Source organism: Comamonas sp. w2-DMI (assembly GCF_040187735.1).
Taxonomy (GTDB): domain Bacteria; phylum Pseudomonadota; class Gammaproteobacteria; order Burkholderiales; family Burkholderiaceae_C; genus Comamonas; species Comamonas terrae.
On the sequence record NZ_JBANEL010000001.1, the window covers coordinates 1 to 56,395 of the forward strand.

Genomic DNA, 56,395 nt, shown 5'->3' on the forward strand with positions numbered 1-56,395 from the left:
GGTCCCACTCCTTCCCATCCCGAACAGGACAGTGAAACGACTTTGCGCCGATGATAGTGCGGGTTCCCGTGTGAAAGTAGGTCATCGTCAGGCTCTTACAGCGAAAACCCCGCAGTCCCCAAGGCTGCGGGGTTTTTTTATTGATGGGCTGGCCGGGAAAGGAAAACCATAGCGGCTTGCGCAAGGCGGGCGGCGGTTCCGGAGCGAAGCGAAACGGAAACCCATAAAAAGAGAGCGCAAGGCGCTCTCTTTTTATTTGTCGATCAGGAACTGGACAGGGAAAAGCGCAGCACGCCTTGGGCATCCACTCTGCGTTGCAGCCGCTTGCCAAACCAAAGATAGTGAAGATGGGCCAGTGCCTCTCCCATGGCAAAAGTCATCTGGTGCACGTCGAGCTGGCGTTTGAAGAGGATGGGCAGGGTATCGGCCGCGCAAAGTGCTTGCGATCCGGCTGCCTGCATGATGTCGGCCATGCGCTCCTGATGGTGCTCCAGCAACTGCCGTATGCGCTGATGCAGGCCGGTGAATGGCTTGCCATGCGAGGGCAGGACATAGGTGTCCGCCGGCAGGGCGAGATAGCGCTGCAGCGAGTCCATGAATAGCTGCAGAGGATTGGCTTCCGGCTCCGTGGCATGGACGCTGACGTTGGCGGAAATGCGAGGCAGCACCATGTCGCCGCTGATCAGAAGATTGAGCTCCGGGCAATGCAGTGCCATATGTTCCGGTGCATGGCCGTAGCCCGCGATGCATTGCCAGCTGCGGCCGCCGATGTCGAGCGAAAGGCCGTCGATGAGGCGGTGATAGGCCGTGGGCAGAGGACTGACCAGCGACGAGTAGTAATTGCCCCGGCCGCGTACGTGGCCGAGAAAGGTTTCGTCGCGCTGTCCGTGCAGCTGATAGAAGTCCGCGCCGGATTCCCCGCCAAAGCTATCCTTGTCCGCCATGGCGACCCGGGCCACGTTGTAGTCCGTGGCGCTGATCCACAGCGGCGCCTGCCAGCGGCGGCACAGCCAGCCGGCCAGTCCGATGTGGTCGGGATGCATGTGCGTGACGATCACGCGCAGGATGGGCAGGCCCTCGAGCCCATTGGCAAATACCTGTTCCCATTGCTCCCGGGCTTCGGCCCGGTTGACGCAGCAGTCCACCACCGTCCAGCCCTCGCGCAACTGGCCGTGCCCGTCTTCCTGCCGGTCTCGCAGCAGCCAGAGGTTGATGTGGTCGAGCGCAAACGGCAGGGCCATGCGAAGCCATTTGACGCCTGGCGCCACCTCGATGGTTTCGGCAGGGCTTGGCAGCGTGCTGTCCAGAGGATAGTGAAGCGTGGTTTCTTGCTGTTGGGTCATGGCCGCGGCTTATCGATTAGCATTTACGTTAACGTAAACGTTAGTTTTCTCCAGCCATTGTAGGCAGCGCCTGCCGTTCTGCCGTCACGTAGGTGATGCAGGCCTGCGGTGCAAGTTTCAACCGCACACCGATCTATGTCGAACAGCTACACCATCAGCGACCTGGCCAAGGAGTTTGATCTCACCACCCGCGCCATCCGCTTCTACGAGGATATGGGCCTGCTGCAGCCGGAGCGCTCGGGCGCAGCGGGGCGCAACCGCGTGTATTCGCCGCGTGACCGCGCACGGCTGCGCCTGACGCTGCGCGCCAAGCGGCTGGGCCTGTCCCTGACCGAAGCCAAGGAGATCATCGATCTCTATGACAGCCCGCGCGATACCGGCGTGCAGCTGAAGAAATTCCTCGATGTCCTGGCCGTGCACCGCAAGCAGCTCGAGGACCAGATGGCGGACTTGCAAGCCACGCTGGAGGAAGTGCGGGAGCAGGAAAAAGAAGCGCGTCAGCTTCTGAAGAAGGTTGACAAGAAAAGTGCCGCATAATTGACGTTTACGTAAACGTCAATATGATGCGCGGAATGCCAGCACCTGGGGCTTTTCTTTCGGAGCCTTGCCTGTGCGGACGGCAGCCATTCCAGAATTTGCGGAGACATGCATGACAGCGTCGGGTAATCCGGTGGACTACGAAAGCCGCGTGCGCCAGAGCTTTGGCCAGCAGGGTGCCATGCGGACGCTGGGAGCCGAGCTCACGCACATGGCGCCAGGCGCCGTGGACATCTGCCTGGACTGGGCAGCGGGCCTGACGCAGCAGCATGGCTTTCTGCATGCCGGCATGGTGTCCACGGCGCTGGATTCCGCCTGCGGCTACGCGGGGTTGACGCTGATGCCTGCCCATGCAGCCGTGCTGACCATAGAGTTCAAGATCAATCTGCTGGCTCCGGCAAAGGGCCAGCGTTTTCGCATGGAAGGGCGGGTGATCAAGCCGGGACGCACGATCACCGTGGCGGAAGGCCGGGCCTATGCCATGGACCGGGGCCAGGAAAAACTGGTGGCCACCATGGGTTGCACGCTGATGTGCGTGCAAAACCGCGAAGGCCTGAGCGACTGAGCGGCCCTTCCATTCCAGATTCGACGACATCAACAGGAGACAACCATGAGCCTTGCCAATCTGCCCGGACTGAATTTCCAACTGGGTGAAGACATCGATGCCCTGCGCGATGCGGTGCGTGAATTCGCGCAGAGCGAGATTGCACCGCGTGCGGCGGAGATCGACCGCAGCGACCAGTTCCCCATGGACCTGTGGCGCAAGTTCGGCGATCTGGGCGTGCTGGGCATCACCGTGCCCGAGCAATACGGCGGCGCCAACATGGGCTATCTGGCCCACATGGTGGCGATGGAGGAGATTTCGCGTGCCAGCGCCTCGGTCGGCCTGTCCTACGGCGCGCACAGCAATCTGTGCGTGAACCAGATCAACCGCAACGGCAACGAGGCGCAAAAGGCCAGGTACCTGCCCAAGCTGATCAGCGGCGAGCACGTGGGCGCACTGGCCATGAGCGAGCCCGGGGCGGGCTCCGATGTGATCAGCATGAAGCTCAAGGCCGAGGACAAGGGTGGCTACTACCTGCTCAACGGCAGCAAGATGTGGATCACCAACGGCCCGGATGCCGACACCCTCGTGGTCTACGCCAAGACCGAGCCCGAGCTGGGCGCGCGCGGCGTGACGGCCTTCCTGATCGAGAAGGGCATGAAGGGCTTCTCCATCGCGCAAAAGCTCGACAAGCTGGGCATGCGCGGCAGCCATACGGGCGAACTGGTGTTCCAGAACGTCGAGGTGCCGGCCGAGAACGTGCTGGGCGGCGTCAACATGGGCGCCAAGGTGCTGATGAGCGGCCTGGACTACGAGCGCGCCGTGCTCACCGGCGGGCCCCTGGGCATCATGCAGTCCGTGATGGACAATGTCGTGCCCTACATCCACGACCGCAAGCAGTTCGGCCAGAGCATCGGCGAGTTCCAGCTCATCCAGGGCAAGGTCGCCGACATGTACACCGTGCTGCAGGCGGGCCGCTCCTTCGCCTATACGGTCGCCAAAAACCTCGATCTGCTGGGAACCGAGCATGTGCGCCAGGTGCGCAAGGATTGCGCCAGCGTCATTCTCTGGTGTGCGGAAAAGGCCACCTGGATGGCCGGCGAGGGCGTGCAAATCTATGGCGGCAATGGGTATATCAACGAATATCCGCTCGGCCGGCTGTGGAGGGATGCGAAACTCTACGAGATTGGCGCCGGAACCAGCGAAATTCGCCGCATGCTGATCGGCCGCGAACTGTTCGCCGAAACCTGCTGAAATTCGGCTGGTGTGGGCAGCTGGCGCCATCCTTATCCAACAACACCAAGGATTGCTAAATGACAACGACCTCGATCGACGATCTGTTTGTTCACAACCGCGAGTGGGCGGACCAGATGGAGCGTGATCGTCCGGGCTTTTTCACCGGGCTGATGGCGCAGCAGAACCCCAGGTACATGTGGATAGGCTGCTCCGACAGCCGCGTGCCGGCCAACCAGATCACCGGACTGGAGCCGGGCGAGGTCTTCGTGCACCGCAATATCGCCAACGTGGTGGTGCCCAGCGACCTCAACTGCCTGTCCACCATCCAGTATGCGGTCGACCAGCTCAAGATCGAGCATCTGATGGTGGTGGGTCACTATGGCTGCGGCGGCGTGTATGCGGCGCTGACCAATCTGCGCCTGGGCCTGGTGGACAACTGGACGCGCCACGTGCGCGATGTGCGCGACAAGCACCTGAAGCTGCTGGAAGGCCTGTCGCCGCAATGGCGCCACGATGCGCTGTGCGAACTCAACGCCATCGAGCAGGTGGTGAACGTGGCCCAGAGCACCGTGATGCAGGACGCCTGGGCGCGCGGCCAGAAGGTCACTCTGCACAGCTGGTGCTACAGCCTCAAGAACGGCCACATCACCAACCTGGAAATGAGCGTGCCCGGCGTGGGCGGGCTGCAGGATGTGTACCAGCAGGCCGTGGAAAAGGTCGCCAAGCGCGAACGCGGCTGACACCGCTTTCCGCTGCGCCATGCCCTAAGCCCACGAAGGCCACCTTCCATGTTCCCGCCGCGACTGGATGCCCCGCAGGCCTATGCCATGGCGCAGGCCCTGATGCAGGGCTTCAACCAGCACTACCGCCTGTTCAATGCCGAATCGGCGCGTGCCAAGCAGCGCTTCGAGGCGCAGGACTGGCAGGGGCAGCAGGCGGCCCAGTTCGAGCGCATGGAGTTCTACGGCCGGCGCGTGCAGGAATGCATTGCGCGGCTGGAAGCCGAGTTCGAAGCCAGCCGCCAGCCGATGGCCGTGTGGCAGCAGGTCAAGCTGCACTACATCGGCCTGATGGTGGACCATCTGCAGCCCGAGCTGGCCGAGACCTTCTTCAATTCGGTCACGACCCGCATCCTGCACCGCACGCATTTCCAGAACGACTTCATCTTCGTGCGCGCGGCGGTCAGCACCGAATACCTGGAAAACAGCGCGCCCGACGTGGAACCCACCTACCGGGCCTTCTACCCGCAGACCCTGGACAAGCTGCCGCAGACGCTGACGACCATCGTGCAGCAACTGGCCCTGCAATGCCCTTTCGACGATCTGGAGCGCGATGTGCAGCGCCTGGCCGCACGCATGCGGGCGCGTCTCCAGGGCGTGATGCTGCGCGCCAATTTCCAGATCCAGGTGCTGTCCAACCTGTTCTTCCGCAACAAGGGCGCATACCTGGTGGGTCGGATCATCAGCGGCTATTCGGAGCTGCCGCTGGCCATTCCCATCCTGCATGACGGCAACGGCCGGCTCGTGCTGCACGCCGCGCTGTTCGGCGAGGACGAGCTGCACGGCCTCTTCAGCTTCGCGCGCTCCTACTTCCTGGTGTGCATGGACGTGCCCAGTGCCTACGTGCATTTTCTGCATGCCCTGATGCCGCGCAAGCCGCGCGCCGAGATCTACAACGCGCTGGGCCTGGGCAAGCAGGGCAAGACGCTGTTCTACCGCGACTTCCTCAACCACCTGCGCCATTCCAGCGACCAGCTGCGCATCGCGCCCGGCATCAAGGGCCTGGTCATGCTGGTGTTCGACCTGCCCAGCTTTCCCTACGTGTTCAAGCTGGTGAAGGACCGTATCGCCAGCACCAAGGAAACCACGCGCGCCCAGGTCAAGAGCAAATACCGCATGGTCATGCACCATGACCGCGGCGGACGCATGGCCGACACCATGGAGTACAGCCTGGTGGCCTTTCCGCGCAGCCGCTTCAGCGACGAGCTGCTGGCGGAGCTGCAGGCCCAGGCGCCCAGCCAGATCGAGATCAGCGATCGGGACGGCGACGGGCAGGAGGAGGTCATCATCAGCCACCTCTACATCGAGCGGCGCCTGGTGCCGCTCAACCTGTTCCTGCAGGAATGCCTGGCCGAGGCACCCGCCAATCCCGCACGCCGGGCCGCGATGGAAAAGGCCGTGATCGAGTACGGCAATGCCATCAAGGACCTGGTGGCCACCAACATCTTCCCGGGCGACATGCTGTGGAAGAACTTCGGCGTCACGCGCGGCGGCAAGGTGGTGTTCTACGACTACGACGAAATCGAATACCTGACGGACTGCAACTTCCGCGCCGTGCCGCCGCCGCGCAGCGAGGAGGACGAAATGTCGGGCGAAGTCTGGTATTCGGTCGGCCCCCGGGATGTGTTTCCCGAGACCTTCGGTCCCTTTCTGCTCGGCCATCCGGCCGTGCGAGAGGTATTCCTGCGCCACCATGCCGATCTGCTCGAACCCGCGTTCTGGCAGACCCACCAGCAGCGCATCCGTGCCGGGCAGATTGCCGACGTGTTCCCTTACGACAAAAGCTGCTTTCTCGCCGGCGGCGATGACGGCTTCGATGTCCGGGCCTACGCAGCCGGCGCCGATGCTGCGCAGGCGCCGCCGTCCGCTCCGCCGGCTCCTGCCGCGGCGCAGGCCGGTGCCTGAGAAGCCCTGCCGGCGGCGGCCCCTTCCTCTTTCCCATTCCATTGAACAAGGAGACTCAACATGCAAGACCCCATCGTCATCGTCAGCGCCGCCCGCACGCCCATGGGGGCGTTCCAGGGCGATTTCGCCGATCTGGCCGCCCATGACCTGGGCGGCGCAGCCATCAAGGCGGCCGTGGAGCGTGCCGGCATTGCGCCCGAGAAAGTGGACGAGGTGCTGTTCGGCAACTGCCTGATGGCTGGCCAGGGCCAGGCGCCCGCACGCCAGGCAGGCTTCAAGGGCGGGCTGCCGCGCAGCACGGGCGCCGTGACCCTGTCCAAGATGTGCGGCGCCGGCATGGAGGCCACCATCCTGGCCCACGACCAGCTCGTGGCCGGCAGCCGCGACGTGATGGTGGCCGGCGGCATGGAAAGCATGACCAATGCACCCTATCTGCTCAAGAAGGGCCGCGGCGGCTACCGCATGGGCCATGACCGGATCTTCGACCACATGATGCTCGACGGCCTGGAGGACGCCTACGAGCCCGGCCGCTCCATGGGAACCTTCGGCGAGGACTGCGCCGCCAAGTACGAATTCACGCGCGAGGCGCAGGATGCGTTCGCCATCGCCAGCGTGCAGCGCGCACAGGAGGCCACGCGCTCGGGCGCCTTCAAGGCCGAGATCACGCCCGTCACCGTGTCCACGCGCAAGGGCGATGTGACCATTGCCGAGGACGAAGGCCCGCTCAAGGCCAGGCTCGACAAGATCTCCAGCCTGCGCCCCGCCTTCAAGAAGGATGGCACCATCACTGCCGCCTCCAGCTCCAGCATCAACGACGGCGCCGCGGCCATGGTGCTGATGCGCGAATCCACGGCCAGGGAACTCGGCTGCAGGCCGCTGGCGCGCATCGTGGCCCATGCCACCCATGCCCAGGAGCCCGAGTGGTTCACCACCGCGCCCGTGGGCGCCACCCAGAAGGCGCTCAAGAAGGCCGGCTGGAAGGTGGAGGACGTGGATCTCTGGGAAGTCAACGAAGCCTTTGCCGTCGTGCCCATGGCGCTGATGAAGGAGCTGAACGTGCCGCATGACAAGGTCAACGTCAACGGCGGTGCCTGCGCGCTGGGCCATCCCATCGGCGCCAGCGGTGCGCGCATCCTGGTCACGCTGATCCATGCGCTGCAGGCCCGCGGCAAGAAAAAAGGCCTGGCCACGCTGTGCATCGGCGGCGGCGAGGGCACGGCTATGGCGGTCGAGCTGGTCTGACGCAAGGCGCATGGCGAGGCTTCATTTACAGTCGGCCCATGTGCCATCGGCCGCAGCCCCTCGGGGGCCCGCGGCTTCTTCACGGGGTCTACCGCATGCATGAAGATACTCACCACGACGATCAGCCGCCCGCCGCGGCAAGGCTGGAGGCCGGGCAGATCGCCGCTTTCTGGAGCGATTTTTCCGCCGGGCTGAGCGCGCTGGAAGCGCTGGACGGCCAGGAGTTCGTGGAGCGCGCCAACGAGCTGCTGCAGCGCCATGCCCCCGGCCTGGCTCTGGAACTCGAAGGCCGGCCCGCAGAGGCCGGCGCGCGGCTGGTCGTCACGGCGCACGGCAACATCGAGCAGTTCGAGAACGTGCAGGCGCTGGTGCGCGAGGCGCCGCGCTGTCCGCCCTATGCGGTGCAGGCATTCCGCAGCCGCATGGCCCCGGGGCCCCAAGGCAGCAACTTCGCCATGCACATGCAGGGCTTCGAGCTGTCGTGCGCCGAGGTGCTGGTCGCGCACTACGATGCGGGCGGCATCGTCGGGCTGGAGCTGTCGTTCGCCAAGCCCATCCCCCAGGACATGGCCGAGCATGCGCGGCACATGGCCTTCATCATGCTCGACCATGTGCTGGGCGAATGGGACTTTTCCGTGCGCGTGGGGCCTGTCGATTTCGTGGACGCATCCGCGGATGCCAGGGGCGGTGCACAGCCGCTGTCGGCGTTCCCGCCCGTCTTCGACGCCTTCCAGCGCGAAGTGCTGGGGCGCAGCTATGCCTATCCGCAGGAGGACGAGGACCGCTGGATCTCGCTCGAAGTCCGTGCCCGGGATGCGGGCGACGACGAGCCGCCCGATCTGCTGTCGTTTCACGACGGCGCCAATGCCCTGGCCACGCGGGCCGACCTGTCGCATTTCCTGACCTGGACCTTTCCGGTCTCCAGCCAGCAGGAGCTCGACAGCGCACGCGATGCGCAGGATGCGCTGGAGGCACAGCTGTTGAGCCAGCAGGGCGGCATCCTGGCGTTCTCGCGCATGGAGCGCATGCAGTCGCGCGTGGCGGCCTTCTATGTGGCGGATCCGGCCGACGCCGTGCAGCGGGCCGAGCGCATCGCTGCCCGGCATGCGCCGGGCCTGGAGGCCGAGCTGCAGGTGGTATTCGATCCGGCCTGGCATGAATACCTGGGCCTGTACAGCGCGATCCACCGCAACCGCCACGCCAAGGAGGCCGCATGATCACTTCCGAAGAACAGCTGCGTCAGCTGTATGCCGCGCCCGCCGAGCGCGCGCTGCTCAAGCAGCAGCTGGAGCTGGACCGCTACTGCCTACGCTTCATCGCGCTGTCGCCGCTGGTGGTCATGGCCACGGGCGGGGCCGAGGGCGCGCTGCTCGATGCATCGCCGCGCGGCGGCAAGCCGGGCTTCGTCAAGGCGCCCGATGCGAACACGCTGCTGATTCCCGACGCCGGCGGCAACAACCGGCTCGACAGCCTGAGCAATCTGCTGCGCGATCCGCGCATCGGCCTGCTGTTCTTCGTGCCCGGCTTCGACGAGACGCTGCGCGTCAATGGCCGGGCGCAGCTGCGCGACGAGGCGCATTACACGGCACTGTTCGCGACCGCGCATTTCCGACCCAGGCTGGTGGTGGAAGTGCAGGTGCAGGAAGCCTATCTGCATTGCGCCAAGGCCCTGATGCGTTCCCGGTTCTGGGAGGCCGACGCCCGGGTGCCGCGCAATGTCATGCCCACGCTCAACCAGATGATCCAGTCGCAGATGGGCATTGCCACGCCGCCCGAGCCCCAGGAGCTGATGGTGGCCCGCTACAGCGCCCTGATCGCCGCGGAGCAAGGCTAAGAAAATGATAGCTGCTGGCGCCAGTACGGACGGAAGTTGAAGGGAAAACCATCTTGAAACCATTGAAGGACAGGCGCAGCAAGCTATGGGTTTGATATTGATACTGGGTGCCTCGCGCGGCCTGGGCCGGGCTCTGGCCACGGCTTATGTGGAGCAGGGCCATCGCGTGATCGCCACCGTGCGCCGCGCCGAGGACATGGCGGCCCTCCAGGCGCTGGGCGCCGAAGTGCTGCAGGTCGACCTGGCCGATCCCGCCAGTGTCAGCGGCCTGGCCTGGCAACTCGATGGCGCCAGCATCGACCTCGCCCTGTACGTGGCCGGCGTCTGGGACGGCCATGGCGCCGGCGTGCCGCCCACGCAGCAGCAGTTCGACCAGGTCATGCACAGCAATGTGCTGGGCTTCATGCAGGCGCTGCCGCAGATTGCGCCCATGGTGCAGGAGGCCGAAGGCGTGATCGCGGCCTTTTCCAGCTCCATGTCGCTGCTGTCCGAGGCCGCGCCCGATGCTTGGCTGTACCGCGTGAGCAAGGCCGCGCTCAACATGGCCGTGGCCTCGGCCGGTGCCCAGTGGCCCGGCGTCACGCTGCTGGCGCTGGATCCGGGCTGGGTGCAGACCGAGATGGGCGGACCGGCCGCGTCGCTGTCGCTGCAGGACAGCGTGCAGGGCCTGATGCAGGCGCTGGCCGGCGTCACGCCGGACGACAGCGGCTGCCTGCTGCGCCACGACGGGCACCGGCTGCGGCTGGCAGCCGCCGGATAGCAACGGCGACAGGAAAAACATGGGCCGGCCTGTGCACCGGCCCCTACCGGAACAAGAGGAGACAGACATGCTTTTGACGCAGGACCAGCAGATGATCCGCGACGCGGTGCGCGAGTTCGTGGCCGCCGAGATCACGCCCCATGCCGCGCGCTGGGACAAGGAACATCACTTCCCGAAGAACGTGCACCAGGGGCTGGCGACCCTGGGCTGCTATGGCATTTGCGTGCCCGATGAGCTGGGCGGCGCCGGGCTCGACTACCTGAGCCTGGCCCTGGTGCTGGAAGAGATCGCGGCCGGCGACGGCGGCACCAGCACCGTGATCAGCGTGACCAACTGCCCGGTCAACGCCATTCTGATGCGCTACGGCAGCCCGCAGCAACAGCAGCAGTGGCTGGCGCCGCTGGCGCGCGGCCAGATGCTGGGCGCTTTCTGCCTGACCGAGCCCCATGTGGGCTCGGACGCCAGCGCGCTGCGCACCACGGCCGTGCGCGAGGGCGACAGCTATGTGATCAACGGTGTCAAGCAGTTCATCACCAGCGGCAAGAACGGCGACGTGGTCATCGTCATCGCCGTCACCGACAAGGCTGCGGGCAAGAAGGGCATGAGCGCCTTTCTGGTGCCCACTTCCCAGCCCGGCTACCACGTGGCCCGGCTCGAGGACAAGCTGGGCCAGCACAGCTCGGACACGGCGCAGATCCATTTCGACAACTGCCGCATCCCGGCCACCAACCGGATCGGCGCCGAAGGCGAGGGCTACAAGATCGCGCTGTCGGCGCTGGAGGGCGGGCGCATCGGCATCGCCGCGCAAAGCGTGGGCATGGCGCGTGCCGCCTTCGAATGCGCGCTGCAGTACAGCAAGGAGCGCGAGAGCTTCGGCCAGCCCATCTTCAACCACCAGGCCGTGGGCTTTCGGCTGGCCGACTGCGCCACGCAGATCGAGGCCGCACGCCAGCTGATCTGGCATGCGGCCAGCCTGCGCGACGCAGGTCTGCCCTGCCTCAAGGAGGCCGCCATGGCCAAGCTGTTCGCCAGCGAGATGGCCGAGCGCGTGTGCAGCATGGCCATCCAGACGCTGGGCGGCTACGGCGTGGTCAGCGACTTTCCCGTCGAGCGCATCTACCGCGACGTGCGCGTGTGCCAGATCTACGAAGGCACCAGCGACGTGCAGAAGATCATCATCCAGAGGGCTCTCGCCTGAGGGCAAAACCCCGGGCTGTCAAGCAAACGGGCGCACAAACTGTGGCGTCCTAGGGGGCTTGCCGGTTGCCGCTGTCACGCGCACTGCCTAGGATGGGGTGAACGGGACGGCGATCCCGGCAGGTTGCAACCAGGAACTTGCGCGGTCTGCGCATGTTCTGCCATCACTTTGCGAAGGAGCCCCTCTATGCCTTTTGCCCCGGTCAATGGCCAGAACCTCTACTACGAAGACACGGGCGGGCGCGGCCCGGTCCTCGTGTTCTCGCACGGCCTGCTCATGGACCACACCATGTTCGAGCCCCAGGTGCAGGCCTTGCAGGACCGCTTCCGCTGCATTTCCTGGGATGAGCGCGGCCATGGCAAGACGGCGGACCCTGAGCACTGCGCGCCGTTCTCGTACTACGACTCGGCCGACGACCTCGCGGCCCTGCTCAGATACCTGGGTGTGGACAAGGCGGTGCTGGTCGGCATGTCGCAAGGCGGCTATCTGTCATTGCGCTGCGCGCTGATCCATCCCGAGGTGGTCGGCGCGCTGGTGCTGATCGACACGCAGGCCATGCTGGAGGACCCCGAGCAGATGCCGCACCACGAGGCCCTGCTGCGCGCCTGGATGGAGCATGGCCTGTCGGACGACATGGCGGCCACCGTGGAGCACACCATCCTGGGCCACGGCTGGCCCGGCGCCGCGCGGTGGCGCGCCAAGTGGAAGCAGGCCACGCCAGTCAACCTGGGCCAGAGCTTCGCCACGCTGGCGCTGCGCGACGACATCAGCCCGCGGCTGGCGGAAATCAAGGTACCGGCCCTGGTGATCCATGGCGACCAGGACATCGCCATCGTCCCCGAGCGCGCACGCGCCATGTTCAAGGCGCTACCCCATGCGCAATGGGTGGGCGTGCCCGGCGCCGGCCATGCTTCCAACCTCACGCATCCCGGCCCGGTGAATGCCGCGATCGAGGCCTTTCTGGCCGGCCTGCACTAGGCCGTCCGCCGCGCACCGGGCTGTGCGCGGCGCCTCGCTCATACGCCGTCCTGGTCCTGGTTGCGCTTGCGCAGCACCACGGTGATCTGGCCATTGGTCTCGATGGTGGCGCGCTCCACGTCATGGGTGTGGAGGCAGCCGTTGGCGCGCAGTATGGCGGACAGGTCGTCGCTGGTGATCTTCTCGTCCGCCAGCAGATCCTGGTGCACCTGGCCCTGGTGGATCAGGACCTTGGGCCTGCCGTCGACCAGATGGCGCAGCCAGGGGTAGTAATAGGTGAGCCGCGCAATCGCCACATGGCAGAAGATCAGCGTGCCGGCGCTGATCAGGCCGCCGACGAGCGAGTTGTCCCCGGCGTTCATGGAGTTCTGCACGGCGTTGGACAGGATCAGCAGCAGCACCAGATCGAACGGTGCGTACTGGCCCGTCTGGCGCCGGCCGGTCAGCCGCAGGAAGACCAGCAGAAACAGGTAGACCACGATGGAGCGCAGCACCAGCTCCCACCAGGGCACGGACATATCGAACATGAAGACTCTCCTGAACGGAACCCGGCACTGTGCCGCGCAGCCTGCATTCCTGCAAGAAGCGGTGGCCGGCATCAGGGCAGCATGCAAGCAAAAATAGCCTGCAGCGCAGGATGGTACTGCGCAGGCAGCTATGAATAAAGGAGAATGATTGCCGAACCCACCTCCGGTGGAGCTGCCCTTGCATCCTGCGCACGGCAGGCCACCGGCAACGGACAATCCATCTGATGAGCCCTACCGATACCATGGCCGCCTGCCCCTGCGGGCGGCTCGATGCCCGGCGCCGGCCGCTGCGCTACGACCACTGCTGCGGCCGCTACATCGACCATTGGGAAGAGCGGCCGGCGCCCGATGCGCAGGCGCTCATGCGTTCGCGCTACACGGCCTTCGTGCGCGAGAACGCTGCCTATCTGCTGGCCACCTGGCATGCCAGCCAGCGGCCGCCGGCGCTGGACTTCGAGCCGGCGGCCAGATGGCTGGGCCTGGAGGTCAAGGCCTTCGAGCCCACGGGCGACGACACGGCCGAAGTGGAGTTCGTCGCCCGCTACCGGCTGGCCGGCCGGGCGGTGCGCCTGCATGAGCGCAGCCGGTTCGTGCGCGAGAACGGGCGCTGGTACTACGTGGATGGCGACCAGTTCTGAGCGCGACCCGGCGGGCGTGGCGGATGCGCCCGGCCTGCAGGCTGTGGACCTGAGGGCAAGGCTGCGCCTGCTGCAATCGCTGACTTCGCGCGGTTCGTCGGAAGCCGCAGCGCTGCTGATCCCGCTGGCCATTCTGTGGATGGCTTCGCGCAATGCGCCGGCGCTGGCGATCTCGCTGCTGACCTGGTGGGGCATGATGGCCTGCATGGCCCTGGGGCTGATGAGCCTGCGCATGCGGCTGCACAGGCAGTGGCGCGAATTCGAGGCCGGCCCGCAGGAAGTCGATGCGCCCACACTGATGCGCTGGGAGCGCCAGCTTGCGCTGACCGGATTGGCCAACGGCCTGATGTGGTCGGCGGCCATTGCGTTTACCTGGTCTTCGGGCAACGGCGAGCTGCGCTTGCTCGTCTATCTGGCGCTGGTCGGCGTGCTGGCGTCGGGCACCACTTTCCTGGCTCCGGTGCCCGTGGTGTTCTGGTGCTTTTTTGCCGGCATCTACGCGCCCATGCTGCTGGCCGCACCCTGGTATTTCCCCAGCAAGGCCCACTATCTGCTGCCGTTGCTGCTGCTGTTCGGCGCGACGATTGCCCGCCATGCCTGGGGCGCGCGGCATTTCGTGCGCCAGCAGCTGGCCCATGAGCGCGAGCGGCAGGCCCTGGCCGACAGCTACCAGGCGGCCAGGATCGAGGCCGAGCATGCCCTGGCGGAAAAGAACTGGTTTCTCTCGGCCGCCAGCCACGATCTGCGCCAGCCGCTGCATGCCCTGGGCCTGATGCTGGAGGCCACGCGCCAGCGCAACCGCGATGCCGAGGTGGCCTCCCTGCTCGATGAGGTGCAGGACTGCGCGCGCGACCTGGGCACCATGTTCAATGACCTGCTGGACCTGTCGCGGCTCGAAGGCCATGCGCTGGTGCAGCATCCCCAGGCCGTGGCGGTGGCCGGGGTGTTCGAAGAGGCGCGCCGCGTGTTCGCCCATGATGCCTCCCAGCGCGGGCTGAAGCTGTCCATCTTCATGCCGCGGCGGCATGCCGCCGTGCTGCATGCGGACCCGGCATTGCTGCGGCAGATGGTGTTCAACCTGCTGCAGAACGCCCTGCGCTATACGGCCAGCGGCGGCGTGCTGCTGGGCTGCCGCCGCCGGCAGGGGCGCTGGCTGCTGCAGGTCTGGGATACCGGCGCCGGCATTGCGCCCGAGGACCAGGCCCGCATCTTTGCGCGCCATTACCGTACGCAGCACAGCCAGGCCCGGGAGATGGCCGATGCGCAGCCGCCCAGCTTGCGCGGGCGCGGGCTGGGCCTGTCCGTGGTGGCGCTGGCCGCCCGGCACATGGGGGTGGACTACGGCGTGCGGTCGCGGCTCGGGCATGGTTCCTGTTTCTGGCTGCACTGGCCGGCGCAGCCAGAAACGAGGGACGCCGAAGTGGCCGCATCCCTCGCTGCCGGTCCGCCGAACAGGCTGCTGCCGCAGCTGCAGGGGCGCTGCCTGGTGCTGGACGACGAGGCACTGGTCGGTCAGGCCATGGAGCGCATCCTCCAGGCCTGGGGCGTGGAGGTGCGCTGGGTGCGGACCGCCCGGCAGGCGGCCGCGGTGCTGGCCGACGGCTGGAGACCGGACTTCGTGCTGTGCGACCAGCAGCTCGAAAACGGCGAACAGGGCTTCGATGTGCTGCAGCAATTGCTGCAGCACCTGCCGCTGGCCGCGCTGGAGCAGGCGCAGGAACAAGGCTATCTGGTGCTGCCCAAGCCCCTGCAGCCGCAGGAGCTGCATGCAGTGCTGGCGCACTGCCTGGCTCAGCCCAGGGCCTGATCGCCGTCCAGTACCACGCCGCGCAGCTTGGTGAACAGCTCCACGCGGTTGGCGGCGCCTACCCGCTGGAGCACGGCGGTCACATGCTCCTTGACCGTGTGTTCCGACAGGCTCAAGACCTGTGCGATGGCCCGGTTGGGCTTGCCGCGCAGCACCAGGGCCAGCACCTGGGCCTGGCGGGCGGTCATGCCCAGCTCCCGGGCCGTCATGTGCAAGGGCCGGATGCCGTCGGGCAGCGGCTGCAAGGGCGGCGGAGCGGCCTCGAACCACTTGCCGCCGGCCAGCAGGGTCTGTGCGGCGGCCAGGAAATCCTCCGCGGGCCGGGCCTTGGCCACAAAGCCGTGGGCACCGGCCGCGCGGGCCTTGCTGGCAATCGCCGGATGCCTGTCCCCGCTGGTCATCAGGATGCGGGTGGCCGGTGCCAGGCTCAGCATGTCCCTGATGAAGGGGGTGGAGCCGCCTTCCTCGAGCCAGAAGTCGACCACCGTCAGCAGCGGCGGCCCTTCGCTGGCCATCAGCGCCAGCGCCTGGCTGCCGTTTTCGGCCACCAGCACACGCGCGAAATCGGGCAGTTGCAGCAGCATGTGCCGGGCGCCCTGGGCGACGAGCGGGTGGTCGTCGATCACCAGCGCATAGGCCTGCCGGGGCGCCTCGGCAAAGGCCGTTGGAGAAAGCGTCTCGAGCATGTCTTGCGCGCTATCGGAAAGACCGCGCCGATGCGGCCCTCTGTAAGCGGTAACAAATACCCCCCTCAGGTGGGGTAACGCAGGCGTGGCCGGCTTCCGACAATGGCGGCATCGCAACCGGAGCTCCGTGTCCGGCCTTGCATTCTGAAATACGCATGAGGAGAGCATAAATGACATCCACCCAACTGACCCGTAGGAGCGCAGCGCTGCTGATGCTTGCCAGCCTGGCAGCCTGCGGAGGTGGCGGCGGCGATGGCGGATCTGCCGGCGGCGGTTCGGGCGGCGGCTCCGAAGGCGGCTCCGGCGGGAACGGCACAGGCCCTGGCGGTGGCGGTGGCGAAACGGGCGGCGGTTCCTCCGGCCCCGTGACCGGCTCCTACAGTCTGAGGACCGCAGCCACCGGCCACGACCAGATGCTGAGCGACGCCAACACCATGGGGGCCCAGGGCTTTGTGCTCGTGAGCGCGCTGGCCACGCAGATGACCGCGACGTCCCCCGGGGTGATCGGCGACTTCTATGTCAGCGACACCGCCCATTCTGGCCACAAGTTCGCCTATCTGCTGCAGCCCCAGCCCGGCAACCTCACCGAATTCCTGGCGCAGCTCAACCAGCAGGGCGGCAACGGCTACATGTTCAAGTCGGGCTCGGTGTTCGGCAATGTCTCGGACATCCGCAACGTCTATGTGAAGGACACCAGCCGCAGCGACCAGTTCAGCTACGAGGCCTCCACCACGATACCCCAGACGCCGCAGGCCATGGCCGACGAGATCAACCGCCAGGGCGCCCGGGGCCTGCGCTATCTGGGGCAATACAGCATCGGCACGGCCCTCATCTTCAGCCTCTACGTCAAGCGCAACGACAGCGTCACCTACCAGTACACGCTGGAAAACCAGAGCCATCCGATGGGGCCGGCCGACAGGGCCGCTTTGCAGAGCCAGCTGGCCGCCAAGGGGGTGCAGGGCCTGTTCTTCCGCGGCACCGAAGTCTTCGGCCAGTCCGCCAACCCTGCCCAGCAGGAGTATGCGGACGTTTACGAGAAAAGCTCCGCCCAGAACGGCACCATCGAGTATCTGGTGGAAGCCGCCTCCACCGGCGACAGTCTGGACGACATCCTCAAGAGCATGAACGGCAATGCCGCCAACGGCTTTTTCTGGCTGTCCCAGACCATGACGAGCGACATGAAAATGAGCACCGTCTCGGTCAAGAACGGTGGCTCGCTGCTCCATCCGCTGGCCGGAGTGTCCTTCCCCTGAGCCTGAAAAGCGGCCGAAGCGCATAATCCGGCTCTTCCTTTCTTGTGACCAAAGGCGCCGCTGGGCGCCTTTCTGCATCGCCCCGGGCCGATGCGGGTAGAGCTTTCATGACTGCTTTTGACGCTGTGCTTTTCGACTGTGATGGCGTGCTGGTAGACAGCGAATCCATCACCAACCGCGTGCTGTGCACCATGCTCAACGAAGCCGGCTGGGCCATCAGCCAGGGCGATTGCACGCGCGACTTCATCGGCAAGACTGTGCGCAGCCAGGCTGCTGTCATCGAGGCCCATACCGGCAAGCCTTTGACCGATGCCTGGATGGCCGAGTTCTACGAGAGGCGCAACGCGGCGCTGCGCGCCGAGCTGGTCGCCATCGCCGGTGCGCTGGAGGCCGTCCGGCAAATCCATGCGCTGTGCAGCGGCCGCATTGCCTGCGCCTCGGGGGCGGACCGGGCGAAGGTGGAAATGCAGCTGGCCAAGGTCGGCATGGCGCCGTATTTCGACAGCCGCGTCTTCAGCGGGCACGAATTGCCGCGCAGCAAGCCCTTCCCGGACGTCTATCTGGCTGCGGCCCAGGCATTGGGCGTGGCGCCCGGGCGCTGCCTGGTGGTCGAGGATACGGTGACCGGCGTGCAGGCCGGCGTGGCGGCCGGCGCAACGGTCTGGGGCTATTTCCCTGCGGACCAGGGCCATGCCTCCGCGGAGCAGCTGCTGGAGGCCGGGGCCAGCTGCGTGTTCGGCCACATGGGGGAACTGCCCGCCATGTTTGAAGTGGTGCAGCGCACCGCGGCTTAATCGGCAGTCCAGATCGAAAAGGCCTCGGCCACGCGCTCAAAGGCCCTGTCCTCGAGCACGCTGTTGTGCAGCAGCACCACGCGCGCTATGGGCCACTGCAGCGCGGCCAGCGCGCAGCGTTTGGCAGCGGATGGGTCCCTGACCAGCAGGCGCACGGTGCGCGGCACCGTCAGCCGCTCATGGCCGCCGGTCAGCCCCAGGTACAGGCGCACGCCCAGGCTCAGCGGGCCCTTCCAGCATTGCAGGATGTCGGTGGCGATCAGCGTGCCCGAAGCATGGTGGAACCACAGGCTTTCCTGCAGCAGCGGGATGCCGTCGAACCGCAGATGGCCGAGTTCGCCGCCCCAGGGCAGGGCGGCATCGTCGGATTCCAGCACCTGCAGATTCCGGAGATCGGGCCGCTTGCGCTTCAGGCCGGCCGGACCGTAGAGCCGGGCCTCGGGGTACAGCGCTGCCAGGTCCGCTGCAAACAGATGGTGCATGGTGCTGGGCGCCACGATCGACCGCAGCGGACCCAGGCCGTCGAGGAACTGCTTTTGCGCGGGCGCGAGCGGTACGGCCGAATGGGCGAACAGGCTGCCGTCGCGCAGCCGTGCCACGGTCATGCGCGTGCTGACCTGCAGGCCGGCGTTGCGGAACCCGTAGTTCAGGCTCCACAGGTCCGGTGCAATGGCTTGCCAGGAGGTGTGCTGGGACATGTCGGTGCAGGAAAGTTCGGCCCAGTCTAACCAAACGGCCGCAGCAGGGGCGATGGCCGGCTGTCCACGCCTTGTCGCCTGGCGGCTGCCTGCTCGGCCTGCAAGGCGCGCCGGAATGCCGGCCTGGCCTGCAGCTGCTTCCAGTAGCCTTGCGTGCCCGGGCCCCATTGGGCGGCCAGGCCCAGGAAGTCGGCCAGCATCAGCGCATAGCCCACGGCGATGTCGGCCGCGGTGAAGCGGCCAGCGCACAGGTGGCCGGGAGCGGCGCCGGCCTGGGGTTGCTGCAGCGCTGCCTCCACCGCACGCAGCCGGGCCAGGAACCAGCGGGCATAGTCCTGGGCCACGTCGGCGTGGCGCCGCTCGGGCGGCTCGAAATGCGCATAACGCAGCACCAGCGTCTGCGGAAAGGTCAGCGTGGCATCGCTCATGTGCAGCCAGTTCAGATAGGCCGCAAAGTCAGGTTCCGAAACATCGACGCCGAGCCGGGCCTGCGGGTGCAGGGCGGCCAGATATTCGCAGATGGCGGCGGATTCTGTCAGGCGCGCGCTGCCATGGACGAGCAGCGGCACCGTGCCCAGCGGGTTGGTCTCCAGATAGCTGCGCTGCAGGGCCCGGGGCGGAAACGGCAGCATGTGCAGCTCGTACGCCAGGCCCAGTTCTTCCAGCATCCAGAGCGCGCGGAACGAGCGGGCGCTGACGCAGTGATACAGATGGTGCATGTTTTCCAGTCTATGCAGCCGGGCCGGCCCGGAGGTGACAGCCTGGGTGCGGATCGTGCCAAGCGCTGGAGGCGCCCTAGGGCTGCTGCGCCGGCTGGCGCGCCGACTTGCGGAATTCCGAGGGCGAGAGTCCGGTCCAGAGCCGGAAGGCCCGGATGAAGCTCTTGTCGTTGAGAAAGCCGCAGGCCTGGGCGATGCGCTTGATGGGCCGGCTGGTGCGCAGCAGCAGCGCAATCGCGCGCTCGCGGCGGATCTCGTCCTTGAGGGCCTGCAGCGAGGCGCCTTCCTCCTTGAGCTGGCGGTGCAGGCTGCGCTGAGACAGATGCAGCTGGCGCGACAGCGTCTCGGCCGTCTGCTGCCCCTCGGTGCCGGCCGCCAGCAGTTGGCGCACGCGCTGCACCAGCGTGCGCTCGCGCCGGTAGGGGCGCACCTGCAGTGGCAGGGCCCGCTGCAGCATGCGCTGCAGCGCGGCCTCGTCGCGGGTCAGCGGTGCCTGCAGCAGTCGGGCATCGAACCGCAGGCAGGCGGTGTCGGCATCGAAGCAGATCTCCCCGGGCGGGAACAGCACCTCGTACACATCGGCATGCGCGGGCCGCGCATAGGGAAAGCAGGCCTGGCGGATGGCGATGGGGTCGTTGATGAGCCAACTGGCAAAGCCATGGGCGTTGCGCAGCACCGAGACCAGGCAGAACTCGCGCATGCCGTCCGGTATGCCCGCATCCTGCAAGGCCAGCGTGGCTACCCCGTCGTGCTCGCTCAGCGTCAGGCGGATACTGGCCGTAAGCAGGCCATGGTGGCGGCACCAGCGCTCCAGCGCCAGCCCCAGATGGGGCGAGCTGATGCTGGCGCGGGCCAGCATGCCGTAGCTGCCCCAGGGCAGGCGCCGCTCGAACCAGCCCAGGGATTCGTCGTCGAGTTCGCGCATGGCCGCATCCGACAGGGCCTCCATCTGCAGTGCCGTGATGCGCTGGGCCGCGTCATCGATCAGATCTGGCGGAATTTGTGCCTTTTGCAGCGCAGCTTCGGCGTTCATGCCGCGCTGCGCATAGGCCTGCACAATGGCCTGGACAAATGCCATGGGCGTCAATGCAGGATGGGAGGAGCCCATGGCGCTGGCAACATGGGGCAGCGGCGTTTTGACCAGTGAGGGTGTGGACATGTGGCAATTATTGCAACCTATGTGACGCCATCTGGACAGGGCTAGCCCTTATGCTGGACCGGATCAAAGATAGTGGGGGTGCCGCGCATGCCGGCGCGCGCCCGAAGACACAGGAGACAAGCCATGCCATCGCAGACAGATTTGCTCACCTTGAGCTACTCCCGGGGGCGCACCGATGTGCCGCTGATCGAGCAGACCATAGGCGACTTCTTTGCCGACATGGCAGCGCGCCAGCCCGGGCGCGATGCCCTGGTCAGCCGCCACCAGGGCCTGCGCTACACCTATGCGCAGCTGCATGCGGCTGCCCGCCAGCTGGCCAGCGCACTGCTGGGCCTGGGCCTGGAAAAAGGCGACCGCGTGGGCATCTGGTCGCACAACAATGCCGAGTGGGTTCTGATGCAGCTGGCCACGGCCCAGGTGGGCCTGATCCTGGTTAACATCAACCCGGCCTACCGCACCTCCGAGGTCGAATACGCGCTCAACAAGGTGGGCTGCAAGGCGCTGGTGACCATGCCCCGCTTCAAGACCAGCGACTATCTGGGCATGCTGCGCGAGCTGGCGCCGGAGCTGGCCCAGTGCGCGCCGGGCCGCTTGCAGGCCGCGCGCCTGCCGGCGCTGCGCAACGTGGTGTGGATCGATGCGGTCCAGGACCAGTGCGAGGAACAGCCGGGGATGCTCCGCTTTTCGCAGCTGATGGCGCAGGGTACTCCAGCGGATGCGCGCATCGATGCCATTGCCGCCACGCTGCGCAACACCGATCCCATCAACATCCAGTTCACCAGCGGCACCACGGGCTTTCCCAAGGGCGCGACGCTGACCCACCGCAACATCCTCAACAACGGCTTCTTCATCGGCGAGTGCATGCGCCTCACGCCCGCGGACCGGCTGTGCATTCCCGTGCCGCTGTACCACTGCTTCGGCATGGTGCTGGGCAACCTGGCCTGTTTCACGCACGGCTCGGCCATCGTCTATCCGAACGACGGCTTCGACCCGGTCACGGTGCTGGAGACCGTGCAGGCCGAGAAATGCACGGGCCTGCATGGCGTGCCCACCATGTTCATTGCCGAACTCGACCATCCTCGCTTTGCCGAGTTCGACCTGTCCACGCTGCGCACCGGCATCATGGCCGGCTCGCCCTGCCCCATCGAAGTGATGAAGCGCGTGGTGCGCGACATGCACCTGTCCGAGATCACCATTGCCTACGGCATGACCGAGACCAGCCCCGTGAGCTGCCAGAGCGAGGCCGACACGCCCCTGGAGCGGCGCGTCTCCACCGTGGGCCGGGTGCAGCCGCACCTGGAGGTGAAGATCGTCGACCCGGCCACGGGCGAGACCGTGGCGCCCGGCGTTTCGGGCGAGCTGTGCACGCGCGGCTATTCGGTCATGCACGGCTACTGGGACGACGAGGCCAAGACCCGCGAAGCCATCGACGCCGAGCACTGGATGCACACGGGCGACCTGGCGACCATGGACGCCGAGGGCTATGTGAACATCGTGGGCCGCATCAAGGACATGGTGATCCGCGGCGGCGAGAACATCTATCCGCGCGAGATCGAGGAATTCCTCTACCGCCATCCCAAGGTACAGGACGTGCAGGTGGTGGGCGTGCCCGACGTGCGCTACGGCGAGGAGCTGTGCGCCTGGATCATCGCCAAGCCCGGCCAGAACCTGAGCGAGGACGAGGTGCGCGACTTCTGCAAGGGCCAGATCGCCCACTACAAGGTGCCGCGCTACATCCGCTTCGTGCAGGCCTTCCCCATGACGGTGACGGGCAAGATCCAGAAGTTCAAGATCCGCGACGAAATGATCGAGCTGCTTGATCTGCGCGTGGCGAAAACCGCCTGAAAAAATGGACTCCCCCCTGTGCCGCTGCGCGGCGGGCCCTGGAACAATGAAACAAGGGGACGACGCCTTGGCTGGGGCGGCCCATGTCGAAGGGCGGCTCTTGCTCGGCGTCTTGGTCCTGGATTCGGTCGGCCTAGTGGTGGCCGCCGCTGTCCTTGCCCGGCAGCCCGGCGGCGCGCAGCGCCACGGCCAGGCGCTTGCGCATGGCGATTTCCTGCATGTCCAGTTCGCTGACCAGGCTGCGCAGCGATTCGTCGTTGATGCGGTGGGCCTGCCGCTCCTGGTAGTAGAAGTCCCGCTCGGCATGGATGCACTCCAGCCGGGTCTCAATCTCCAGCACGTAGCGCAGCTTGCGCTGGCGCACCACTTCGGCCGTTTCGCGCTGGACCTCGATGCTCGATACCGTGCCGCTGCCGTCGTCCAGCATCTGGATGCGGTTGCGGTACTCCTGGGTCAGGTGGCCGTTGACCTCCTGGCGCATGGCAATCCACTCGGGATCGCGGTGCTGCAGCTCCTCCTCGGTGAGCGTGAGCCGGGACATGGCGGCCATGCAGGCCTGTTCGCGGGCCAGGCGCTCCTCGCGCAGCGTGGGCGACTCCTCGGTGGGCGGCAGGTGGCGCAGGATGATGGGCAGGCTGACCGAGCCCAGGATCAGCGTGAAAAGAATGGTGCCCGTCGCCAGGAAGACCAGCATGTCGCGTGCCGGAAACGGCTGGCCGTTGTTGAGCACCATGGGAACGGACAGCGCACCGGCCAGCGTGACCGCGCCGCGGATGCCGGCCATGGTGGTGGCCAGGTTCAGCAGCGGCGAAGGGCGTTCGGCCATCTTGCCCTGGTGGTGGGCGCGCATCAGGCTGCCATGCACGCCGAGCGTCAGCCAGATCCAGCGCAGCAGCAGCAGGCCGAAGGAGATGGCGGCCACGTAGCCAACCAGAATCCACCAGTCGTGGCCGGCCTGGTGCAGCGGCACGCCGATGATGGACGGCAGCTGCAGGCCCAGCAGCAGGAAGATGGCGCCGTTGAAGGCGGCTTCCACCATGCTCCAGGTACCGGCCGTCTGCAGCCGTTCGCTGATGTAGCTGCTGCGCTCCAGGTCGCCGAAATTGGTGGCGATGCCCGCGGCCACGGCCGACAGAATGCCCGAGACGCCGATCTTCTCGCCCACGATATAGGCGGCAAACGGCAGCAGCACCAGCAGCAGCACCATCTGCGTGGCGGCCACATCGCCCAGGCGGCGGGTGATCGTGCCGCGCGCGTAGCTGAAGCCCCAGCCGATCAGCGCGCCGATGCCCAGGCCGCCCACGGCCATCCAGGTGAATTCCTTGGCCACTTCGGTCCAGGAGAACAGGCCGGTCAGCGTGGCGGCAATGCCGAACTTGAGCGCCACCAAGCCCGAGGCGTCGTTGAGCAGCGATTCGCCCTCGAGGATGTGCATGGTCTTCTCGGGCATGCCCAGGTTGCGCGTGATGGCCGAGACGGCCACGGCATCGGTGGGCGAGACCACGGCCGCCAGCGCAAAGGCCACGGTCAGCGGGATCTCGGGAATCATCCAGTGGATCAGATAGCCCAGGCCCAGCACCGTGAACAGCACCAGGCCCAGGGCCAGCAGCAAAATGGGCTTGGCCAGGGCAAAGAATTCACGCTTGGGTATGCGCCAGCCGTCGGCGAACAGCAGCGGCGGGATGAACAGCAGCAGGAACAGCTCGGGGTCGAAGGCGATATGCAATCCGGCCTGGGGCCAGGCGATCAGCGCGCCCAGCGCGATCTGTATCAGGGGCAGGGGAATGGCGCGTACATAGCGGGCCACAATGCCTGTCAGCGCTCCCAGCAGCAGGACAAGCAGGACGGTTTCAACAGCGTGCATGCGGCATTGTCTTCAACAGCCGTTGCCGCACCATGTCAGACGGCGCCAAAAACCAAGTCCCCATATCAGTTATCAGCTACTAACCCCCAAAAGCCGGCTTGCTGCAAGCGAGAGACACCGAGGAAGGGCCGCCCCGCAGCAAAGGCCGTCGTCCCCCTTGGGGGAAGACGCGAAGCGGCTCAGGGGGTATTCATTTTTTAGAGGCAAGCAATGAGCATTCTGGAGACACAACTGAATCCGCGTTCGGCGGACTTCCTGGCCAACGCCGCGGCCATGCAGGCGCTGGTCGACGACCTGCGCGCGCGCTGCGACGAGATGGCGCTGGGCGGCAGCGAATCGGCGCGCGCCAAGCATGTGGCGCGCGGCAAGCTGCTGCCGCGCGAGCGCGTGCAGCGCCTGCTTGACCCGGGCACGCCCTTCCTGGAGCTGTCGCCGCTGGCCGCCTACAACATGTACGGCAACGACGCCCCGGGCGCCGGCGTGATCGCGGGCATCGGCCGGGTCAGCGGCGTGGACTGCATGATCGTGTGCAACGATGCCACGGTGAAGGGCGGCACCTATTACCCGATGACGGTGAAAAAGCATCTGCGCGCCCAGGAGATCGCCGCGCAGAACCGCCTGCCGTGCATCTACCTCGTGGACTCCGGCGGCGCCAACCTGCCCAACCAGGACGAGGTCTTCCCGGACCGCGAGCACTTCGGCCGCATCTTCTACAACCAGGCCAACATGAGCGCCCAGGGCATTGCCCAGATCGCCGTGGTCATGGGCTCGTGCACGGCCGGCGGCGCCTATGTGCCGGCCATGAGCGACGAGTCCATCATCGTCAGGAACCAGGGCACCATCTTCCTGGGCGGCCCGCCGCTGGTCAAGGCCGCCACGGGCGAGGTGGTGAGCGCCGAGGATCTGGGCGGCGGCGACGTGCACACGCGCCTGTCGGGCGTGGCCGACCACCTGGCCGAGAACGATCTGCATGCGATCGCGCTGGCCCGCCAATCGGTGGCCAACCTGAACCGCAGCAAGGCGAGGAACGAGGCCGATGCTGCGCCGCAAGAACCTCTTTTCGATAGCCGCGAACTGTATGGCGTGATTCCCGTGGACACGCGCAAGCCCTTCGACGTGCGCGAAATCATCGCGCGCATCGTGGACGGCAGCCGCTTCGACGAATTCAAGGCCCGCTTCGGCAGCACCCTGGTCTGCGGCTTTGCGCGCATCGAGGGCATGCAGGTCGGCATCATCGCCAACAACGGCATCCTGTTTTCCGAATCGGCCGTCAAGGGCGCGCACTTCATCGAGCTGTGCTGCCAGCGCAAGGTGCCGCTGGTGTTCCTGCAGAACATCACGGGCTTCATGGTGGGACGCAAGTACGAGAACGAAGGCATCGCCCGCCATGGCGCCAAGCTGGTCACGGCCGTGGCCACCGCGAGCGTTCCGAAGTTCACCGTCATCATCGGCGGCAGCTTCGGCGCCGGCAACTACGGCATGTGCGGCCGTGCCTACTCGCCGCGTTTCCTCTGGATGTGGCCCAACGCGCGCATCTCCGTGATGGGCGGCGAGCAGGCGGCCAGCGTGCTGGCCACCGTCAAGCGCGACGGCATCGAGGCCCGGGGCGGCCAGTGGTCGGCGTCGGAAGAGGAGGCCTTCAAGGCGCCGATCCGCCAGCAGTACGAGGACCAGGGCCATCCCTATTACGCCACGGCCCGGCTGTGGGACGATGGCGTCATCGACCCGGCCGACACGCGCCGCGTGCTGGCGCTGGGCCTGTCCGCATCGCGCAATGCACCGATCGAGGACACGCGTTTCGGCGTGTTCCGCATGTAAGGCAACACACAGGGAGAGCAGCAATGACGAATTTCACGGCCCTGACTTTGAAGGTGGACGGCGGCGTGGCCCGCATCACGCTGACGCAGCCCGAGATCCGCAATGCCTTCAGCGACGAGGTGATCGCCGAGATCACGGCGGCCTTTGCCGCGGCCGGCGAGCGGCCCGATGTGCGTGCCGTGGTGCTGGCGGCCGAAGGGCCGGCCTTCTGCGCGGGCGCCAACCTCAACTGGATGCGCCGCATGGCCGAGTATTCGCGCGACGAGAACCGCGACGATGCCGGCCTGCTGGCCGAGATGCTGCGCACCATCTACGAGTGCCCCAAGCCCACCATCGCACGCGTGCAGGGCGATGTCTATGCGGGCGGCATGGGCCTGGTGGCCTGCTGCGACATGGCCGTGGCGGCCGACACCGCGGGCTTTTGCTTGTCGGAGGTGAAGATCGGCCTGATCCCCGCCACCATCAGCCCCTATGTGATCCGCGCCATGGGCCCGCGTGCCTCGCACCGCTACTTCCTGACGGGCGAGCGCTTCTCGGCGGCCGAGGCCCATCGCACGGGCTTGGTGCATGAGGTGGTGGAAGCCGGCCAGCTCGACGCGGTGGTGGACGGCTGGCTCAAGAACCTGCTCGCCGCCGGACCCGAGGCCGTGCGTGCCTGCAAGCGCCTGGTGATCGATGTGGCCGAGCGCGAGATCAACGAGCAGCTGATCGCCGCGACGGTGGAAGGCATTGCCGACATCCGCGCCAGCAGCGAAGGCAAGGAAGGCGTGCAGGCCTTCCTGAACAAGCGCAAGCCGAACTGGCTGCCAGGCTGAGAACCCGGAATTCAAGGCACTGGAATGGACCTCTGGCAAGCCTTCATTCGCTGGCTGCACACCATCGGCCTGCATGTGGACCCGGATACGGCCCGGTCCGTAGGCCAGGCTGCGGACAGCCTGGGCGATGCCGCCGGCAGGCTGGGGCATGCGGCGGGCCAGATGGACATGGGCGCCTTGCTGGCGTTGGCGGCGGCCCTGGGCTGGGCCAGCGGCCTGCGCCTGTATGCCGTGGTGTTCGTGGTCGGCATGCTGGGCCTCGCCGGCGTCATGCCCTTGCCGGGCAGTCTGCATGTGCTCGCGCACCCGCTGGTGCTGGTCGTCAGCGGCGGCCTGCTGTTCGTGGAGTTCTTCGCGGACAAGATTCCCGTGGTGGATTCGGTGTGGGACCTGTTCCAGAGCGTGCTGCGCATTCCCGCGGGCGCAGCGCTGGCGGCGGCCGTCTTCGGGGCCGACAACAGCACCATGGCCCTGGCCGCGGCCCTGATGGGCGGCACGCTGGCCGCCACCAGCCAGGCGGCCAAGACCACGACGCGCGCGCTCATCAACACCTCGCCCGAGCCGTTCTCGAATGTGGGCGCCAGCCTGGCCGAGGACACGGTCTCGCTGGGCGCCATCTGGCTGGCGCTGGCCAATCCGCTGGTGTTCGCGGCCGCGCTGCTCGTGGTGGTGCTGGCGATGTGGCTGGTGATCTGGGCGCTGTGGCGCTTTCTCAAGGCCGCGCTGCGCCGGCTGCGCGGTGGCATGGGGTCATTGCAAAAAACATAGCTGCCAGCGCTTTGTGCACATGCACTGGCAGGCTGAAAGAATCGAAATTCCTGGAGACGATATGTTCAAGAAAATCCTGATCGCAAACCGCGGTGAAATCGCCTGCCGCGTGGCCGCGACGGCGCGCCGCATGGGCGTGAAGACCGTGGCCGTTTACTCGGATGCCGATGCCCGGGCCAAGCATGTGGCGGCCTGCGACGAGGCCGTGCATATCGGCGGCAGCGCGCCCAAGGACAGCTACCTGCGCTGGGAGCGCATCCTGGAGGCGGCCCGGGCCACGGACGCCGAGGCCATCCACCCGGGCTACGGCTTCCTGTCGGAGAACGAGGACTTCGCCAACGCCTGCGCCGCGGCCGGCCTGGTCTTCATCGGCCCGCCCGCCTCGGCCATCCGCGCCATGGGCCTGAAGGCCGAGTCCAAGCAGCTCATGGAAAAGGCCGGCGTGCCCCTGGTGCCCGGCTACCACGGTGCCGACCAGAATCCTGCGCTGCTGCAGCGCGAGGCCGACCGCATCGGCTACCCAGTGCTCATCAAGGCCAGCGCGGGCGGCGGCGGCAAGGGCATGCGCCTAGTGGAAAAGAGCGAGGACTTCGCCGCCGCGCTGGAGTCGTGCAAGCGCGAGGCCATCAACAGCTTCGGCAACGACGCGGTGCTGATCGAGAAATACGTGCTGCGCCCGCGCCACATCGAGATCCAGGTGTTCGGCGACACGCAGGGCAACGTGGTCTACCTGTTCGAGCGCGACTGCTCGGTGCAGCGCCGCCACCAGAAGGTGCTGGAGGAAGCGCCCGCGCCCGGCATGACGCCCCTGCTGCGCCAGAAGATGGGCGAGGCGGCCGTGGCCGCGGCCCAGGCCGTGGGCTATGTGGGCGCGGGCACGGTGGAATTCATCGTCGAGCAGCCCGGCGGCTACGACCAGCCCGAGGCCATGAAGTTCTATTTCATGGAAATGAACACCCGCCTGCAGGTGGAACACCCGGTGACCGAGGCCATCACGGGCGAGGACCTGGTGCAGTGGCAGCTGCTGGTGGCCAGCGGCCAGCCTTTGCCAAAGCAGCAGTCCGAACTCCGGATTCAGGGCCATGCCATCGAGGCACGTATCTGCGCCGAGAACCCCGAGAACAACTTCCTGCCCGCCACCGGCACGCTGGCCGTGTACCGCAAGCCGCAGTGCGCGAGCTTCGAGATCGGCACCGTGCGCGTGGACGACGGCGTGCGCGAGGGCGATGCGATCAGCCCGTTCTACGACTCCATGATCGCCAAGCTCATCGTGCGCGGCGATGACCGCGCCCAGGCGCTGGCGCGGCTGGACGCGGCGCTGGCCCAGACCCATATCGTGGGCCTGGCCACCAATGTGCAGTTCCTGCGCCAGGTGGTGAAGAGCCAGGCCTTTTCCAATGCCTTGCTCGACACCGCGCTGATCGAGCGCGAGCGCGATGCGCTGTTCGGCCGGGACACGGTGGGCCGCGATGTGGCCGTGGCCGCCGCCCTGGCCCATGGCCTGCAGCAGGAACTGGCGCAGCAGGGCGCCGACCCCTTCAGCCGCCGCGACGGCTGGCGCGTGGCGGGCCGCTATGTGCGCAGCTACGCCTGGACCTACCGCGGCGAGGACTTGAGCGCCACCCTGGCCTACGGCCGCGCGGGCGATGCGGACGAACTGGTGATCGGCGAAGGCGCGGCGCGCAGCCAGATCGCGCTGCAGTGGCGGGCCCTGCCCGACGGCCGGCTGGAGCTGAATCTGGACGGCCGCCGCACCGTGGCCGTGGTGCATGCCCAGGGCCATGTGCTGTCGGTTTTCACCGAGGCGGGCAGCGCCCAGATCACCGAGGTGGACCAGCTGGCCCATGCGGGCGACACCGGCCATGAAGGCGGCCGCCTGACGGCGCCCATGCCGGGCAAGGTGGTGTCGTTTGCCGTCAAGGCCGGCGACGCCGTGAGCAAGGGCCAGCCCCTGGCCGTGATGGAAGCCATGAAGATGGAGCACACGATTGCCGCGCCTGGCGACGGCGTGGTGCTGGAGCTGCTCTACGGCCCCGGCGACCAGGTGGCCGAGGGCGCCGAGCTGCTGCGCATCGAGGTGGCCGCGTAAAACAGTTATCCAGAAAAGGAGCAGCTTGCGCTGGAAGCTGGCCGGTTCTGGCATGAATGTGTGCCGGGATCATTGCCTGTAAAGCGCTGGCAGCTTCATTTTCGATAGTGCTGCAGTGCCGATTGCATCGGCCGCGGCGCGGCGGCAATCCACGGGACGCTCTTAAACTCGGCCTTATGAAAATCACTTTTTGCTGTGACGACACGTGGCCAGACCCCTGGCTCAAAGGCTTGCGCGAAACCCTGCCCGGTGCCGAGGTGAGCATCTGGGAACCCGGTGCGCCCCAGGCGGACTACGCCCTGGTGTGGGCGCCGCCCCAGCAGTTCATCGACGAGCAGGCGGCCGGGCTCAAGGCCATGTTCAACATCGGTGCGGGCGTGGACGCGCTGCTGCCGCTGACGATTCCCGCCGCGCTGCCGGTCTACCGGCTCGAGGATGCCGGCATGTCCGTGCAGATGGCCGAGTATGTATGCCAGGCCGTGATCCGCTTCTTTCGCGGGCTGGATGCCTACGAGGCCGACATGGCCCGGGGCGTGTGGCAGCACCAGCGCAATCCCCGGCGCGCCGAGTATCCGGTGGGCGTCATGGGCCTGGGCAAGATGGGCGCGCGCGTGGCGCAGGCGCTCACGGTGTTCGACTTCACGGTCAACGGCTGGAGCCGCTCGCCGCGCGAGCTGGACGGCGTGACTTGCTTTAGCGGCATGGAGCAGCTCGACGACTTCCTGGCGTCCACGCGCATTCTCGTGAACCTGCTGCCCCTGCATGCCGAGACCGAGAACATCATCAACGCGCGCACGCTGGGCCTGCTGCAGCCGGGCGCCTATGTGATCAACGTGGGGCGCGGCGGCCATGTGGTGGATGCCGATCTCATCGCCCAGATCGAATCCGGCCATGTGAGCGGCGCCATGCTGGACGTGTTCCGCGAGGAGCCGCTGCCGGCCGGGCATCCGTTCTGGACGCAGGCAAAAATCATCCTCACGCCCCATACCTCGGCGCGGACCCTGGCCCGAGACAGCATTGCGCAGATCGTCGGCAAGGTGGCGGCGCTCAGCCGTGGCGAGTCGGTGACAGGGCGGGTGGACCTGGGGCGTGGATACTGACGGTTCCCCCTGAGCCGCCACGCGGCTTGCCCCTTTCTCTGCGGAAGGGGGACGAGACCAACGCTGCGGGGCGGCGGGGCCGCCCAGGCCCTTGCCGGGCGTCCTCTTCTTGGGAGGTGCCTGTTCATAGGTGAGGGAATAGAAACGATAGGAGAGATGGAATGGATTACCCCGCACGCGTGAAGATCGTCGACGTGGGCCCGCGCGACGGGCTGCAGAACGAGAAGCAGCCGGTGCCGGCATCGGTCAAGATCGAACTGGTGCAGCGCCTGCAGGATGCCGGTCTCAAGGAGATCGAGGTCACCAGCTTCGTCTCGCCCAAGTGGGTGCCGCAGATGGCCGACAACACCGAGGTCATGGCCGGCATCGCCCGCAAGAGCGGGGTGCGCTACTCGGTGCTGACGCCCAACATGAAGGGCTTCGAGGCCGCCGTGGCCGCGCCCCGCGAGTGCTGGCCCGACGAGATCGTGGTCTTCGGCGCGGCCAGCGAGGCCTTCAGCCAGAGGAATATCAACTGCTCCATCGCCGAGAGCATCGAGCGCTTTGCACCCGTGGTGGAGGCCGCGCGCGCGGCCGGCATCCAGGTGCGCGGCGCCATGAGCTGCACCGTGGGCTGCCCCTACGAGGGCGAGATCGCCCCCGAGCGGGTCGACTACCTGGCCGGGCTGATGAAGGGCATCGGCGTGCAGCGCGTGGACGTGGCCGACACCATCGGCGTGGGCACGCCGCTCAAGGTGCAGCGCGCCATCGAGGCCACGCTGCGCCATTTCGGCGTCGACGAGATCTCGGGCCACTTCCACGACACCTACGGCCAGGCCCTGTCCAACACGCTGGCGGCACTGCAGCTGGGCGTGTGGAACTTCCAGTCCTCGGTCGCGGGCCTGGGCGGCTGTCCGTATGCGAAGGGCGCCACCGGCAACGTGGCCACGGAGGACGTGGTTTACCTGCTGCAGGGCCTGGGCATAGACACCGGCATCCATCTGGAAAAGCTGATCGACGCGGGCCAGTACATCAGCGAGCACCTGGGCCGGCCCACGCAGTCGCGCGTGGCCAGGGCCCTGATGGCCAGGCGCGCGGGCTGATCTGCAGACCCGGCCTTCGCTGGCGGCGGCCGGGCTTGGCGCTAATATGCCGGCCCATGTCACCCAACGCTTTTTTCCTTTCCCCGGGCCGCGCCGCCGCGCTGGCGGCCGCCGTGCTGCTCTCGGCGTGCGCCGGCATGGACGCCGACGAGTGCCGCGATACCGACTGGCAGTACCTGGGCCAGCTCGATGCCATGGACGGCAAGAAGGACTTGCGCAGCCGGGCACTATCGCATGAGCGCAGCTGCCGCAAGCAGGGCGTGGCCGTGGATCTGCGCGCCTACCAGCGCGGCTGGATGCAGGGACTGCGCACGTTCTGCACGCCGGAGAACGGCAAGACCTTTGCCGAGCAGGGCGGGCGCTTCCAGCCCGGCTACTGCCCGCCGGCTCTCGAAGGCGCCTTCCTCGACGGCTACACGCCGGTGCGCGACCGCATAGAGGCCCGGCAGGCCATCTCCGAGCTGGAGAGGAAAATAGACGACAAGAAAAAGGAAATCCGGGCCGAGCGGGCCGGTGCCAGCGCCAGCCGCATGGCCTTTCTGCAGGCCGATCTGCGCGACATGCAGCAGGAGCTGCGCCAGTTGCAGGCCCGGCTGCGCTGAGCGCCGGCATCAAGACAGGAAACAGGAAATTTGGTTTATGTGCGGTTCGGAACTTCATACCTTGCCTGAGGGCGTGCAGCGCGTGGCTGCATTCCTGCAGCAGGCGCAGCACCCCCATCTGCCGCGGATGCTGGACGGCGCGGCGCGTACGGCCCAGGAGGCGGCCGAGCAGCTGGGCATTCTCGTGGGCCAGGTGGCCAAGAGCATCATCTTCAGGCGCCGAAGCGACGGCGCGGCCGTGCTGGTCGTGACTTCGGGCGACAGGCGCGTGGACGAAAAGAAGGTGGCCCAGCTGGTAGGACCGATCGGCCGCGCGGATGCGGACTTCGTGAAGGCCAGCACCGGCTTTTCCATCGGCGGCGTCAGCCCCGTGGCGCACGCGGCAAAGCCGGTCACGCTGATGGACCAGGAGCTGCAGCGCTTCGACACCGTGTGGGCGGCCGCCGGCCATCCGCATGGCGTGTTCCCTGCGACGCCGCGGCAGCTGCAGGAACTGACCGGGGCACCCTGGTCGGACGTGGTGGCCGCATGAGCAGCGTAGCCAACAGCAGCGAGGTGCTGGCACCCGAACAGCAGGCCCAGCAGCGCAAGCAGCTGGCCTGGAAGGCCCGGGCGGCCTTGGTCGGAGCGGATGCCGGGGAGCCGGTGGCATCGCCCTGCATCAACGTCTGCCGCATGACCGAGGACCGCAGCCATTGCCAGGGCTGCTTTCGCACGATCGACGAGATCCGCGCCTGGTCCAAAGCCGATGCGGCCGAGCGCCTGCAGATCTGGGGCAGACTGCTGCAACGAGCGGGTCTGAACGATCCACGCTCGGCCTGATGAATCCGGAGGAAGGCATGAAGCATCTCATTTGCTATCTGGACTTTGTCTCTCCCTATGCGTGGCTGGCCTTTGCCCGGATGCCCGAGGTGCTGCAGGGGCTGAGCTATCACGCCGAATATCGCCCGGTGTTGCTGGGCGCGCTGCTGCAGCAGAATGCCAATCCGGGGCCGGCCGGCATCCCGGCCAAGCGGGCCTGGACCTACCGCCATGTGAGCTGGCTGGGCCACGCCCATGGCGTGCCGCTGCAGATGCCGGCGCGGCATCCGTTCAAGCCGCTGCCGCTGCTGCGCCTGGCGCTCGCCCACGGCCAGGATGGAGCCGTCAACCGCTTTGTCGCCGAAACCGTGTTCCGCCATGTCTGGGAGGGCGGGCAGGATGCGCTGGAGTCCGGGCGCCTCGATGCCTTGCGGCACGGGCTGGCGGGGCAGCTGAACAGCCAGGCCGACGAGGAAACGGTCAAGCAATGGCTGCGCAGCAACACGCAGCAGGCTGCGCAGGCCGGCGTGTTCGGCGTGCCGGCCTGGGAGGTGGACGGACATGTGTTCTGGGGCCTGGACGGCCTGCCCATGCTGCGCGCCTATCTGCAGGGCGATGCCTGGTTTGAGCGGCAATGGGAGGCCTGCGCGGGCGTGGAGTCCGGGCTGGGTTAGGGCGTGTTCACATAACCCTGGCTTGCCCGAAGGGTTGTGCAGCCTTGGGCGTAGGCCCTGCGCCCTTGGCGCCTTGGTGACCGTGGCTTTCAAGGCAATTGCATAAGCTGGCGCAGTAGATTTCAGGAGACTGCACCACCATGGATACCCAGCAACTGTTTTCGCTCAAGGGCCGCGCGGCCCTTGTCACCGGCGGCTCGCGCGGCATCGGCCGCATGATTGCCGAAGGCTTTCTGCGCCAGGGCGCACGCGTCTATATCTCGGCGCGCAAGGCCGAGGCCTGCGACGAAACGGCGCGCGAGCTGTCGGCCCTGGGCCATTGCATCTCGCTGCCGGCCGATGTGTCCACGCTGGACGGCGTGAAGGCGCTGGTCGAGGCCTATGCCCGGCATGAAAGCCAGCTCGACATCCTTGTCAACAACGCGGGCGCGGCCTGGGGGGCACCCTATGACGAGTTCCCGGAAAGCGGCTGGGACAAGGTGGTCGACCTGAACATGAAGTCGCCGTTCTTCCTGACCCAGGCGCTCACGCCCATGCTGCGCAAGGCTGCGGCGGGCGAGCATCTGGCCAAGGTGATCCACATCGCCTCGATCGACGGCATTTCGGTCAATCCCTGGGAAACCTATTCCTATGCGGCCAGCAAGGCCGGCCTGATCCATCTGACCAAGCGCCTGGCGCTGCGCCTGGCGCCCGAGCGCATCGTGGTCAGCGCCATCGCCCCCGGTCCTTTTGCCTCCGAGATGAACAAGAGCGCGCGCGACCATGCCGAGGAGACCGCGGCACGCGTGCCGCTGGGCCGCATCGGCACGCCCGAGGACATGGCCGGCGCGGCCATTTTCCTGGCCTCGCGCGCCGGCGACTACGTGGTCGGCTCCACGCTGGTGGTGGACGGCGGCTGCGCCTGGGGACGGTGACGGCTTCTTCCTGAGCCGCCCGCGGAAATCTTCTTGGAAGGCGGGCACCCCTGCGGCCGCGGTTGCGGGCCTTGCGCCCATGCGGGGTGGGGGCGCAAGTTTCGCGCAATCGATCCATAAGGCATTGCGGGCACACTGAAGGCATAGCGGATGCCAAGCCCTGCACAGCCATGCCCAATGCCTTCAATTTCTCGGCCTCGCCCTTCGACTGCCTGGACCCCGGCGAACAGGCGCTGGTGCGCGCCAGCGTCGATATCGCCTACTTCCCCGAAGGGGCCGTGGTGCTCGATGTGGGCGACCGTCCCGCGCATCTGTTCGTCATCATCAAGGGCCATGTCACGCAGCTCGAGGGCGAGGAGGTGCTGGCCACCTACGGACCAGATGACTGCTTCGACGGGCGCGGCCTGGTGGCCGGGCGCGTCAGCAGCCGCTTCGTGGTGGCCGAAGAGCTCGTGGCCTACCAACTGGCGCATGACACCGTCAATGCGCTGATCGCGCGCAACACGGCTTTCGGCGCACTGCTGTTTTCCGACCTGGGCCACAAGCTCGGCACGCTGGCCCAGCGCGCCGGCCGGCACGAGCTGCAGTCGCTGACGCTGGCGCGCGTGGACCAGGCCTATCTGCGCCCCGCCCATGTGGTGGATGCCGGCACGGACGTTGTTTCGGTGACGCGCCTGTTCCATGCCGAGCGCACGACCAGCGTGCTGGTGTCGGGGCTGGCGGACAAGGATGGGGGAGAGCTGGGCATCTTCACGAGCACCACGCTGCAGCGCGCCATTCTCGACGGCCGGCCGCTGGACCGCCTGGCCGTGGGCGAGTTTGCCAGCCATCCCGTGGTCACGGTGCGCGCCGGCGACCAGCTCGGCGATGCCATGGTGCTGCTGCTGCGCGCGCGCGTGCACCGGCTCGTGGTGCTCGACGAGGCGGGACAGGTGCGGGGCATCCTGGAGGCGCTGGACCTGTTCAGCTTTCTTGCCAACCATTCGCACCTGATCACCGTGCAGATCGAGCAGGCCCGGGATTTGGCGGCACTGGAGCAGGCCGCGGCCCAGGTCACGCGGCTGGTGGCGGCGCTGCACCGCAGCGGCATGCGCATGGGGCTGATGGCCAGGCTGGTGCAGCAGCTCAATGCGCGCCTGTTCGAGCGCGCCTGGCAGATGCTGGCGCCGGCCGAACTGGTGGCCAACAGCTGCCTGTTCGTCATGGGCAGCGAAGGGCGCGGCGAGCAGTTGCTCAAGACCGACCAGGACAACGGCCTGCTGCTGCGCGACGGCTATATGCCGCCTGCGGACCTGGGTGTGATCTGTGAGCGCTTTTCCGCCGTGCTGGAGCGTTTCGGCTATCCCGAGTGCCCGGGCGGCATCATGCTCAGCAATCCGCAGTGGCGCGGCGCTGCCGCCGAATTCGGCCGGCGCGTGCGCGAATGGCTGCTGCTGCCGCGCGAGGGCGATCTGATGCGCCTGGCCATCTTCATGGACGCCCATGCCGTGGCCGGCGATGCCGCGCTTCTGGAGGCCGTGCGCCAGCAGCTGCTGGCACTGGCCGCGGACAACGACGGGCACCTGGCCCGTTTTGCCGCGGACATCGACGCCTTCGGCAGTGCCGCCGGCTGGTGGAACCGCCTGCTGGGCCTGGGCGACGAGGCACGCGCCGTCAACCTCAAGAAGGCCGGCATCTTTCCCATCGTGCACGGGGTGCGCAGCCTGGCGCTGCAGCACCGCATTGCCGAAACCGGCACGGCCGAGCGCATTGCCGCCCTGCAGGCCCAGGGTGTGCTGGATGCCGGGCTGGGCGGGGAACTGCTCGAAGGCCTGCATTTTCTGATGGGGCTGCGGCTGGGCGCGGGACTGGCCGAGCTGGAGCTGGGGCGCACCGTCACGGGCAATGTGGACCCCGCGCGGCTGAGCAGCCTGGAGCGCGACCTGCTCAAGGATGCGTTGTCCGTGGTCAAGCGCTTCAAGGTGCTGCTGCACCAGCGCCTGCGGCTGGACCTGGTGCCATGAACCCGCCCGCCGGATTCCTCGGGAGCCTGGCGCGCTGGCGGCTTGGCCGGCAGCGACGGCGCCTGGCCGATCCGCAATTCGCTTTCCTGTTCGATGAGCCGCCGCCCCGTGAATGGGTGGCGCTGGACTGCGAGACCACGGGTCTGGACCGGCGCCGCGACGAGATCGTCTCCATAGGCGCGGTGCGCATCGTAGGCGAGCGGCTGCTGACCAGCGAGCGGCTGGAGCTGCTGGTACAGCCCGAACGCGGCGTATCGCCCGAGAGCGTGCGCATTCACCGCCTGCGCGAACGCGACCTGGCCCGGGGCCTGCCGGCCCAGGAGGCCGTGCGCCGCCTGCTGCACTTTGCCGGCAGCCGGCCGCTGGTGGGCTATTACCTCGAATTCGACCTGGCCATGCTCAACCGCATCGCCCGCCCGCTGCTGGGCATGCCGCTGCCGCAGCCAGCCGTCGAAGTCTCGGCCCTGTACCACGACTACAAGTTCCGCCAGTTGCCGCCTTACCAGCAGCATGACAATGCCGGCATCGACCTGCGCTTCGACACCATGATGCGCGATCTTCAGCTGCCGCTGCGCGATGCGCACGACGCGCTCAACGACGCGGTCATGGCCGGGCTGGCCTTCATCAAGCTGCGCAGGCTGCTGGGCATTTCATCCTGAATTGATAGCTACAGGCGCTTGATGGGAGCGGTATTGCATCGAAATTTCAATGAAGCCGAGGCCTTGCCTAGGAGTATTCTGGTGTGCATTGCATGCGGCAGAGGCCTCGCCGGCCGCGCCGGGTCTCGGCCCGGCACTCTGAAGTGAGATGAGTGCCAGCCATCCGCAAGAGCATGGCCTCGGGGTCGCTTTGGGCTCAAAGAAATAGGTATGAAAAAAGGAGCGTTTGCACGCTCCTTCGAGGGATGAGTCCGGCAGCATGCCGCCGGGCAGGGTAGGGAAATCAGTGTCCCGACGCGCCCGAGGCACCCAGGCCGGTTTCCGAGCGCACCTGCTGCGCGGGGAAGGCCGCGCGCTCCCTGGCCGCCTGGCCGCTCTTGTCGAGCACCGAGAACAGCCACACGCCCGCAAAGCCGATGGCCATGGAGAACAGGGCCGGCGAGGTGTAGGGGAACCAGGAGGAGCCTGCGGGATTGCCCAGCGTGGCTTCCCAGACCGAGGGCGAGACGATGGTCAGGCCCACCGAGGAGATCAGGCCCAGGAAGCCGCCGACCACGGCGCCGCGGGTCGTGCAGTCCTTCCACAGCACCGACAGCAGCAGCGGCGGGAAGTTGGCCGAAGCCGCGACCGCGAAGGCCAGCGACACCATGAAGGCGATGTTCTGCTTCTCGAACACGATGCCCAGCAGCACGGCCACGATGCCCAGGCAGACCGTGGTGATGCGCGAGACCTTGAGCTCGGAAGCGCTGTCGGCCTTGCCCTTCTTGAACACGGTGGCGTACAGGTCGTGCGAGACGGCCGAGGCGCCGGACAGGGTCAGGCCCGCGACCACGGCCAGGATGGTGGCGAAGGCCACGGCCGATATGAAGCCGTAGAACACGTCGCCGCCCACGCTCTTGGCCACCAGCACGGCCGCCATGTTGGCCGTGCCGGCGCCGCCCTTGATCACGCCCTTGGCCGTGTCGGCCATATCGGGATTGGTCAGCACCATGGTGATGGCGCCGAAGCCGATGATGAAGATCAGGATGTAGAAGTAGCCGATCCAGGTGGTGGCCCAGAACACGCTCTTGCGCGCCTCCTTGGCGTCGGGCACGGTGAAGAAGCGCATCAGGATGTGGGGCAGGCCCAGCGTGCCGAACATCAGCGCCATGCCGAAGCTGATGGCCGAGATCGGGTCCTTGATGAAGCCGCCCGGGCCCATGATGGCCAGGCCCAGCTTGGCCGCTTCCTCGGGCGACTTGCCGCTGCTGGAGGCGATCTCGGTGCGCACGCGCACGCCGTCGGCGAACAGGGCCTCGAAGCTGAAGCCGTACCTGGCCATGATCATGAAGCCCATGAAGCTCACGCCGGCCAGCAGCATCACGGCCTTGATGATCTGCACCCAGGTGGTGGCCGTCATGCCGCCGAACAGCACGTAGATCATCATCAGCGCGCCGACCAGCACCACGGCGACCCAATAGTCCAGGCCGAACAGCAGCTTGATCAGCTGGCCGGCACCCACCATCTGCGCAATCAGGTAGAAGGCCACGACCACCAGCGTGCCGCTGGCCGCGAAGGCGCGGAACGGCGTCTGGGCGAAGCGGTAGCCGGCCACATCGGCAAAGGTGAACTTGCCCAGGTTGCGCAGCCGCTCGGCCAGCAGAAAGGTCAGGATGGGCCAGCCCACGAGGAAGCCGATGGAGTAGATCAGGCCGTCGTAGCCGTTGGCCATGACCGATGCCGAGATGCCCAGGAAGGAGGCGGCCGACATGTAGTCGCCCGCGATCGCCAGGCCGTTCTGGAAGCCCGTGATGCCGCCGCCCGCGGTGTAGAAATCGGCGGCCGAGCGAGTCTTGGCTGCGGCCCACTTGGTGATCCACAGCGTGGCGGCCACGAAGGCCACGAACAGGATGATGGCCGTCCAGTTGGTGGCCTGCTTGGCGGTCTCTCCCACGTCGCCGCCGGCGGCCAGGGCCGCGCCCGCCGTGCCCAGGGCCAGCGCGCCAGCCAGCGTGTGTTGCAGATGCTTGTTCATTGCGTGGCGTCCTTCAAGATGTCCTGGGTGAGCTTGTCGAATTCGCCATTGGCGCGGCGCACATAGAAGCCGGTGATCAGCACCGTGAACACGATCACGCCCATGGCGATGGGAATGCCCAGCGAAGTCACGCCGGTGCCTATGGGCTGCGCCAGGAACTGCTTGTCGAACGCGATCAGCGCGACATAGCCGTAATAGACGACGAGCATCAGCACCGTCAGCCACAGGCCCAGGCGGTTGCGCTTGGCGCGCAGCTCCCGGTATTTGGGATGGCTCTGTATCTTCTCTACCATCGGGTCGGTCATGTTTGTCTCCTTGGTTGGAATGCCGGCTTGGCGCCGCTTTGGCACCAGCAAACGCGGCGGATTCTGCGAAGCGCTTCTGACCGCGTGCTTACGTGCCGCAGACCGTTTTCCAAGGGTTTGCACGGTGGTTTTCACATCGGAAAAGAAGGCCTCAGGGTTGCTGCTGAGTTCGTAAGAATCCGTTCAGGCTGGTGTCAATTTTTGTAAGACGCGTGTCAGAACGGCGTCAGCTACCGCATCGATAGTGAACCGGCAGGCTGGCGCCAGGGGCCTGTCCTATTACACCTATCAAGGAGACAAACATGGCTGTCAACGCTTCGCTAGGCGCGGGGTCCAAACCGGCTCCGCGGCCCATGAGTCCCGAAGAGCGCAAGGTGATCTTTGCCTCGTCGCTCGGTACCGTGTTCGAGTGGTACGACTTCTACCTCTATGGCTCGCTGGCAGCCATCATTGCCAAGCAGTTCTTCAGCGGCCTGGATGCGGGCTCTGCCTTCATCTTCGCGCTGCTGGCCTTTGCCGCGGGCTTCATCGTGCGTCCCTTCGGCGCCCTGGTGTTCGGACGCCTCGGCGACATGATCGGGCGCAAGTACACCTTCCTGGTGACCATCCTGATCATGGGCATGTCCACGTTCATCGTGGGCATCCTGCCCAACTACGCCAGCATCGGCGTGGCCGCGCCGGTCATCCTGATCGCGCTGCGCATGCTGCAGGGGCTGGCACTGGGCGGCGAGTACGGCGGCGCGGCCACCTATGTGGCCGAGCATGCGCCGCATGGCAAGCGCGGTGCCTACACCTCGTGGATCCAGACCACGGCCACGCTGGGCCTGTTCCTGTCGCTGCTGGTGATCCTGGGCGTGCGCACCACCATGGGCGAGGAGACCTTCTCCGACTGGGGCTGGCGCATTCCCTTCCTGGTTTCCATCGTGCTGTTGGGCGTGTCGGTGTGGATCCGCATGCAGCTGTCCGAGTCGCCGGCCTTCCAGAAGATGAAGGCCGAGGGCAAGGTCTCCAAGGCTCCGCTCAAGGAATCTTTCGGCCAGTGGAAGAATCTCAAGATCGTGATCCTGGCCCTGCTGGGCCTGACCGCCGGCCAGGCAGTGGTCTGGTACAGCGGCCAGTTCTATTCGCTGTTCTTCCTGACGCAGCAGCTCAAGGTCGATGCCGTGACGGCCAACCTGATGATTGCCGCGGCCTTGCTGATTGCCACGCCGTTCTTCGTGGTCTTCGGCTCGCTGTCCGACCGCATCGGACGCAAGCCCATCATCATGCTGGGCTGCATCCTGGCCGTGGTGACCTATTTCCCCGCGTTCAAGGCGCTGACCGAAGCCGCCAACCCCGACCTGGCTGCAGCCCAGGCCCGCAACAAGGTGGTGATCGTCGCCGATCCCAAGGAATGCTCGTTCCAGTTCAACCCCACGGGCACTAGCAAGTTCACGAGTTCCTGCGACGTGGCCAAGCAGGTGCTGGCGGCGGGCTCCGTGAGCTATGACACCGAGGAGGCTCCCGCGGGCACCACGGCCACCGTGCGCATCGGCTCCACCGAGATCCCCGCGTTCTCGCTCAAGGGCCTGAGCCCCGAGGATGCCAAGGCCAAGGACAGCGCCTTCAAGAAGAGCGTGGCCGAAGAGCTGGCCAAGGACGGCTACCCGACCAAGGCCGACCCCGCCAAGATGAACAAGGTCATGATGATCGTGATCCTGACCTATCTGGTGCTGCTGGTGACCATGGTCTACGGCCCGATCGCGGCCATGCTGGTGGAGCTTTTCCCCACGCGCATCCGCTACACCTCCATGAGCCTGCCCTACCACATCGGCAACGGCTGGTTCGGCGGCCTGCTGCCCACCATGTCGTTCGCCATCGTGGCCCAGACCGGCAATATGTATAACGGTCTCTGGTATCCGATCATCATCGCGGGCATGACCGCCGTGATCGGCATTCTGTTCGTGCCCGAAACCAAGGACCGCGATATTTACGCCGCAGATTGATGCGTCCGTGATGGCTTTGCCGAGGGGCAAGCCAGCAAAAGGGAAAAGGCCTGCGCAGTTCCGGCTGGCGCAGGCTTTTTTATGGTTTTCGCGCTGGAAATATGTCAATTGTGTGGCGGCAATGCATCAGAGTGCGATTTTTTGGCGATGCGCGTCACTTTTTCTTACGGGTGCGAACCTAGAATTGCGCCTAGCCGCTAGGGGGCGCATGCCACCAGCCAACGCGGTGCAAAACACATATTTCAATATCAGGAGCACTGAATGACCAAGATGACTCGCATCGCTCTGGCCGCACTGGCCGTGATGGGCGCCACCACCGCAATGGCTCAGAGCAGCGTGACGCTGTATGGCCGTATCAACACGACCGTTGAGCGCCAGAAGATCGGCGACAATTCCGTGACCGGCTTGTACAACAATGCATCGCGTTTTGGCTTCCGGGGTACGGAAGACCTGGGCGGCGGCCTGAAGGCTGGCTTCGTGCTGGAGTCTGGTTTCAATTCTGACAACGGCATGGGTACCGGCTCGGCGACCGGCTTGACCTTCAAGCGTCAAAGCGAAGTGAACCTGTCGGGCAACTTCGGTATGGTGCGTCTGGGCAACTTCTTCCCTGAGTCTTACTTTGCATCCGCTGACTATGTCAGCATGCACAACCACGACACGGGCTCTTCCAGCGACGCGCTGTATCAGGATCCCAACTGGATGGGTGTCTCTACAGGTGGCCAAGGTGGTGCGGGCGGTGTCGGTACCGCCAACAAGATTGCCTATCGCACTCCTTCCATGGGCGGCTTCTGGGCTGAGGGCTCCGTTTCCTTGCATGAAAAGGCTCTGGGCACCAACAACAAGAATGGCTACGACCTGGCCGCCAACTACAACACGGGTCCCGTGCACTTGGGCGCAGGCTATAGCCGTTGGGATGGCAACTGGCAAGCATCGGTGCGTGGCCTGTACACTTTCGGCCAGTTCACGGTGGGTGGTTACTACCAGCGTAACGACGAAAACCTCCTGGGCTCGCGCAACAACTTCCGCTTGTCCGGCATGTACACTCTGGGCGCCTCCGAGTTCCACCTGAATGCCGGCCGTGCCAACAGCTGGAGCAATCTGTCCAGCTCTGCCGCTACCCAGTACACCGTGGGCTACAACTACAACCTGAGCAAGCGCACCAAGGTGTACGGTTACTACACCCGTGTGAACAACAGCAGCAATGCTTCCTATGGTTCCGCAGTGAAGGGCGCCGACTTCAGCTCCTTCGCCGTGGGTGTTCGCCACGCCTTCTAACTGGTGCACCGCGCAAGCGGTGCCTGCAGCACCTGCAGCTGATAATGCAGGCATTACTCCAAGTTCCAGCCCCGTGCCGCAAGGCGCGGGGCTTTTTTCTTGCGAGGCAAGGCTGTTGAAAGTGGCAGGGCAATGTCTTGCGAAAGAAAATCCCGGGTTTCCGCGCAGCTCTTCCAAGGCCGGCAGCGGCTTTATATGTGGTCCTGTTGCCATGCCTCAATGCATGTGCTGCCGGACATAATCCGGTGGCGGTTTTCAAAGCCGCGGGTACTCTGGAATCCGGAGGGCTCTGCCGGGGGGCGCATTTGCCTGCCGGGAATATGCGGCCGCAGCGGAATGCACATGCGCACGCAGGGTGCTTGGCAAGACTGCCTAGAATGTTTGGCCTCTACTGAAGACCAAACACTATGACGCAGGGCCTGATTCGCATCCGTGGTGCACGCCAGCACAATCTCCGCAATCTGGATATCGACATCCGCACCGGCGAGCTCACGGTGGTGACCGGGCCCAGCGGTTCGGGCAAATCCAGCCTGGTGTTCGACACGCTGTATGCCGAAGGCCAGCGCCGCTACGTCGAGACCTTCTCGGCCTATGCGCGCCAGTTCCTGGACCGCATGGACAAGCCGGCCGTGGACAAGGTCGAAGGCGTGCCGCCCGCGATCGCCATCGACCAGACAAATCCGGTGCGCAATTCGCGCTCCACGGTGGGCACGATGACCGAGCTCAACGACCATCTCAAGCTGCTGTTCGCGCGCGCCACCCAGCTGTTCGACCGCGAGACGGCCCAGCTGGTGCGCCACGACACGCCCGAGACCATCTACGCCGAGCTGGCCCGGCGCTGCGCGGCGGCGGGCGATCCGCGCATTGCCATCACCTTCCCGGTCGAGCTGCCGGCCAACACGTCGCCCGCCGAAGTGGAACAATGGCTGTCGGCCAGCGGCTTCACCAAGGTGCAGGCCGAGCGCGAAGTCGAGCGTGCGCAGCGGGCCGGCGAAGTGCCCGCCAAGGGTGCGAAGAAGGCCAAGGCGGCGCCCGAGAAGATCAAGGTGCTCGACGTGGTGGCCGACCGTTTCCGTCTCGGCAAGGCAGAGCGCGCACGGGCCATGGAGGCCATCGAAGTCGGGCTCAAGCGTGGCAGCGGCAGGTTGACGGTTTACGTGCTGCCGGAAAGCGGTGAGGCAGATGCGGCCGAGCCAGAGCTGTGGAAATTCTCGCAAGGCCTGCATTGCCCCGAGAGCAATCTGTCCTATCACGAGCCGATTCCGTCCATGTTCTCGTTCAACTCGGCCGTGGGCGCCTGCGAGGCCTGCCGCGGCTTCGGACGTGTGATCGGCGTGGACTGGGGACTGGTGATTCCCAACGACAAGCTCACGCTGCGCACCGGCGCCATCAAGCCCGTTCAGACGCCGGCCTGGAAGGAGATCCAGGACGACCTGATGCGCCATGCCGAGGCCGAAGGCATTCCGCGCGACACGGCCTGGGCCAAGCTGACCCAGGCGCAGAAGGACTGGGTCATCGAAGGCTCGCCGAACTGGAACGGCAAGTGGAACCAGACCTGGTACGGCATACGGCGCTTCTTCGAATACCTGGAGAGCAAGGCCTACAAAATGCATATCCGGGTGCTGCTGTCCAAGTACCGCAGCTATACCGAATGCCCGACCTGCGGCGGCGCGCGCCTCAAGACCGAGAGCCTGCTGTGGCGCATCGGCAGCAAGCAGGCGGCGGACAGCGTGCTGTCCACCCATGGCGAGGGCGCCGAAGGCCGCTACCAGCGCTTCATGCCCCGGGGCACGGGCTGGAGCCGCGAGCAGCTCGACAGCCTGCCGGGCCTGTGCCTGCACGACCTGATGCGCCTGCCGATCACACGCTTGCGCGATTTCTTCGCGCAGCTGGCGCCCGGCACCGCGGCCGACAGGAGCGATGGCGATGCACAGGCGCTACGCATGCTGCACGAGGAAATCATGACGCGCGTGCAGTACCTGTGCGACGTGGGCATCGGCTACCTCACGCTGGACCGGCAAAGCCGCACGCTCTCGGGCGGCGAGGTGCAGCGCATCAACCTGACCACGGCCCTTGGAACCTCGCTGGTCAACACGCTGTTCGTGCTCGACGAGCCTTCCATCGGCCTGCACCCGCGCGACATGGAGCGCATCACCGAGGCCATGCAGCGCCTGCGCGACGCGGGCAACACCCTGGTGGTGGTGGAGCACGACCCGGCCGTGATGTTCGCGGCCGACCGCATGATCGACATGGGGCCGGGCCCCGGTGCGCGCGGCGGCCAGATCGTGTTCGACGGCACGCCCGAGGAGCTGCGCCAGGCGGACACGCTGACCGGCGCCTACCTGGGCGGACGCAAGCAGGTGGGCTTCGGCTTCAAGCGCATGGTGACCGAATCCACGCCGCGCCTGATCCTTGAAGGCGCGCGCGAACACAATCTGCAGGGCATCAGCGTGGAGTTCCCGCTGCAGCGCCTGGTGACCATCACCGGCGTGTCGGGCTCGGGCAAGTCCACGCTGATCCAGGATGTGCTGGTGCCGGCGCTGATGCGCCACTTCGGCAAGCCCACCGAATCGGCGGGCGCATTCGACCGCCTGCTGGGCGCCGACCATCTGGCCGACGTGATGTTCGTGGACCAGTCGCCCATCGGCAAGACGGCGCGCTCCAATCCCGTGAGCTATGTGGGCGCCTGGGATGCGATCCGCGAGCTGTTCGCGGTGGCGCCGCTGTCGCGCCAGCGCGGTTACACGGCCGCCAAGTTCAGCTTCAACAGCGGCGACGGCCGCTGCCCCACCTGCGGCGGCTCGGGCTTCGAGCATGTGGAGATGCAGTTCCTTTCGGACGTGTACCTGCGCTGCCCGGACTGCAACGGCTCGCGCTACCGGCCCGAAATCCTCGAGATCACGATAGAGCGCGGCGACCGGGCCTTGAACGTGGCCGATGTCCTGGAGCTCACCGTGGCCGAGGCGGCTCTTCTCTTCTCCCAGGATAGAGACGTGATCCGCGCGCTGCAGCCGATTGTCGACGTGGGCCTGGAATACGTGAAGCTGGGCCAGCCCGTGCCCACGCTCAGCGGCGGCGAGGCGCAGCGCCTCAAGCTCGCAGGTTTTCTGGCCGAAGCGGCCAAGACGCAGTCCAAGAGCAAGCAGTCGCTGGCCAAAAAGGGCACGCTGTTCCTGTTCGACGAGCCGACCACGGGCCTGCACTTCGAGGACATCGCCAAGCTCATGCGCGCGCTGAGGAAGCTTCTGGAGGCCGGCCATTCGCTGATCGTGATCGAGCACAACCTCGACGTGATCCGCGCCAGCGACTGGCTGATCGACCTGGGCCCCGAAGGCGGCGACGGCGGCGGCCTGGTCGTGGCCGAAGGCACGCCAGAGGATGTGCGCCACGTCCCCGGCTCGCACACGGCCCAGGCGCTGCGCGAGTACGACCTGGCCATGGGCGTGGGCGGCGAGGCCGTGCGCGAAGTGGCGCCCATGCTCTACAAGCCCGAGCGCAAAGCCAGGGCCAGCCAGGTGCCGCCGGCCAAGAATGCGATCGAGATCGTCAACGCCAAGGAACACAACCTCAAGAGCATGAGCGTGGATGTGCCGCGCGGCAAGTTCAACGTGGTCACCGGCGTGTCGGGTTCGGGCAAGTCCACGCTGGCTTTCGACATCCTGTTCAACGAAGGCCAGCGCCGCTACCTTGAATCGCTCAATGCCTACGCACGCTCCATCGTGCAGCCCGCGGGGCGGCCCGAGGTGGACGCGGTCTACGGCATCCCGCCCACCGTGGCCATCGAGCAGCGCCTGTCGCGCGGCGGGCGCAAGTCCACCGTGGGCACGACCACCGAGGTCTGGCACTTCTTGCGCCTGCTCTACGTGAAGCTGGGCGTGCAGCATTGCATCCATGACGATGCCGTGGTCCAGCCCCAGACCGAGGAAAGCATCGCCGCCCAGCTGATGACGAACTTCCGCGGCCAGACCATAGGCCTGCTGAGTCCCCTGGTGGTCAACCGCAAGGGCGTCTATACCGAGCTCGCCGACTGGGCGCGACCGCGCGGCTACACGCATCTGCGCGTGGACGGCGAGTTCCTGCCGACCACGGGCTTTCCGCGCATCGACCGTTTCAAGGAGCACACCATCGAGCTGCCCGTGGCCAGCGTGACGGTGACGGCCGCCAACGAGGGCGAGGTGCGCGCCCACCTGCGCCAGGCGCTGGAGATCGGTAAGGGCGTGCTGCATGTGCTCTCAGGCCTGGAGAACCTGGCCGAGGCCATGCAGGGCGGGCAAAGCACGGCGGGCATAGGCAATCTGCAGGTGTTTTCCACGCAGCGCGCCTGCCCGGTCTGCGCCACCAGCTATGCCGAGCTGGACCCGCGCCTGTTCTCGTACAACAGCAAGCACGGCTGGTGCCCCGACTGCGTGGGCACGGGCGTGAAGCTGACCAAGGACCAGCGCAAGGTCTATGACGACACGCTGCTGGCCGACGACAACCGCGGCCGCGAGGTGAAGTTCGAGGGCCAGGAGGTGGAAGACCTGGCAGAGGTCGAATGCCCGACCTGCCACGGCACGCGCCTGAACCCCACGGCGCGCGCGGTGAAGTTCCACGGCACGGGCATTACCGACATTGCCCGGCTGTCCGTGTCCGACGTGCGCCGCTGGGTGCAGGCGCTGGCGCTGTCGGGCCGTGAAAGCGATATCGCGCGCGACCTGATTCCCGAAATCCAGAGCCGTCTTGAATTCCTCGAGGAAGTGGGCCTGGGTTATCTCACGCTGGACCGCGGCGCGCCCACGCTCTCCGGCGGCGAAGCCCAGCGCATCCGCCTGGCGGCCCAGCTGGGCAGCAATCTGCAAGGTGTCTGCTACGTGCTGGACGAACCCACCATCGGCCTGCATGCGCGCGACAACCAGATCCTGCTCAACGCCCTGCACAAGCTCGGCGACAAGGGCAATACGCTGGTCGTCGTGGAGCACGACGAGGACACCATACGTCGCGCCGACCACATCATCGACATCGGCCCCAGCGCCGGCATACGCGGCGGCCGCCTGGTGGCCCAGGGCACGGCGGCCGACATCATGGCGGCCGGGGATTCGGTCACGGGCCGCTATCTGCTGCATGCCATGCGCCATCCGTTCCAGCCGCGCCGCTGGGTGGGCGAAGGCGAGCCGCCGGCAGCGACGGAGGCTGCTCCGAAAACGGAAGCGGCTGCCGAAGAGCAGGAGGTTGTTGCGGAGATGAAGGGCTCCAAGACCCGCAAGAAGAAGGCGCCAGCTGCTACGGAAGTTGAAGCGGCGCCGGAATCCTCTGGGCTCAAGTGGCTGAGCGTGCTCGGCGCCCATATGCACAACCTGCAGAACGTGGATGCGCGCGTGCCGCTGGAGCGGCTGGTGGCGGTGACGGGCGTCTCGGGCTCGGGCAAGTCCACCCTGGCGCGCGACGTGCTGCTGGCCAATGTGGCGGCCTGGGTGGGCCAGCGCGCCACCAAGGCCGGGCGCGACGCGATGGATGCCGGCAAGGCGCCGCCGCTGGTGGGCTGCAAGGGCCTGCAGGGCTTCGAGACCGTGGACCGCGTGCTCGAGGTGGACCAGACCCCGATCGGCAAGACGCCGCGCTCCTGCCCGGCCACCTACATCGGTTTCTGGGACACCATCCGCAAGCTCTTCGCCGAGACGCTGGAGGCCAAGGCGCGCGGCTATGCGGCCGGGCGCTTCTCGTTCAACACCGGCGAAGGCCGCTGCCCGGCCTGCGAAGGCCAGGGCATGCGCACCATCGAGATGAGCTTTCTGCCGGATGTGAAAGTGCCTTGCGAGGTCTGCCACGGCGCGCGCTTCAATCCCGAGACCCTGGCAGTGACCTGGCGCGGCAAGAGCATCGGCGACGTGCTGCAGATGGAGGTGGACGAAGCCGTGGAGTTCTTTGCCTCCATGCCCAGCATCGCCCACCCGCTGCAGCTCTTGAAGGACGTGGGCCTGGGCTATCTCACGCTGGGCCAGCCTTCGCCCACGCTCTCGGGCGGCGAGGCCCAGCGCATCAAGCTGGTGACCGAGCTGACCAAGGTGCGCGACGACGTGACCCGGCGCGGCCAGAAGGCGCCGCACACGCTGTACGTGCTCGACGAGCCTACGGTGGGCCTGCACATGGCCGACGTGGACAAGCTGATCCGCGTGCTGCACCGCCTGGTCCATGCCGGCCACAGCGTGATCGTGATCGAGCACGATCTCGACGTGATCGCCGAGGCCGACTGGATCATCGACCTGGGCCCCGAGGGCGGCCGGGACGGCGGCCGCATCGTCGCGGCCGGCACGCCCGAGGACCTGGTCCGCGCTGCCACGCATACCGGCAAGGCGCTGGCGCCCGTGCTGGCGCGCACCTGAGGCGCCCGGCATGGCCCGCGAGCAAAGGGTGTTCTGGCAGGTAGAGGCGCCCGCCAAGCCCGCATGGGGTGCGCCATGCAACGGCTGCGGCCTGTGCTGCCTGGCCGAGCCCTGCCCCATGGGCATGCTGATCTCGCGCCGGCGCAAAGGGGCTTGCGCGGCGCTGCGCTGGGACGATGCGGCACGCCAGTACCGCTGCGGCGTGCTGCAGGAGGTCTCTCAATCCTCGGCCTGGCGCCGCGGGCTGGGCCGGCTCAGGCTGGCCCTGGCCAGGCGCTGGATCGCGGCGGGCGTGGGCTGCGATGCCGACCTGCGGGCCGAGCCCGCGGAAATGACCCGGCCGAATCCTTGAAACGGATCAGGCCACGATCCAGGCCGGTGCCTGGGCGGGCGCCAGTGCCAGGGTCAGCTTGGCCCAGTCCTGCGGGCTCAGGTGCGGCTGCACCGTGTCGAGCACGGCCGCAAAGACGGGGGCCGGCGCGGCGGCCTGCATGCCGCCCAGCAGCCCGGCGCGTTCGGCGGGTGTCACGGCTGGAATCATCCAGCGCATGTACATGAGGTTTTCGGCCGGCGGCAGCGAGGCCACGATGGCGCCTTCCAGCGCGCGCAGTTCGTCGTCGCTGTAGCAGGACCACAGCAGCTGGTTGTGCTGCGTTTCCTCGACATGCATGTGGGCAAGGTTCTCGCCCACGAAAAGCGCGAGCTGGCGGTACAGATGCAGTGCGGCCAAGTCCTGCGCGGGGCCGGGGTCAGCGGCGCACAGGCTTGATACCGCTTCGCGCAGCTGCGCGATGGCGGCCAGGTGCTCCCCATGCTCGGCCGCGATGCGTGCGCTGGAGCCCGGGCGGCGTGCTTCCATGGCGGCGTGGACGAAGTCGTTCTCATGCCCGAGGTGGCTGGTGCAGGCATCGGCCAGTTCCAGCACGCGCTCGCACACCGCATGCATTTCGGTGCAGTCGTTCACGTCGATGCGGCCCACGGCCAGCAGCGTGTCCAGCATCATGGCGCGCAGCGCCTTGTGGATGGGGGCATAGATGTCCAGGCGCCCGGCGGCGCCGGTGCCGGCCGGTGTGGAAGAAAGGGATGGGGTCTCGTGGTCCATGGTGCGGTCTTTCTGCGGATGGTGGAAGTGCGATGAGCCTGCCCTGCTTTGCGGGCACCTGGTCGTGCCTGGAAGTGGGCTGGAGAAAGTCTAGGAACGGCGCCACGAGCGCGCTGCTAAGAGTTTGTTAAACGAGCACCAAAAAACGCCCGGCGCAGGGCTATCATTTCCGCTAACTCCCCCCGAGGCTCCCCGCCGTGCCCACACTGCCTGCCGAATGGAAGCTCTGTCTGCCCGCGCTGCCGTCGCTGCGGCTGGGCAGCTGCGACCGCGGGGGCAATCCCCAGGTCTGCCGGGCCCTGGCGGCCGATGTGCAGCCCGACGGGCGCATGCTGGTGCTGCTGGCCGAATGCGCCGCGCCCCGGGTGGTGGCCGCCCTGCGCGAGACGGCCCGGGTCGCGCTGCTGGCCACTTCGCCGCGCACCAACCGCACGCTGCACCTCAAGGGCCGCGATGCCCGCGTGGAGCCCGCACAGCCCGTCCATGCCGAGCTGCTGACGCTGCGGCGCGATACGCTGGCCTGGGAGATCGCCGAGGTCGACGGCTTTGCCGATGTTTCTTTCATCGGCCACTGGTACGGCGTGGCCGTGCAGGAGCTGGTCGCCGTCCGCTTCACCGTGGCCGGTGCCTGGGACCAGACGCCCGGCCCCCACGCGGGCCAGGCCGTGGAACTGGAGCCCGGACCATGAGCCGCCCGGGCACTCCGCAGGCTGATGGCGCCGCAACCCGCCAGGGCGAAGAGACTCCCGTGGGCGCGCTGACCCTGCATGCGATCCGCCGCGTGCTCGACGGCGGCATTCCGCCGACGCTGTGCAGTGTTTCGGCCGACGGCATGCCGCATGTCAACCTGCTGTCGCACGTCGAATATGTGGACGCCGGCCACGTGGCGCTGACCTTCCAGTTCTTCAACCACAGCCGCGAGAACATCCTGGCCACGCGGCGCGCGAGCCTGATGGTGGAAGACCCGTGCACCGGTGCCGGCCTGGCGCTGCGGCTGCGCTATCTGCGCACCGACACCGACGGGCCGGTGTTCGAGCGCCTGCGCGCCAAGCTGGCCGGCATTGCGGCGCACACGGGCATGGAGCATGTGTTCCGCCTGCGCGGCGCCGACATCTACGAGGTGCTGGACATCGAGCCCCTGCAAAGCGGCGCGCCGCTGGCCACGCTGCAGCCGCGCTGCGACCTGGCCGCCGGCGCGCGTGCGGTGTCGGCCCGGCTGGCCGAGTGCGGGGAACTGGCCCAGCTGCCCCAGGTCGCCATGGAGGGGCTGCGCCGCGATCTGGCCGTGAACCACGCCATCCTGTGGCTGCTGGACGAGCCGCGCCAGAGCCTGTATGCGCTGGCCAGCACGGGCTATGCGCAGCAGGGCATAGGCGCCGAGCTGCCGCTGCCCGAGGCGGGGCTCGCCGGCGTGGCCGTGCGCGAGGGCACGGCGCTGCGCATAGGCCATATGGCGCGCATGTACCGCTACGGCCGCACGCTGCACCGCATGGCCTGCGAGCAGGGCCTGGCCGGGGGCGAGCCGATTGCGCTGCCGGGCCTGGCCACGCCCTGCAGCCAGCTGGCCGTGCCGCTGCGCGCGCGGGGCAGGACCGTGGGCGCCCTGCTGGTCGAAAGCGAGAGCGACCAGTTCTTCGGCTATGACGACGAGGATGCGCTGGCCGTGCTGTGCGCCCAGCTGGCGCAGGCCCTGGTGGCGCTGCAGAGTGCCGAGCTGGAGGCCGCGGCTGCGCTGCCGGAAGATGCGCGTGCTGTCGCTCCGGTGGAGCAGGGGCCGCCCCGGTGTGGACCGCCCCTGCTCTTGCGCTATTTCGCGCGCGACGGTACGGTGTTCGTCGACGGCCAGTACCTGATCAAGGGCGTGGCCGGCGCCATTCTCTGGAAGGTCGCCGGCGATATGCAGCACCGTGGGCGCCGGGATTTCTCCACGCGGGAGCTGCGCCTGGCCGGCAGCGCCCTGGGCCTGCCCGATGTGCAGGACAACCTGGGCGTGCGTCTGCTGCTGTTGCAGCGCCGGCTGGCCGACTGGGGCGGGCCGCTGCAGATCCGCAGGCTGCGCCGCGGCTGCTACGAACTGGTGACGGAGCGGGCCCTGAGGCTGGAGGCCGCCGGCGGCGAAACGGCCTGATCGGCCGGCGCAGATCAATGGCCGCCGTGCCCGGGTCCCATGGCCGGCTGGCGGTGCGTGCGCATTTCCCACAGGCCCGTCGCCAGCAGGACGGCGGTGGTCAGCCAGCCCATGGCGAGCAGGCTGCTGCCATAGCCCACGGGCACCAGCGCGAGCAAGAGCAGGACGCCCACGATGTGGGACAGCGGGATGCAGCCATACACCACATGCTTGTAGACGGCGCTGCCGAGCAGGTACAGGGCCGGGCCGCCCACCAGCGTCAGCACCTGCGTGGTCTGCAGGCCGGCATGCGGATGCGCCATCACCAGGTCGTTGCCCACCGCGCATCCTATGATGCCGGCCACGAGGATCGCGTGGATGTAGTGGAAGTAAGCGCCTATGCGCCCGGGGTCGGCCGAGCTGGTGATGACGGCCGTGGCATGCTTGCTGGAGGTGCCGAAATACAGCCACCACATGGCCAGCGTGCCGATGAAGGTGGCGCCCAGCGCCAGCAGGATGTCGGCTCCCCAGGCCGGTGTGTCCGCCAGCGTGGCGCCGCTGGCCAGCAGGGTTTCGCCGAGCGCAACGATCACGAAGAGCTGGCAGCGCTCGGCCAGGTGGCCGCCTTCGATGGTCCATTCGCGGGTCGAGGAGCGTCCCAGCCCGGGGAAGGCGAAGCCGGACATCGGCGAGAGATATTCGCAGGCGGCGGCCGCGATCCAGCAGGCGATGCGTGCCTCGCCCTGCAGCAGGCCGCCCGCGATCCAGAACACGGCGGCGACAAGCAGCCAGGCAAGAATGCGGCGGTGGTTGGCCGCCAGCGGGTGGTCCGGGCCCAGTTCCAGCAGGAGGAAGGCGGTGCGCCCGACCTGCATGGCCGCATAGCAGCCGGCGAAGATCAGTCCCCGGTCGCCGAAGGCCCCGGGGATGGCGCAGGCCATCAGCAGGGCCAGCAGCATCGTCGTGAACAGCAGCCCGCGGATGCGCGGGGTCTCCGGGTCGAACCAGTTGGTGGTCCAGCAGGTGTATTGCCAGCCCAGCCAGACTGCAAACCACAGCACCAGCGTCTCGATCAGGCCACCCAGGCCCAGGTGGTGCAGCAGCTCGTGGCTGAGCTGCGTGACCGCGAACACATAGACCAGATCGAAGAACAGCTCCTCGAAGGTCACATGCGCGTGCTGGCCGTTGCGGTGGCGCAGCGCGGGGTATCCATGTGCATGCCTGGTGTCCATCTCCGCCCCTCTGTCGTCTGCGAGTGTGCCGCCATGCCACGGCCTTCCGTGGCCGGCGGCTCCCCGCGCTTACTGGAAGCCCAGTGTATGCGGCAGCCAGGTCGACAGCGCGGGGATGAAGGTCAGCAGGCACAGCACCACGAAGTGGGCCAGCAGGAACAGCGGCATCTCGCGCGTGAGCTCGGTGATGGAAACGCGCGTGGCCACCGAGGTCACGAACAGCAGGCCGCCCACGGGCGGCGTGATCATGCCCAGCGTGAGGTTGACGATGACCACCATGGCGAAGTGCGTGGGATCGATGCCCAGGCTGGCTGCGATGGGCGCCAGGATGGGCACCAGGATCATCACGCCGGGCAGCGGCTCCATGAAGATGCCGAAGATGAGCAGCAGGATGTTCACCGCGATCAGGAACATCACGGGCGAGAGCTGCCAGCTCACGATGAGCTCGGACAGGTACTGCGGAATGCCTTCCACGGTCAGCACCCAGGCAAAGGCCGCCGACGTGGCCATGACCAGCAGCACCGAGGCCGTGAGCATGGCCGAGCGCGCCAGGATGCCGGGCACGGCCGACCACTGCAGCGTGCGGTAGATCCACTTGCCGCAGATCAGCGCATAGAACACCGCGACCACCGAGGCCTCGGTGGGCGTGAAGATGCCGAAGCGGATGCCGACCACGATGAGCACGATGAGCATCAGCGCGGGAATGGCCTTGAAGCTGTTGGCCCACATCTCGCGCGCGCTGGGGCGCGGCTCGGTGGAGCGATAGTCGCGCTTCCTGCAGACCCACCAGTTGACGGCCGCCATGGCCAGCGCGATCAGGATGCCGGGGATGAAGCCGGCCATGAACAGGCCGCCGACCGAGACATGCTCGTCCTGCAGCGCATAGATGATCATGCTGACCGAGGGCGGGATGATGGGGCCGACGATGGCGGTGCTGGCCGTCAGCGCGGCTGCATAGGGACGGCCGTAGCCGGCCTTGTCCATCATCTTGACCATCATGGAGCCGGGGCCGGCCGCGTCGGCCAGGGCCGAGCCCGAGATGCCCGAGAACAGCGTCAGCGACAGCACGTTGGCATAGCCCAGGCCGCCGCGCAGATGGCCGACGAACTGGGCCGCGAAGCGCAGCAGCACATGCGTGAGCGCGCCGCCCGACATCAGCTCGGCCGCCAGGATGAAGAAGGGCACGGCCATCAGCGGAAAGCTGTCGATGCCCGTGAACATTTCCTTGAAGACGATGAGCTGGGGATAGCGGCCGCCGACGAACACGGCCAGCGCGGCCGAGATGGCCAGCGCGAAGGCCACCGGAAAGCCCAGCGCGAGCAGGACGACGATGGCGATGAAAAGAGTGAGTCCCATGGTGTCTTCCCGTTCAGATCGACGCTGCGGCGTCTGCGTCCATTTCGTCGGACTCGGCAAAGTTGCCGGCCGCGATGTAGCCGCGCGCAATGAACAGCAGGTGCACCAGCATCAGCACGAAGCCCGCGGGCATGGCGGCGTAGATATAGGAAATGGGAATATCGGTGGCCGCCGTGGTCTGGAAGCGCGTGGCATACACATACTGCGAGGAAGTCACGGTCATCACGACGAAGAACAGCGCCAGGCCGGCGACCACCAGCGCGCGGATGACCTGCGCGCTGCGGGTGCTGACGGCGCGGTGCAGGTTGTCGATGGCCACATGGCCGCCGAAGCGCAGCACCAGGCCGGCGCCCAGGAAGGTGACCCAGATCATCATGTGGCGGGCCACTTCCTCGGCCCAGACGATGGAGTCGCCCGTGGTGTAGCGCAGCACCACGTTGGCGAAGACGATGCAGGCCATGGCCAGCAGCAGGACTATGAGCAGCCAGCGGTTGCAGGCCACCAGAATGCGTTCGATACGATCAAGCATAGGGGTCGGGGCGGGGTGCGGACGCGGCGGCATGCGCCGTGCCGCCCACGCCGGGTTGTTTTGCGGCGCAATCATCCGTGAGCGGGCGCCATAAAGCCATTGGTAATGCCCGCAGCCGTTGTTGCCGCTGCGGGCGGTGCCTCAACGAACAAGGCCGGGCGAGGCCCGGCCTTGTCCATGGAATGGGCCGATTTACTTGGCGGCGGCGATGGCGTCCAGGGTCTTCTGGCCGAACTTCTTCGCGTATTCCTTGTAGGCGGGCTCCAGCGCCGTGCGGAATGCAGCCTGGTCCACCTTCTCGACGACCTGCATGCCGTTGGCCTTGGCCTCTTCCACGCCCTTCTTCTCCACGGTATCCACGAAGGCGCGCGAAGCGACGGCGCCCTTCTTGGCGCCTTCGGTGAACGCCGCCTTCTGGCTGGCGTTCAGGGTGCCCCAGAACGAGGGCGAGACCAGCAGG

49 protein-coding genes and 1 rRNA gene (1 of these 50 cut by a window edge) are annotated in these 56,395 nt (G+C 66.9%); 36 read left to right on the top strand and 14 right to left on the bottom strand.

The window, feature by feature from the left end; genetic code table 11:
- Nucleotides 1–93: ribosomal RNA gene (rrf, locus tag V8Z74_RS00005) — 5S ribosomal RNA — on the top strand; the annotation flags it as partial.
- A gap of 170 nt (nucleotides 94–263) precedes the next feature.
- Here rrf and V8Z74_RS00010 read toward each other — a convergent pair.
- Nucleotides 264–1,343 (bottom strand): MBL fold metallo-hydrolase, encoded by a 1,080-nt coding sequence (locus V8Z74_RS00010; protein ID WP_349707289.1) that lies wholly within the window; start codon nucleotides 1,341–1,343, stop codon nucleotides 264–266.
- Nucleotides 1,344–1,478: 135 nt separating this feature from the next.
- Here V8Z74_RS00010 and V8Z74_RS00015 point away from each other — a divergent pair, with 135 nt between their 5' ends.
- From V8Z74_RS00015 to V8Z74_RS00065, 11 genes are all read left to right on the top strand, one after another.
- A complete protein-coding gene (locus V8Z74_RS00015; RefSeq protein ID WP_066479839.1) occupies nucleotides 1,479–1,880 on the top strand; it encodes a MerR family transcriptional regulator in 402 nt (133 codons plus the stop codon).
- 112 nt (nucleotides 1,881–1,992) lie between these two features.
- Nucleotides 1,993–2,445 carry a PaaI family thioesterase gene (locus V8Z74_RS00020; RefSeq protein ID WP_349707291.1) on the top strand — a complete coding sequence of 151 codons (453 nt, stop codon included), beginning with the start codon at nucleotides 1,993–1,995 and terminating at the stop codon, nucleotides 2,443–2,445.
- 45 nt (nucleotides 2,446–2,490) lie between these two features.
- A complete protein-coding gene (locus V8Z74_RS00025; RefSeq protein ID WP_066479830.1) occupies nucleotides 2,491–3,678 on the top strand; it encodes an isovaleryl-CoA dehydrogenase in 1,188 nt (395 codons plus the stop codon).
- Nucleotides 3,679–3,737: 59 nt separating this feature from the next.
- Entirely contained in the window at nucleotides 3,738–4,400 is a 663-nt protein-coding gene (can, locus tag V8Z74_RS00030) for a carbonate dehydratase (RefSeq protein WP_066479828.1), read from the top strand.
- A 48-nt stretch (nucleotides 4,401–4,448) separates the two neighbouring features.
- Nucleotides 4,449–6,344, top strand: a complete 1,896-nt coding sequence (gene aceK / locus V8Z74_RS00035; RefSeq protein ID WP_349707294.1) for a bifunctional isocitrate dehydrogenase kinase/phosphatase — start codon at nucleotides 4,449–4,451, stop codon at nucleotides 6,342–6,344.
- 60 nt (nucleotides 6,345–6,404) lie between these two features.
- Complete coding sequence (locus V8Z74_RS00040) at nucleotides 6,405–7,586, top strand: acetyl-CoA C-acyltransferase (protein ID WP_066479826.1); 1,182 nt, start codon at nucleotides 6,405–6,407, stop codon at nucleotides 7,584–7,586.
- A gap of 95 nt (nucleotides 7,587–7,681) precedes the next feature.
- Entirely contained in the window at nucleotides 7,682–8,803 is a 1,122-nt protein-coding gene (locus tag V8Z74_RS00045; protein WP_349707296.1) for a hypothetical protein, read from the top strand.
- A complete protein-coding gene (locus V8Z74_RS00050; protein WP_349707298.1) occupies nucleotides 8,800–9,420 on the top strand; it encodes an MSMEG_1061 family FMN-dependent PPOX-type flavoprotein in 621 nt (206 codons plus the stop codon). The genes V8Z74_RS00045 and V8Z74_RS00050 overlap by 4 nt, the downstream gene beginning before the upstream one ends.
- Nucleotides 9,421–9,505: 85 nt before the next feature.
- Nucleotides 9,506–10,180, top strand: coding sequence for an SDR family oxidoreductase (locus tag V8Z74_RS00055; protein WP_349707300.1), 675 nt, complete (start codon nucleotides 9,506–9,508; stop codon nucleotides 10,178–10,180).
- Between the two features lie 67 nt (nucleotides 10,181–10,247).
- Nucleotides 10,248–11,378 (top strand): acyl-CoA dehydrogenase family protein, encoded by a 1,131-nt coding sequence (locus V8Z74_RS00060; RefSeq protein WP_349707301.1) that lies wholly within the window; start codon nucleotides 10,248–10,250, stop codon nucleotides 11,376–11,378.
- Nucleotides 11,379–11,564: 186 nt separating this feature from the next.
- A complete protein-coding gene (locus V8Z74_RS00065) occupies nucleotides 11,565–12,356 on the top strand; it encodes an alpha/beta fold hydrolase (protein WP_066479806.1) in 792 nt (263 codons plus the stop codon).
- A gap of 38 nt (nucleotides 12,357–12,394) precedes the next feature.
- Here the strand turns inward: V8Z74_RS00065 and V8Z74_RS00070 are convergent, their stop codons facing one another.
- Nucleotides 12,395–12,883, bottom strand: a complete 489-nt coding sequence (locus V8Z74_RS00070; protein WP_066479805.1) for a DUF421 domain-containing protein — start codon at nucleotides 12,881–12,883, stop codon at nucleotides 12,395–12,397.
- Between the two features lie 224 nt (nucleotides 12,884–13,107).
- Between V8Z74_RS00070 and V8Z74_RS00075 the strand changes: the two genes are divergently transcribed.
- Together V8Z74_RS00075 and V8Z74_RS00080 are read left to right on the top strand one after the other, a co-directional pair.
- Complete coding sequence (locus V8Z74_RS00075; RefSeq protein ID WP_349707303.1) at nucleotides 13,108–13,521, top strand: YchJ family protein; 414 nt, start codon at nucleotides 13,108–13,110, stop codon at nucleotides 13,519–13,521.
- Nucleotides 13,505–15,328 (top strand): ATP-binding protein, encoded by a 1,824-nt coding sequence (locus V8Z74_RS00080; protein WP_349707304.1) that lies wholly within the window; start codon nucleotides 13,505–13,507, stop codon nucleotides 15,326–15,328. Before V8Z74_RS00075 ends, V8Z74_RS00080 begins: the two co-directional genes overlap by 17 nt.
- Here V8Z74_RS00080 and V8Z74_RS00085 read toward each other — a convergent pair.
- Nucleotides 15,313–16,014, bottom strand: a complete 702-nt coding sequence (locus V8Z74_RS00085; RefSeq protein ID WP_349707306.1) for a LuxR C-terminal-related transcriptional regulator — start codon at nucleotides 16,012–16,014, stop codon at nucleotides 15,313–15,315. The genes V8Z74_RS00080 and V8Z74_RS00085 overlap by 16 nt on opposite strands.
- Before the next feature lie 170 nt (nucleotides 16,015–16,184).
- Between V8Z74_RS00085 and V8Z74_RS00090 the strand changes: the two genes are divergently transcribed.
- Together V8Z74_RS00090 and V8Z74_RS00095 are read left to right on the top strand one after the other, a co-directional pair.
- A complete protein-coding gene (locus V8Z74_RS00090; RefSeq protein ID WP_349707307.1) occupies nucleotides 16,185–17,267 on the top strand; it encodes a hypothetical protein in 1,083 nt (360 codons plus the stop codon).
- A gap of 107 nt (nucleotides 17,268–17,374) precedes the next feature.
- Nucleotides 17,375–18,061 (top strand): HAD family hydrolase, encoded by a 687-nt coding sequence (locus V8Z74_RS00095; RefSeq protein ID WP_066479780.1) that lies wholly within the window; start codon nucleotides 17,375–17,377, stop codon nucleotides 18,059–18,061.
- Here the strand turns inward: V8Z74_RS00095 and V8Z74_RS00100 are convergent.
- From V8Z74_RS00100 to V8Z74_RS00110, 3 genes are all read right to left on the bottom strand, one after another.
- Nucleotides 18,058–18,759 carry a DUF4336 domain-containing protein gene (locus V8Z74_RS00100; protein WP_349707309.1) on the bottom strand — a complete coding sequence of 234 codons (702 nt, stop codon included), beginning with the start codon at nucleotides 18,757–18,759 and terminating at the stop codon, nucleotides 18,058–18,060. The genes V8Z74_RS00095 and V8Z74_RS00100 overlap by 4 nt on opposite strands.
- Nucleotides 18,760–18,785: 26 nt before the next feature.
- Nucleotides 18,786–19,478 carry a glutathione S-transferase family protein gene (locus tag V8Z74_RS00105; RefSeq protein WP_349707311.1) on the bottom strand — a complete coding sequence of 231 codons (693 nt, stop codon included), beginning with the start codon at nucleotides 19,476–19,478 and terminating at the stop codon, nucleotides 18,786–18,788.
- 76 nt (nucleotides 19,479–19,554) lie between these two features.
- Complete coding sequence (locus V8Z74_RS00110; protein WP_349707312.1) at nucleotides 19,555–20,637, bottom strand: AraC family transcriptional regulator; 1,083 nt, start codon at nucleotides 20,635–20,637, stop codon at nucleotides 19,555–19,557.
- Between the two features lie 123 nt (nucleotides 20,638–20,760).
- Here V8Z74_RS00110 and V8Z74_RS00115 point away from each other — a divergent pair, with 123 nt between their 5' ends.
- On the top strand, nucleotides 20,761–22,482 hold the full coding sequence (locus tag V8Z74_RS00115) for an AMP-binding protein (RefSeq protein WP_349707313.1): 1,722 nt from the start codon (nucleotides 20,761–20,763) through the stop codon (nucleotides 22,480–22,482).
- A 133-nt stretch (nucleotides 22,483–22,615) separates the two neighbouring features.
- On the opposite strand, the gene V8Z74_RS00120 is transcribed toward V8Z74_RS00115, so the two are convergent.
- Nucleotides 22,616–24,346 (bottom strand): Na+/H+ antiporter, encoded by a 1,731-nt coding sequence (locus V8Z74_RS00120; RefSeq protein ID WP_349707314.1) that lies wholly within the window; start codon nucleotides 24,344–24,346, stop codon nucleotides 22,616–22,618.
- A 210-nt stretch (nucleotides 24,347–24,556) separates the two neighbouring features.
- Between V8Z74_RS00120 and V8Z74_RS00125 the strand changes: the two genes are divergently transcribed.
- From V8Z74_RS00125 to V8Z74_RS00185, 13 genes are all read left to right on the top strand, one after another.
- A complete protein-coding gene (locus V8Z74_RS00125; RefSeq protein WP_349707315.1) occupies nucleotides 24,557–26,164 on the top strand; it encodes a carboxyl transferase domain-containing protein in 1,608 nt (535 codons plus the stop codon).
- Nucleotides 26,165–26,187: 23 nt separating this feature from the next.
- Nucleotides 26,188–26,979: an enoyl-CoA hydratase/isomerase family protein gene (locus V8Z74_RS00130; RefSeq protein ID WP_066479761.1), complete on the top strand. Its 792-nt coding sequence runs from the start codon at nucleotides 26,188–26,190 to the stop codon at nucleotides 26,977–26,979.
- A 24-nt stretch (nucleotides 26,980–27,003) separates the two neighbouring features.
- Complete coding sequence (locus tag V8Z74_RS00135; protein WP_349707316.1) at nucleotides 27,004–27,747, top strand: DUF4126 domain-containing protein; 744 nt, start codon at nucleotides 27,004–27,006, stop codon at nucleotides 27,745–27,747.
- Nucleotides 27,748–27,808: 61 nt separating this feature from the next.
- Nucleotides 27,809–29,836: an acetyl/propionyl/methylcrotonyl-CoA carboxylase subunit alpha gene (locus V8Z74_RS00140; protein ID WP_349707318.1), complete on the top strand. Its 2,028-nt coding sequence runs from the start codon at nucleotides 27,809–27,811 to the stop codon at nucleotides 29,834–29,836.
- 176 nt (nucleotides 29,837–30,012) lie between these two features.
- On the top strand, nucleotides 30,013–30,936 hold the full coding sequence (locus V8Z74_RS00145) for a 2-hydroxyacid dehydrogenase (protein ID WP_349707319.1): 924 nt from the start codon (nucleotides 30,013–30,015) through the stop codon (nucleotides 30,934–30,936).
- 161 nt (nucleotides 30,937–31,097) lie between these two features.
- The gene (locus tag V8Z74_RS00150) at nucleotides 31,098–32,018 is read left to right on the top strand and encodes a hydroxymethylglutaryl-CoA lyase (protein ID WP_349707320.1); all 921 of its coding nucleotides are present in this window, start codon (nucleotides 31,098–31,100) and stop codon (nucleotides 32,016–32,018) included.
- 56 nt (nucleotides 32,019–32,074) lie between these two features.
- Nucleotides 32,075–32,620 (top strand): DUF2799 domain-containing protein, encoded by a 546-nt coding sequence (locus tag V8Z74_RS00155; RefSeq protein ID WP_349707321.1) that lies wholly within the window; start codon nucleotides 32,075–32,077, stop codon nucleotides 32,618–32,620.
- Nucleotides 32,621–32,657: 37 nt separating this feature from the next.
- Nucleotides 32,658–33,152 carry a YbaK/EbsC family protein gene (locus V8Z74_RS00160; protein WP_349707322.1) on the top strand — a complete coding sequence of 165 codons (495 nt, stop codon included), beginning with the start codon at nucleotides 32,658–32,660 and terminating at the stop codon, nucleotides 33,150–33,152.
- Complete coding sequence (locus tag V8Z74_RS00165) at nucleotides 33,149–33,442, top strand: DUF1289 domain-containing protein (RefSeq protein ID WP_349707324.1); 294 nt, start codon at nucleotides 33,149–33,151, stop codon at nucleotides 33,440–33,442. Before V8Z74_RS00160 ends, V8Z74_RS00165 begins: the two co-directional genes overlap by 4 nt.
- A 17-nt stretch (nucleotides 33,443–33,459) precedes the next feature.
- A complete protein-coding gene (locus V8Z74_RS00170) occupies nucleotides 33,460–34,095 on the top strand; it encodes a 2-hydroxychromene-2-carboxylate isomerase (RefSeq protein ID WP_349707326.1) in 636 nt (211 codons plus the stop codon).
- 140 nt (nucleotides 34,096–34,235) lie between these two features.
- Nucleotides 34,236–35,009, top strand: a complete 774-nt coding sequence (locus V8Z74_RS00175; RefSeq protein WP_066479736.1) for an SDR family oxidoreductase — start codon at nucleotides 34,236–34,238, stop codon at nucleotides 35,007–35,009.
- Nucleotides 35,010–35,179: 170 nt separating this feature from the next.
- The gene (locus V8Z74_RS00180) at nucleotides 35,180–37,012 is read left to right on the top strand and encodes a putative nucleotidyltransferase substrate binding domain-containing protein (protein ID WP_349707327.1); all 1,833 of its coding nucleotides are present in this window, start codon (nucleotides 35,180–35,182) and stop codon (nucleotides 37,010–37,012) included.
- A complete protein-coding gene (locus V8Z74_RS00185) occupies nucleotides 37,009–37,671 on the top strand; it encodes a 3'-5' exonuclease (protein WP_349707329.1) in 663 nt (220 codons plus the stop codon). Before V8Z74_RS00180 ends, V8Z74_RS00185 begins: the two co-directional genes overlap by 4 nt.
- Nucleotides 37,672–37,954: 283 nt before the next feature.
- Here V8Z74_RS00185 and V8Z74_RS00190 read toward each other — a convergent pair whose 3' ends face one another.
- The gene (locus tag V8Z74_RS00190) at nucleotides 37,955–39,685 is read right to left on the bottom strand and encodes a cation acetate symporter (protein ID WP_066479724.1); all 1,731 of its coding nucleotides are present in this window, start codon (nucleotides 39,683–39,685) and stop codon (nucleotides 37,955–37,957) included.
- On the bottom strand, nucleotides 39,682–39,990 hold the full coding sequence (locus V8Z74_RS00195; RefSeq protein WP_349707330.1) for a DUF485 domain-containing protein: 309 nt from the start codon (nucleotides 39,988–39,990) through the stop codon (nucleotides 39,682–39,684). The genes V8Z74_RS00190 and V8Z74_RS00195 overlap by 4 nt, the downstream gene beginning before the upstream one ends.
- Before the next feature lie 302 nt (nucleotides 39,991–40,292).
- Here V8Z74_RS00195 and V8Z74_RS00200 point away from each other — a divergent pair, with 302 nt between their 5' ends.
- The 4 genes from V8Z74_RS00200 (at nucleotide 40,293) to V8Z74_RS00215 (ending at nucleotide 49,961) form a co-directional block, all read left to right on the top strand.
- On the top strand, nucleotides 40,293–41,975 hold the full coding sequence (locus V8Z74_RS00200; protein ID WP_066479720.1) for an MFS transporter: 1,683 nt from the start codon (nucleotides 40,293–40,295) through the stop codon (nucleotides 41,973–41,975).
- Nucleotides 41,976–42,236: 261 nt separating this feature from the next.
- A complete protein-coding gene (locus V8Z74_RS00205; RefSeq protein ID WP_066479717.1) occupies nucleotides 42,237–43,250 on the top strand; it encodes a porin in 1,014 nt (337 codons plus the stop codon).
- A 407-nt stretch (nucleotides 43,251–43,657) separates the two neighbouring features.
- Nucleotides 43,658–49,609 (top strand): excinuclease ABC subunit UvrA, encoded by a 5,952-nt coding sequence (locus tag V8Z74_RS00210; protein WP_349707332.1) that lies wholly within the window; start codon nucleotides 43,658–43,660, stop codon nucleotides 49,607–49,609.
- Nucleotides 49,610–49,619: 10 nt separating this feature from the next.
- Nucleotides 49,620–49,961, top strand: coding sequence for a hypothetical protein (locus V8Z74_RS00215; RefSeq protein WP_349707333.1), 342 nt, complete (start codon nucleotides 49,620–49,622; stop codon nucleotides 49,959–49,961).
- A 6-nt stretch (nucleotides 49,962–49,967) separates the two neighbouring features.
- Here V8Z74_RS00215 and V8Z74_RS00220 read toward each other — a convergent pair whose 3' ends face one another.
- A complete protein-coding gene (locus tag V8Z74_RS00220; RefSeq protein ID WP_349707334.1) occupies nucleotides 49,968–50,711 on the bottom strand; it encodes a hemerythrin domain-containing protein in 744 nt (247 codons plus the stop codon).
- A 197-nt stretch (nucleotides 50,712–50,908) separates the two neighbouring features.
- On the opposite strand from V8Z74_RS00220, the gene V8Z74_RS00225 reads away from it, so the two are divergent.
- Both V8Z74_RS00225 and V8Z74_RS00230 read left to right on the top strand, forming a co-directional pair.
- Nucleotides 50,909–51,400, top strand: a complete 492-nt coding sequence (locus V8Z74_RS00225; RefSeq protein WP_349707336.1) for a hypothetical protein — start codon at nucleotides 50,909–50,911, stop codon at nucleotides 51,398–51,400.
- The gene (locus tag V8Z74_RS00230) at nucleotides 51,397–52,839 is read left to right on the top strand and encodes a GAF domain-containing protein (protein WP_349707337.1); all 1,443 of its coding nucleotides are present in this window, start codon (nucleotides 51,397–51,399) and stop codon (nucleotides 52,837–52,839) included. Before V8Z74_RS00225 ends, V8Z74_RS00230 begins: the two co-directional genes overlap by 4 nt.
- 14 nt (nucleotides 52,840–52,853) lie before the next feature.
- On the opposite strand, the gene V8Z74_RS00235 is transcribed toward V8Z74_RS00230, so the two are convergent.
- From V8Z74_RS00235 to V8Z74_RS00250, 4 genes are all read right to left on the bottom strand, one after another.
- A complete protein-coding gene (locus V8Z74_RS00235; RefSeq protein ID WP_349707339.1) occupies nucleotides 52,854–54,050 on the bottom strand; it encodes a low temperature requirement protein A in 1,197 nt (398 codons plus the stop codon).
- Between the two features lie 69 nt (nucleotides 54,051–54,119).
- The gene (locus V8Z74_RS00240) at nucleotides 54,120–55,406 is read right to left on the bottom strand and encodes a TRAP transporter large permease (protein WP_349707341.1); all 1,287 of its coding nucleotides are present in this window, start codon (nucleotides 55,404–55,406) and stop codon (nucleotides 54,120–54,122) included.
- 13 nt (nucleotides 55,407–55,419) lie between these two features.
- Nucleotides 55,420–55,935, bottom strand: a complete 516-nt coding sequence (locus V8Z74_RS00245; RefSeq protein ID WP_066479688.1) for a TRAP transporter small permease — start codon at nucleotides 55,933–55,935, stop codon at nucleotides 55,420–55,422.
- Nucleotides 55,936–56,127: 192 nt separating this feature from the next.
- Nucleotides 56,128–56,395, bottom strand: partial view of a TRAP transporter substrate-binding protein gene (locus V8Z74_RS00250; protein WP_349707343.1) — the end only. 719 nt of this gene lie beyond the right edge of the window; the window shows 268 of its 987 coding nt (coding positions 720–987); its start codon lies beyond the right edge, outside the window; it ends in the stop codon at nucleotides 56,128–56,130.

Bases quoted from the DNA above. Each gene is read 5' to 3' on its own strand.
- V8Z74_RS00010 (WP_349707289.1), bottom strand. From the start codon at position 1,343: ATGACCCAACAGCAAGAAACCACGCTTCACTATCCTCTGGACAGCACG.
- V8Z74_RS00015 (WP_066479839.1), top strand. From the start codon at position 1,479: ATGTCGAACAGCTACACCATCAGCGACCTGGCCAAGGAGTTTGATCTC.
- V8Z74_RS00020 (WP_349707291.1), top strand. From the start codon at position 1,993: ATGACAGCGTCGGGTAATCCGGTGGACTACGAAAGCCGCGTGCGCCAG.
- V8Z74_RS00025 (WP_066479830.1), top strand. From the start codon at position 2,491: ATGAGCCTTGCCAATCTGCCCGGACTGAATTTCCAACTGGGTGAAGAC.
- can (WP_066479828.1), top strand. From the start codon at position 3,738: ATGACAACGACCTCGATCGACGATCTGTTTGTTCACAACCGCGAGTGG.
- aceK (WP_349707294.1), top strand. From the start codon at position 4,449: ATGTTCCCGCCGCGACTGGATGCCCCGCAGGCCTATGCCATGGCGCAG.
- V8Z74_RS00040 (WP_066479826.1), top strand. From the start codon at position 6,405: ATGCAAGACCCCATCGTCATCGTCAGCGCCGCCCGCACGCCCATGGGG.
- V8Z74_RS00045 (WP_349707296.1), top strand. From the start codon at position 7,682: ATGCATGAAGATACTCACCACGACGATCAGCCGCCCGCCGCGGCAAGG.
- V8Z74_RS00050 (WP_349707298.1), top strand. From the start codon at position 8,800: ATGATCACTTCCGAAGAACAGCTGCGTCAGCTGTATGCCGCGCCCGCC.
- V8Z74_RS00055 (WP_349707300.1), top strand. From the start codon at position 9,506: ATGGGTTTGATATTGATACTGGGTGCCTCGCGCGGCCTGGGCCGGGCT.
- V8Z74_RS00060 (WP_349707301.1), top strand. From the start codon at position 10,248: ATGCTTTTGACGCAGGACCAGCAGATGATCCGCGACGCGGTGCGCGAG.
- V8Z74_RS00065 (WP_066479806.1), top strand. From the start codon at position 11,565: ATGCCTTTTGCCCCGGTCAATGGCCAGAACCTCTACTACGAAGACACG.
- V8Z74_RS00070 (WP_066479805.1), bottom strand. From the start codon at position 12,883: ATGTTCGATATGTCCGTGCCCTGGTGGGAGCTGGTGCTGCGCTCCATC.
- V8Z74_RS00075 (WP_349707303.1), top strand. From the start codon at position 13,108: ATGAGCCCTACCGATACCATGGCCGCCTGCCCCTGCGGGCGGCTCGAT.
- V8Z74_RS00080 (WP_349707304.1), top strand. From the start codon at position 13,505: ATGGCGACCAGTTCTGAGCGCGACCCGGCGGGCGTGGCGGATGCGCCC.
- V8Z74_RS00085 (WP_349707306.1), bottom strand. From the start codon at position 16,014: ATGCTCGAGACGCTTTCTCCAACGGCCTTTGCCGAGGCGCCCCGGCAG.
- V8Z74_RS00090 (WP_349707307.1), top strand. From the start codon at position 16,185: ATGACATCCACCCAACTGACCCGTAGGAGCGCAGCGCTGCTGATGCTT.
- V8Z74_RS00095 (WP_066479780.1), top strand. From the start codon at position 17,375: ATGACTGCTTTTGACGCTGTGCTTTTCGACTGTGATGGCGTGCTGGTA.
- V8Z74_RS00100 (WP_349707309.1), bottom strand. From the start codon at position 18,759: ATGTCCCAGCACACCTCCTGGCAAGCCATTGCACCGGACCTGTGGAGC.
- V8Z74_RS00105 (WP_349707311.1), bottom strand. From the start codon at position 19,478: ATGCACCATCTGTATCACTGCGTCAGCGCCCGCTCGTTCCGCGCGCTC.
- V8Z74_RS00110 (WP_349707312.1), bottom strand. From the start codon at position 20,637: ATGTCCACACCCTCACTGGTCAAAACGCCGCTGCCCCATGTTGCCAGC.
- V8Z74_RS00115 (WP_349707313.1), top strand. From the start codon at position 20,761: ATGCCATCGCAGACAGATTTGCTCACCTTGAGCTACTCCCGGGGGCGC.
- V8Z74_RS00120 (WP_349707314.1), bottom strand. From the start codon at position 24,346: ATGCACGCTGTTGAAACCGTCCTGCTTGTCCTGCTGCTGGGAGCGCTG.
- V8Z74_RS00125 (WP_349707315.1), top strand. From the start codon at position 24,557: ATGAGCATTCTGGAGACACAACTGAATCCGCGTTCGGCGGACTTCCTG.
- V8Z74_RS00130 (WP_066479761.1), top strand. From the start codon at position 26,188: ATGACGAATTTCACGGCCCTGACTTTGAAGGTGGACGGCGGCGTGGCC.
- V8Z74_RS00135 (WP_349707316.1), top strand. From the start codon at position 27,004: ATGGACCTCTGGCAAGCCTTCATTCGCTGGCTGCACACCATCGGCCTG.
- V8Z74_RS00140 (WP_349707318.1), top strand. From the start codon at position 27,809: ATGTTCAAGAAAATCCTGATCGCAAACCGCGGTGAAATCGCCTGCCGC.
- V8Z74_RS00145 (WP_349707319.1), top strand. From the start codon at position 30,013: ATGAAAATCACTTTTTGCTGTGACGACACGTGGCCAGACCCCTGGCTC.
- V8Z74_RS00150 (WP_349707320.1), top strand. From the start codon at position 31,098: ATGGATTACCCCGCACGCGTGAAGATCGTCGACGTGGGCCCGCGCGAC.
- V8Z74_RS00155 (WP_349707321.1), top strand. From the start codon at position 32,075: ATGTCACCCAACGCTTTTTTCCTTTCCCCGGGCCGCGCCGCCGCGCTG.
- V8Z74_RS00160 (WP_349707322.1), top strand. From the start codon at position 32,658: ATGTGCGGTTCGGAACTTCATACCTTGCCTGAGGGCGTGCAGCGCGTG.
- V8Z74_RS00165 (WP_349707324.1), top strand. From the start codon at position 33,149: ATGAGCAGCGTAGCCAACAGCAGCGAGGTGCTGGCACCCGAACAGCAG.
- V8Z74_RS00170 (WP_349707326.1), top strand. From the start codon at position 33,460: ATGAAGCATCTCATTTGCTATCTGGACTTTGTCTCTCCCTATGCGTGG.
- V8Z74_RS00175 (WP_066479736.1), top strand. From the start codon at position 34,236: ATGGATACCCAGCAACTGTTTTCGCTCAAGGGCCGCGCGGCCCTTGTC.
- V8Z74_RS00180 (WP_349707327.1), top strand. From the start codon at position 35,180: ATGCCCAATGCCTTCAATTTCTCGGCCTCGCCCTTCGACTGCCTGGAC.
- V8Z74_RS00185 (WP_349707329.1), top strand. From the start codon at position 37,009: ATGAACCCGCCCGCCGGATTCCTCGGGAGCCTGGCGCGCTGGCGGCTT.
- V8Z74_RS00190 (WP_066479724.1), bottom strand. From the start codon at position 39,685: ATGAACAAGCATCTGCAACACACGCTGGCTGGCGCGCTGGCCCTGGGC.
- V8Z74_RS00195 (WP_349707330.1), bottom strand. From the start codon at position 39,990: ATGACCGACCCGATGGTAGAGAAGATACAGAGCCATCCCAAATACCGG.
- V8Z74_RS00200 (WP_066479720.1), top strand. From the start codon at position 40,293: ATGGCTGTCAACGCTTCGCTAGGCGCGGGGTCCAAACCGGCTCCGCGG.
- V8Z74_RS00205 (WP_066479717.1), top strand. From the start codon at position 42,237: ATGACCAAGATGACTCGCATCGCTCTGGCCGCACTGGCCGTGATGGGC.
- V8Z74_RS00210 (WP_349707332.1), top strand. From the start codon at position 43,658: ATGACGCAGGGCCTGATTCGCATCCGTGGTGCACGCCAGCACAATCTC.
- V8Z74_RS00215 (WP_349707333.1), top strand. From the start codon at position 49,620: ATGGCCCGCGAGCAAAGGGTGTTCTGGCAGGTAGAGGCGCCCGCCAAG.
- V8Z74_RS00220 (WP_349707334.1), bottom strand. From the start codon at position 50,711: ATGGACCACGAGACCCCATCCCTTTCTTCCACACCGGCCGGCACCGGC.
- V8Z74_RS00230 (WP_349707337.1), top strand. From the start codon at position 51,397: ATGAGCCGCCCGGGCACTCCGCAGGCTGATGGCGCCGCAACCCGCCAG.
- V8Z74_RS00235 (WP_349707339.1), bottom strand. From the start codon at position 54,050: ATGGACACCAGGCATGCACATGGATACCCCGCGCTGCGCCACCGCAAC.
- V8Z74_RS00240 (WP_349707341.1), bottom strand. From the start codon at position 55,406: ATGGGACTCACTCTTTTCATCGCCATCGTCGTCCTGCTCGCGCTGGGC.
- V8Z74_RS00245 (WP_066479688.1), bottom strand. From the start codon at position 55,935: ATGCTTGATCGTATCGAACGCATTCTGGTGGCCTGCAACCGCTGGCTG.